We start from the raw sequence: 57,671 nt of genomic DNA, 5'->3' as shown, positions 1-57,671 counted from the left end.
GAAGCCCGAACCCACCGAACCGTCGGCGACCCGCATGAAGTTGCGCTGATCGACCACCATGCCTTCCAGCACGGTCGATTTCACGTTCAGCTCCGGTGCGTAGGACGGTTGCAGTTCGGCCGAGAAGCCCGCACCGACACCACCGCCGGCGATCCCGAACAGCGCGACCTGAGCCTGCGGATTCAGCCCGGCCGCATCGAAATTCAGCGCCGCCCGGGTGCCGTCGAGCTGGGTGTGCGCGGCGTACTTACCGGCGAAAACACCGTGCGGGGACCGGTCGGCGTCGTTGCCGACGTCGGAGATCATCACCGCGTAGCCCTTACCGAACATCAACGCCAGCGGCCCGAGCGCGGACCAGGACGCGCCGTCCAGCGGATCGCCGCCGGTCCACTGGGTACTGGGATGGCAGTTCCAGCCGACGCTGTCGTTGGCCTCCTGGTAGGAGACGACGTGCTTCTCGTTCGCGGGCTTGCCGTCTCGCGGAATCATCAGGATCCCGGTGCTGATCGCGGGCGTGACGCCGTCGCGTTCGGTGGTGACGTACATCAGCTTCCAGGCGTCGAGATTCGCCGGCTTCACGCCGGTGAACAGCACATCGACCTTTTTCGCTTTCACCACCGTGCCGGGTTTCTCCGCACCGGTCAGCGGTGGTTCCCGATAGAACGGGTCGTCGGCCCGCAACGCCTGGAACGCCTCCTGCGGGCTCGCCGGGGAAGCTCCTTGCAGCGAGCCGACGACGAATCCGTTGAAGACCTCGTTCAGGGTGGGCGTCTGCGGCGGAACGGGTTCCGCGGCAGCGGTTCCGGATACTCCGGCTCCCGCCGCGGCACAGACCACCGCGAGGGTGGTCATCGCCGCCAGTGTGTACTTCCTCATCGGCCCTCCTGTGTTCCGCCGGACGCCTGCACCGGATCCGCCGGCGTGACCGTCATTTCCTGTGCCGCCGAACTCAGCAGCTGCGGGATGTTCAGCAGCGGCCGATGGGATTCCAGCTGCACCTCGTACGGGGTTCGCAGTGCGGCTTCCAGTGCGGGCCAGTTGTTTTCGACCTGCCAGGTGTATTTGGGCAGCAGTTCGGTGGTGATGTAGTCCCAGCGGTCGTCGAGGACCGACCAGTTCCAGCTCGGCAGCGGCAGGCCGAGAATCATCGGGCGGCCGTCGGCGCCGGTGAAAGGCACACGCACGGGCCGGAATTCGCGCGGCGGCACGACACCGGCCACCGACGGCGAACCGGCGGCGCCGCTGAGGTAGGTGATCGCCGCGCCGACCGGCCCCTTGTAGTTGCGCACCTGGTCCCACTGCGCGCCGATCGCCCACTGCTGTTCCCGGCGCAGCAGGGCCGCATTGCCGGCGGCGATCCGATCGTGCGCGCCCGAGGCCACATCGCGCCAGGCGTCCATGATGTCGGCGCCGAACAGTCCGGCCCGCTCGAATTCCGCCAGCGCGGCGAGGCCACCGGTGACGTAGGCGTCGTGCATCGGCATCAGGTCGGAGAAGATGTTCTTCTGCATCACCAGGATCATGCCCAGAATCCATTGCAGGTCCTCGGGGGTGATGGTCGGCGCCGCGTCGGCCAGCGCGCGCAGCCCGTCCGGCAGCATCGCGACCGCCTGCGGTCCGGCCGCCCGCTGCACGGCGCCGAGCACGGTGTGTGCGGCGTCGGCGATACCGGGCAGGTCGTAGAGGTTGCCCATCAGTTCGGCGTCGACGAGTCCGCCGCCGAAGTCGGCGCCGACCTGGCCGCCCATTCCGGCCCACTGCAATTCGCGGTGGCCGAGTTGCAGATTCTCGTAGTAGCGATAGGACTTGATCAGATTGTCGCGGTTGGCCTCGACGCCGGTGCGCGGATCCCAGCGGCGCAACTCGATACCGGCCTTCTCGGTCGCGTCCACGAGCCAGTACTGGTACAGCAGTGCGGCGTACCGGGTCGGCGCCACACCCTCGGCGCGGGCCTCGTCGAGCAGGCGGCCCAGTTCGGCGTGGTCGTAGGGCAATTCCGGGTGCACGCCACCGGGCGACCGGCCGGCATCGCGATTGACCAGAGGCAGGTCGAGATACCGGTCGAGATCGGATGTGGCGACGGCCGGGGCGGCGCCGAGCGCACCCACCCCGACGACCACCGCGAGAATGAATCCCGCGCCGCGCGCGATTGCGCTGATACGCATATCGACTCAGCCCTCCGCTATCGGTTCGTTGATGGAGCGGAAGATTTCCGCGGTTATCGGTAGCGAATCAATAGCCGAATGCAATGGATAGCGATCCTGGCCTGCAACAGGGCGGGACCGAATCATGAATCTTCGACAACCGACTACCGACCGTCAGGTTACCGAGAGATTACCAATCGCAGCTGTAGCTATCGACTCGTCCGACTGCGGGCAACCGTCAGCATTCCGTTTCTACTGCCGTCTGGAAATAGCTGGTTATTGATCTTTTATTCGGTCCGCCGCTGTTCCGAAGGCGATCGCGCACGACGACCGCAGAATGACTGATATCACAATTCAATAACTGAGGTATTACCGCGGCAGGTGTTCGCCGAGCCCGCGAAAGGGTGGCCGTAGCGGTCGGAGCGAGGCTCGGCGACGCTCGCCCGGGGTGCGGTTCCCGGGGCAGGGGTGCGGATAGCGACCACGGGTAGGTTCCGGCGACCGGAACGGCTACGGTCGGTCCATGCGCAACGTCGCCGGGATCGTTCTCGCAGTAGCCGCAGTCGCCCTCGCGGGGTGCTCCGGTGGTGGCGGCTCCACCACCACGACCAGCCCCAGCACCGCACCGGGCACGACGAATGCGGCCGGCGGCACCGCCGCGACCACCACGACCGGTAACCAGCAGGACTGCGCCGCAGGCTATCTCGCGCAGTTCACCACCCGGCAGAAGCTGGCACAGCTGGTCACCGTGGGCGTCAAGAACACCGCCGACGCCGAACAGGTGGTGCGCGGGGAACAGGTGGGCGGCATCTTCGTCGGCAGCTGGACCGATCAATCCATGCTGTCCGGTCAGGGCCTCGAGCAGGTGAAGGCCGCCGCGCGCACGCCGCTCATGGTGACCATCGACGAAGAAGGCGGCCGGGTGTCGCGGTTGCAGAATCTGATCGGGCAGGCGCCCTCGGCCCGGGTCGCCGCGCAGACCATGTCGACCGACGAGTACTACCAACAGAGCCTCACCCGCGGGCAGGCCATGAAGAAGTTGGGCATCACCGTCGACTTCGCGCCCGACGTGGATGTCAGCGACGAGCCCGACGACGCGGTGATCGGCGACCGCTCCTACTCCCAGGATCCGCAGGTCGTCACCGAATACGCCGGCGCCTACATCCGGGCCATGCACGATGCCGGTGTCGGCGCGGTGATGAAGCACTTCCCCGGCCACGGACACGGATCGGGCGATTCTCACACCGGCGCGGTGCGCACGCCCCCGCTGGATCAGATGCAGCAGGTGGATCTGGTGCCGTTCCGGAACCTGATCGACTCCGGCGCCGCGGTGATGGTCGGTCATCTCGACGTTCCCGGTCTGACCTCGCCCAACGTTCCGGCGAGCATCAGCCCGGAGGCGATGGCACTGCTGCGCCAGGGCACCGGTTACAACGCCAAGCCCTACAACGGCCCGATCTTCACCGACGACCTGAGCGGCATGGCGGCCATCACGGCGCGGATGGGCATCGAGGAGGCCGTCGCCACCGCCCTGGAGGCCGGTGCCGACGAAGCGCTGTGGATCAGCACCGACGCCGTCAGCTCGGTGCTGGACCGGCTCGAACAGGAAGTTCGCGACGGGAAACTGACCATGAAGCAGGTCGACGATTCGGTCCTGCGGGTGGCCGAGTACAAAGGCATCCAGCTCCCCTGCTGAGCCCGGCTTCAGCGAATCGGTGGCAATTCGTTGCCCTCGGAAACTTACCTTGGAGTAAGATAGGGGTTTCGATATGGGCTAGGAGTGGTGGATGGCAGGCGGAACGAAGCGGCTTCCCAGGGCGGTTCGTGAGCAGCAGATGCTGGACGCCGCCGTCGAGGTCTTCTCCCGAAAGGGATATCACGACACGTCGATGGATGCCATCGCGGCCGAGGCCAAGATCTCCAAGCCGATGCTGTATTTGTACTACGGCTCCAAGGACGAACTGTTCCGGGCCTGCATTCAGCGCGAGAGCGCACGCTTCATCGAGGCCGTCGCGGTGGCCGGCAATCCCAAGCTGACGCCGCACGAGCAGCTGCGCGCCGGGCTCGAGGCGTTCCTGTCCTATGTCGACAACAACCGGCTGTCGTGGTCGGTGCTGTACCGGCAGGCCCTCGGGCAGCAGCCGTTCGCCTCCGAGATCGCGAACAGTCGCGAGCGCATCATCGAACTGACCGCGAAACTGCTCGAGTCGAGTGCCAAATATGCCGAGCCCGGAACGGATTTCGATATCGTCGCGGTGGCCGTGATCGGTGCGGGCGAGGCGATCGCCGACCGGATCGCCAGCGGTGAGGTCGATGTCGCCAGCGCGGTCGACCTGCTCGACAATCTGGCCTGGCGCGGTCTGGCCGGTAAGAAGAAGGCCGAGTAGACACCGGCGAATCGCGCGGTCCGACTTGCGCGGCGCTGTCGGCACCTGCCAGAGTGCGCAGTGCACAGATGGCCGGATTGCCGATGCGGCCGGGGTTCTACGGGGCGGAATTGTTCGGACTTCTCACGCCGTGCGCGCACAGCGCGGCGAAATACGGCCTGGATGCGGCAGATTGGCGCACGCATATGTGCGGACTGTGCCTGGGCCTGCGCGACGGGCACGGCCAGTTGGCCCGCACCGCGACCAATACCGACGCGATCGTGCTGAATGTGCTCACCGAAGCACAGACCGGTGCGGCCGCGCGGACCGCGGCCGGGCCGTGTGCGCTGCGCGGCATGCACCGTGCTTCGGTCGCCGCGGCCGGATCTCCCGGGGTGCGGCTGGCGACGACAGCGTCACTGTTGCTGGGAGCGGCCAAGATTCGCGACCACGCCGACGACGGCGACGCGGGTCCGCTCGCCCGGCGGCCCATGCGGAAGGTGGCCGATCGCTGGTTCGCCTCGGCCCGCGCGAACGCCGCCGACATCGACCTGGACATCGAACCGCTGATCGCCGCGATCGGCCGTCAGGCAGAACTCGAGCAGACAGTGCGGATCCGTTCGCGGACAGCCGATTCCACGCCGCTGCAGCTGCTCGCCACGCTTACCGAGCCGACACAGACGTGTGCCGCCGAACTTTTCGCCCACAGTGCCGTTCTGGCGGACCGCCCGGAGAACGTCACTGCCCTGCGAGAGGTCGGCTGGCATTTCGGGCGCATCGCCCACCTTGCCGACGCCATCGAGGATCTCGACGACGACCGCCGCCGGAATCGCTTCAATCCGCTGCTCGCCACCGGAGTGAGCGCCGAGGGGGCACACGGTCTGCTGCGTGAGTCCGACGCCGAAATACGCCGTGCCCTGCACCAAGCGAAGCTCGCGCACGTTCCCACCGTCCGCTGGCTGTTGCTGGATCCGCTTCGCGGCGTCGTCCGCAAGCTGGGCCGAACCGCGGCCGTTGCGTGCGGCACCGCGACATCCGCCTGCAGTTGCGGAAAGCGTAGTGGCGCAACCCTTTCCCGCGACGCCGATACCAGCGCGACGGCACGGTTGCTGGGCTACCCGGTGGCGGCCGGGCACATTCGGTCGTGGGCAGCCGCAACGGTGCAGCCCCACGACATTCCGCCGCCGTTCGGTGATCGACCGCCGAGCGATCCGTATCCACCCTCGGACGAGCCACCGCACGAGCCCCCGCGACGGCCCACCTTCTGGCAGGGAGTCGGGATCATCTGCGGGGTGTACTGCACCGGGTACGCCTGCTGTGCCGGGCATCGGCGGCCGTGCAGCGGCGAACATCGGGATGCCTGGCTGCAGCGGTGCGACTGCGATTGCGATTGCTGCGACTGCGGCGACTGCGAAGGCTGTGGCGATTGCTGCAGCTGTTGCAATGGTTGCGGCGACTGTGACTGCGATTGCTGCGGCTGCGACTGCAGTTGCTGATCGGGCCGCCGATCGCCGGCTCAAATCGACAACAGCCGCCCACCTTTTCGCCTTCGCCACATATCGAATCCCCCATGCGATCCGATATGCGGCCGCCGAGAAGGTGGGCGGCTGTTCGTGTGCCGTTCGCTGCTCAGTGCAGCGTCGCGGTCAGATGAGGGTAGCCCTTCTTCGGATGTTTCAGCGACAGATCCCAGCCCTCGGCGGTCTGGTCGGCGTAGACGTTGACCGTGGACGGCAGCAGGATCGGCTTGCCGAATTTCACCGCGTAGGCCGTCTTCGCGGGCACCCGGCCCTCGATGACGCCGAGGATCGCGGCGGCCGACCACATGCCGTGGGCGATCGACCGGGGGAAGCCGAAGGCCTTCGCCCCGAGCGCCGACATGTGGATCGGGTTGCGGTCGCCGGAGGCGGCCGCGTAGCGATGGATCATCGCCTGGTCGACCTTCAGCGTGCGCAGCGGCGGCGGCGGCACCTCGTCCGGGGGCGGCGCGGCCTTCGGGCCACCGGACATCGAGGTGCGCTGCTGGTGCAGGAAGGTGGTGACCTGCCGCCACACCAGTTCCCGACCCACGCTGATCTCGCTGATCGCATCGACCAGCAGACCCTTCGGGTGCTCGCGCAGATTCTCCACGTGGGCGCGGATGTCGAGCGGTTCGCTGACCGAGATCTCGCGGGTGCGCTCGATCAGATTCTCCGCGTGCACCGCGCCGACGGCGACGAACGGGAAGTCCCGGGCCACCACCAGCTGCATCACCACGGGAAAGGTGAGCACGAACGGATAGGTCAGCGGCAGGGAGTCGCCGAAGCGCAGCCCGGTCGCGTGGCAGTAGGCGGCGAGGTGGTCGGGATCGACGCGGACGCCGTTCCACTCGACCGCGCGATCCGGGATCTCGGACTTACGCGCCGACACCAACGGCAGCGGAACGGCACCCAGGGCGGCCTTCAGATACAGGCTGCCGGTTTTGGGCGGCTCGTTCAGCGAGATGGTCTGAGTGGCCACGTCAGGCTCCGATCATGGCCTGGCCGCAGACGCGAACGATGTTGCCGTTCACCGCATTCGAGGCCGGGCTGGCGAAGTAGGCGATGGTCTCGGCGACGTCCACGGTCTGCCCGCCCTGCAGCAGGGAGCTGAGCAGCCGGCCCGCCTCGCGGGTGCCGACCGGAATGGCGGCGGTCATCGCGGTCTCGATGAAACCGGGGGCGACGGCGTTGATGGTGATGCCCTTCTCGGCCAGCTTGGGCGCCTCGGCCTTCACCATGCCGATGACACCGGCCTTCGAGGCGCCGTAGTTGGTCTGGCCGCGGTTGCCGGCGATACCGGCGATCGAGGACACGTCGATCACCCGGCCGCCCTCCTTCAGCGCACCCTTGGCCACCAGGCCCTCGGTGATGCGGTGCGGCGCGGCGAGATTGACGTTGAGCACGGCGTCCCAGCGCGCGGCGTCCATGTTCGCGAGCAGCTTGTCGCGGGTGATGCCGGCGTTGTGGACGATGATGTCGACGCCGCCGAAGCGTTCGGTGGCGAATTCGGCGATCTTGTCCGCGGCATCGGCGGCGGTGACGTCGACCGCGAGCGCGGTGCCACCGACCTTGTTGGCGGTCTGCGACAGCGCTTCGCCGGCGGCCGGGATGTCGGCGACGATCACGGTGGCGCCGTCGCGGGCGAACACCTCGGCGATGGTCGCGCCGATACCGCGGGCGGCGCCGGTGACCACGGCGACCTTGCCGTCGAGCGGCTTGGTCCAGTCGATGCCGGCGGCGGCGTTGTCGTCCTTGCCGACCCGGAAGACCTGGCCGTCGACGAACGCCGACTTGGCGGACAGGATGAAGCGCAGGGTCGACTCCAGACCGGTGGCGGCCGCGGCGGCCTCCGGGTGCAGGTAGACCAGGTTGGCGGTGGCGCCGCGCAGAAGTTCCTTACCCACGCTGCGGGAGAAGCCCTCCAGCGCGCGCTGCGCGATCTGCGCGTCGACGCTGCCCGCGAGCTCCGGCGTGGTACCGACCACCAGCACGCGGCCGGAGGGGGCGATCGAGCGCATGGCCGGCTGGAAGAACTCGAACAGCTGCGACAGTTCCTCGACGGTGGCGATGCCGGTGGCGTCGAAGACCAGCGCACCGACCTTCACGCCCTGGGTGGGGGCGTCGACGAAGGTGTAGTCCGACAGCAGGGTGCGCGCGGCGTCGGCGACGCGGCCCTTACCGCCGAGCAGGACGGGGCCCGGCAACGCCGGCTCGCCGGGGGCGTAGCGACGCAGCTTCTCCGGCTTCGGCAGGCCCAATTTGCCGGCCAGGAAAGCGCCGGGGGCGGAATTGACGAACGAACCGTAAAGGTTGGGAGCGCCCTTGCTCTTGCTGGCTGCCACTGTTCCTACCTTCTCCTTGTGTCGTATGTGGACGATCTGGACGTCTGCCGTATCCGTTTTCCCCACTACCCCGCGCGTTGTAGCCCACATCTCCGGGGTACGGTGTCGACAATTAACTTACTCCAGAGTAAGTTTAATGTAAACCGACGGAACCGCCAGCAGTACAGTCGGCCGGGTTACCGACTTCGTCCCCAATATGCGGCATTCCCGGCTCCGGACCCAGAAAACCCGACGAGACAGTGGAGACTCGAGTGACTACCAAAGCCCGTTCGGCGAAGACCGCACCATCGAGCAGCCGGGCCGACAAGGCCAAGCAGGCCAAGCCCGTCGCCGTCCTCGGCGGTAACCGCATCCCGTTCGCTCGCTCCGACGGCCGTTACGCCCACGCTTCGAACCAGGACATGTTCACCTCCGCGCTGAACGGCCTGGTCAGCCGATTCGGGCTGCAGGGCGAGCGGCTCGGCATGGTCGTCGGCGGCGCGGTGCTCAAGCGGGTCGGCGAGCACGGCATGGTCCGCGAGAGCGTGCTGGGCAGCGAACTCTCGCCGTACACCCCCGCGCACGATCTGCAGCTGGCCTGCGGCACCGGCCTGCAGTCGATCGTCACCGTCGGCGACGCCATCGCGCTGGGCCGGATCGAGGCCGGTATCGGCGGCGGCACCGACACCACCTCCGACGCGCCGATCGGTGTGAGCGAGTCCATGCGCGAATGGATGCTCGACGCCAACCGGGCGCGCAACAACAAGGATTACGTCAAGCTCGTCGGCCGGCTGCGCCCGAGCATGGTCGGCATCGAGATCCCGCGCAACGCCGAGCCCCGCACCGGGCTGTCGATGGGTGACCACGCGGCGATCACCGCCAAGGAGTTCGGCATCGCCCGCGAGGCGCAGGACGAACTGGCCTACCTCTCGCACAAGAACATGGCCGCCGCCTACGACCGCGGCTTCTTCGACGACCTGGTCACTCCGTTCCTGGGCCTGACCCGCGACGACAACCTGCGCCCGAACTCCTCGCTGGAGAAGCTGGCCACCCTGAAGCCGGTGTTCGGCAACAAGCTCGGCGATGCCACCATGACCGCCGGCAACTCCACCCCGCTCACCGACGGCGCCTCCGCGGTGCTGCTGGGCAGCGAGGAGTGGGCCGCCGAGCGCAACCTGAAGCCGCTGGCCTACCTGGTCGACAGCGAAGTGGCGGCGGTCGACTACGTCTGGGGTCCGGACGGCCTGCTGATGGCGCCGACCTACGCGGTGCCGCGCCTGCTCGCCCGCAACGGCCTCACCCTGCAGGATTTCGACTACTACGAGATCCACGAGGCGTTCGCCTCGGTCGTGCTGGCCACCCTGCAGGCGTGGGAATCCGACCAGTACTGCAAGGAGCGGCTGGGCCTGGACGGCGCCCTCGGGGCGATCGACCGCACCAAGCTCAATGTCAACGGCTCCTCGCTGGCGGCGGGGCACCCGTTCGCCGCGACCGGTGGGCGCATCATCGCCCAGACCGCGAAGCAGTTGGCGGAGAAGGGTTCCGGACGCGCGCTGATCTCCATCTGCGCCGCCGGCGGCCAGGGCGTGGTCGCCATCCTGGAACGCTGATCCGCGCCGCCGCTGGGCGCGTATGACGAAACGACGCCGGCCCGTATCGAACGGGCCGGTAATTCGGAAGCCGGTTGCCGATCGCGGCGAATTCCGGGCGGCGGCGAATCGGTCGAATCCGTATCCGCACCGACAGTCAGCGCGCGGGCGGCGGGACCGCGATCGTCAGGGCGCCCAATCGGCCCGGGTCGGCGACGACGTCGTAGGCGGCCACCCGGTCCTCGCGCACGGTGAGCAGGAGGACCGCCGCCAGTTTCCCGTGCGGTGCCACGACCAGTCCCAGCCGACCGTCGACCAGGGCGAGGCCCGCGACCCGGGAACGACTGCGCAGCAGCACCGTTTCCTCGGCCACCGCCGCCGCACCCCGCACGACGGACGCGATACCGGGCGGCAGAATCGCCGGGTCCGCGGTGCGCACGACATCGGGTGCGAGGACCGCGAGCAGGGCGCCGAGGTCGCCGGCCCGCGCCGCCGACAGGAATGCGGTGACCACCTCGCGATGCCCGTCGAGTTCGGCCGCGGGCGTCGCGGTGTCGCCGCGCACGCGGTGGCGGGCGCGACTGGCCAGCTTCTTCGTCGTCGCCGCGGTGCGGCCCACGATCGGGGCGATCTCGTCGAACGGGACGGCGAACATGTCGTGCAGTACGAAGGCGACACGCTCGTCCGGGCTCAGCGTGCGCAACACCACCAGCAGCGCGCGGCCGACCGAATCCGCCAGTACCGCTTCGGCTTCCGGCTCGGAGAAGACGACCGGCCGAGGGCCCGCACCGGCGAAGTCGAGCGCGACGGATCCGGCCGCGGGGCCGACGAGCTCCTCTCGCCGCGCGGCTCGGGAACGCAACTGGTCCAAGCAGATTCGCGAGACGACGGTGGTGAGCCACGCCGCGAGATTGTCGATCCCGAGCCCGTCCGCCGCATCGTCATCCGCGGCCCGCTTGCCCCCCGCGCCCCCTTCCGCCGTGCCTCGCCCGCCATGCTTCGTCTCGGTCGTCCCCGTGGCCCGATCGAGGCGCAACCAGGCTTCCTGCACCGCGTCCTCGGCCTCGCCCAGTGAGCCCAGCATGCGGTAGGCGATAGCGCGCAGCAGCTCGCGGTGTTCTTCGAAGCGCCGCGCCAGCTCGTCCCGATCGCGCACCGGTCACCTTTCTCGGCCCCCGCACGTCGAACCGGATGTGGGACGGATTCGCCCTGTTCGCCCGCGCCGTGGGCTCGAACCCACTTCTTCACGATCGCAGATCAGGGCGCCGAACGAGCAGGAGGGTGTCATGCACACCGCATATGTGACCGTCACGATCGTCGCCGCCGTGGTGATCTTCGGGACGACCGTCGTCGACATCGTCGCCCCGGAGTGGGTGCGCGGCAATATGCGCAGCTACGGGGTACCGGACTGGGCGCTGAGGCCGTTGGCGGCGATCAAGGCAGCGGGCGCACTGGGGCTGCTGGCGGGGCTGGTGTTCCCGGCGGTCGGCCTGGCCGCGGCCATCGGCCTGGTGCTGTATTTCGTCGGCGCGGTGATCACCATCGTGCGGGCACGCTGGTACGCGCATCTGCCGTATCCGATGCCGTGCCTGGTCCTGGCCTCGGCGGCGGCCTGCTTGATCGCGCTCGCCTGACACCGACCCGGGATCCACGGCGCGCCCGGCTCACGCGGCGATGCGCTCCACCGCTGCCACCACCTCCGAGAGCAGCGGCAGCGATTCGTCGCGCTGAGGTGCGCGCGCCCACCACCGGCCCTCGTGGGTGTGCCGCCCGAATCCGGTGGGCAGAATGACATTGCTGCGATGGGATCCGATATCGACGCCGTGGCGCTGCAATCGCAGAGTCCGATCCCCGTCCGGATAACCGTCGAATACCGCGATGAACGTTCGACGCGGCGGATGTTCGCGCACCAGCACCGGTCCCGGAATGCCGCGCACGGTCAATTCACCGAGTACCAGCGCACCGAGCGGTTCCGGCGTATTCACCGCGGCGACCGAGTCGCCCAGCGGTAACACCACATATCCGGGTGAGGTGACGCGCACATAGGGTAATCCGAACAGCTCCCGATAGGTGTCCGCCCAATCCTGTGGCGTAGCAATCTCTTTCAATCGCACGATGCACCTCACTCACTGTCCATCTCCCGGCGCCGTACCCCGGCTCCGTTCGTCGGTTGTTCCAGTGAATACCGGAAATCACAGCAGTTACACGTGATTCGGTGAATCACGCGCGAATTGTCAGCCACGAGTGAGGTTCAGCACACAGTCCGATCGGTCCGGACCGAATGGTCGCATCCGGTCCGGACCGAAATGCGGGGACGGAACAGAACGGTTTCGAATCGAATCGGCGAATACCGATCGACATCCCGCATCGACGCTGATCGCGCGAGTAGTCTCGGGTCGCGGGTAGTCGCGGGACGCCCACACACTCACGGCACGGAGGTCCGGGAGGTCGTCATGACTTGCGACTTGATGCTCATCGCGTACGACGGATCCGAGAATGCGAAGCGGGCCGTGGAATATGCGGGGCGGTTTCTGTCCGCGCCCAGGGCGGTCGTGCTCACGGCGTGGGAGCCGATGGTGCGCCAGGCCGCGCGGCTGTCCGGACTTTCCGGGGTGATGCAGCCGGAATGGCTTCCGGACGAGGAGATCGAGGATATCGCCTACGTCGACGCCAAACAGATCAATGCCGAGGGCGTACGGCTGGCGAAATTGGCGGGACTGAATGCGGAGCCACGCACCGCCGAATGCACCTCGACCATCTGGAATGCGATCGTCGACGTGGCCGACGAGCTGAATGTCGACATCATCGTCGCCGGTACGCGAGGCTCCACCGGCATCCGCGCCCTGCTGCATTCGAGTGTCGCGGAGGCGGTGCTGAAACACTGCCACCGGCCGATTCTGCTGGTACCGCCGGGAAAGGAACCGATTCCGGTCAGCGATCTCGCCGGTCGGCTATGACGGTGCCGCTCCCCTTCACATGAGTCTGCCCACATGAGATCTGCGTCGCTGCCCGGGCGCCGCCCGTACCGGACACGACTATCGTCGGGAAACTATGGACGGCTTTCTGCTCGCACAACCGGGGGGCGTGGTCCGTACGACCGGCATCCGGCGCGCATTCGACGATGCGCGGCGGGCGGCGGCGGCCCTGCGTGCGGGTGCGGCGGAACTGATCGTCGGCGCGATCCCGTTCGATCCGGGCGATGCGGCCGCGCTGTGTGAACCGGAACAGGCGCAACACAGCGCGGGCCCGTGGCGTCCGGCCGCGGTGCCACCGCTGCCCGAGGTCCGGGTCGTCGCGGAGATTCCCAGCCCGGCCGAGCATGTGGCCCGGGTGACGAAACTGGTGGAGCAGCTGTCGGATCCGGCGCAGCCGTTACGCAAGGTGGTCGCCGCGCGCTCGTTGATCGCCGAGGCGCGGCAGCCGCTCGAACCCGAGGTGATCGCCGCGCACCTGCTGGTTCGCCATCCCCAGGCCAACGTCTTCGCCGTCGATCTGACACCGGCCGGCCGGGTCGGCGCACATCTGGTCGGCGCCACACCGGAGGTGCTGGTCGCCCGGCACGGCGACACCGTCACGCTGCGTCCGCTGGCCGGGACACTGCCCCGGCACGCCGATCCCGCCGTCGATGCCGAACGGTCGCGGGAGTTGTTGTCCAGTACCAAGAATCGCGACGAGCACGCCTTCGTCATCGAGTGGATCCGCGAACAACTCACCCCGGTCTGCGCCGAACTCGCGATCCCCGAGGGCCCAGAGCTGATCAACACCGCCGAGGTCTGGCATCTGGCGACACCCGTCACCGGCCGGCTGCGCGACCCCGCCACCACCGCGCTCGACCTGGCGCTGCTGCTGCATCCCACGCCCGCGGTCTGCGGGACCCCCACCGACCTCGCCCTGCGAACCATCACCGAACACGAGGAGCCGCGCGGGTTCTACGGCGGCGCGGTGGGCTGGTGCGATGCCCGCGGCGACGGTGAATGGGTGGTCGCTATCCGATGCGCCGACGTGTCCGCGGACGGGCGCACCGTGCAGGCCTACGGTGGCGGCGGCATCGTGGCGGCGTCCGACCCCCGCACCGAACTCGACGAGACGACGGCCAAACTGCGCACCCTGTTGAACGGGCTGGCCTGCGCGGTACCGGACCAGCCGAGCTGATCAAGACTGCTCGCAGGGCGCGGAGAAGGTCGGCCGACCGGCGGGTTGCCGTGCTGCGTGCCGCCTGCGGCGCGCCCATGTTGTAGGTTGGCTCGCAAGACGCCTGTGTCGATGTTGGGAGTACGCGATGAAGTTTGCCGTCCCGGGGGTTGCGAGCGCCGTCGCCGGAGCGCTGCTCGGCGTGATCGCGGTGTTCGTCGTCGTGACGGCGACAGCGCAGAATTCGCGGCCCGAGGTGGATCGCAGTGGCGACGCGTCGTCGTCGCTGCTGAACAACGTTGAGTACGGCGCGCGCTGACGCTGCGCCCGCCGCTGCCCCCTCCGCCGACTCCCCTTCCTCGGCCACCGCACCACTGGGCCGGCGTTGGTTCGCCGGTACCGTTCTCGCCGCCTTCCTGCTGACCTTTCTGCAGGCACCCGGCAATACCGTCGCCGACACCAAATACGATCTCGCCCAGAATCCGGTCGGATTCCTGCAGCGCGCCGCCCATCTGTGGAGCAGTCAGGCGCCGATGGGCCAGGTGCAGAACCAGGCGTACGGATATTTCTTCCCGCACGGCGCCTTCTTCTCACTGGGCCATGTGCTGGGCCTTCCGGCGTGGGTGAGCCAGCGGATCTGGTGGGCGCTGCTGATTCTCGCCGGCTTCTGGGGCATCGTCCGGCTGTGCGAGGTGCTGGGCATCGGCACCCGCGGTTCCCGGGTGGTCGCGGCGGTCGCGTTCGCGCTCTCGCCGCGGGTGCTGACCACGCTCGGATCCATCTCCTCGGAAACCCTGCCGATGATGCTGGCCCCGTGGGTGCTGCTCGCCCCGGCCGCGCTGGGCGTCGTCGGGCTGCCGCGGGTCCGTGCCGTCCGCTCCGGATGGCGGCGACTGCTGCCGCACCGGCCGACCGCCGACTCGGTCTCGATGCGGGGTGCGACCTCGCCCGCGGCGAGCGCCCTCGCGCTGGCGCTGATGGGCTCGGTCAACGCGGTCGCGACGGTGGCCGCCTTTCTGCCCGCGGCACTGTGGTGGGCGTCGTATCGGCCGAATCGCACCTGGTGGCGCTTCACCCGGGCGTGGATTCCGCTGTTGATTCTCGGCACCTTCTGGTGGGTGGTGCCGCTGCTGGTGCTCGGCAAGGTGAGCCCGCCGTTCCTGGACTACATCGAATCCTCCGGGGTGACCACCCAGTGGGCGTCGCTCGGTGAGGTGTTGCGCGGCACCGACAGCTGGACGCCGTACGTCTCACCGGAGCGGATCGCGGGCGCGGTGCTGGTCACCCAGCCCGCGGCGGTACTGGCGTCCGGAGCGCTCGCGGCGGCCGGAATGGCCGGGCTGGCGCTGCGCTCCATGCCGGGACGCGGACGGTTCACGCTCGTTCTGATCGCCGGCCTGGTCGGCATCTGCGCCGGATACGCCGGACAGCTCGGCGGGCCGTTCGCCGAATCGGTGCGGATCTTCCTGGATTCCGGTGGCGCCCCGCTGCGCAATGTGCACAAGCTGGAACCGTTGATCCGGATCCCGCTGGTGATCGGGCTCGCTCATCTGCTGCGCCGGGTGCCGCTACCCGCCTCGGTGCCGATGCCGGTGTGGCGCAGCGCCTTCGCACATCCGGAACGCAACCGGATGGTCGCCGTGGCGGCGCTGCTGCTGGCGGCACTGGCCCTGTCGACCTCGCTGGCATGGACCGGCAAGCTCGCCCCGCGCGGCGCCTACGACAAGGTGCCGGCCTACTGGCAGCAGACCGCGGACTGGTTGGCGCACAATGCCTCCGACACCCGGGCGCTGGTGGTGCCCGGAGCGCCGTTCGGCAGCCAGATCTGGGGACTGACCCGCGACGAACCGCTGCAAGCCCTGGCCCGCACGCCGTGGGCGGTGCGCGATGCCGTGCCCCTCACACCGCCGGGGGCGATCCGGGCGATGGATTCGGTGCAGCGGCTGATCGCCGACGGCCGGCCCTCCACGGGGCTCGCCCCGACACTGATCGATCAGGGCATCGGAATTCTGTTGCTGCGCAACGATCTCGACCCCGACACCTCCCGCTCCACCCGTCCGATGCTGGCGCACGAGGCGATCGAGGGCTCGCCCGGGATCACCAAGGTCGCCGAATTCGGCAACCCGATCGAGGTGGGCCACGGCGACGGATTGGTCGCCGACGGTGATCTGCGCCCGACGTATCCCGCGATCGAGATCTACCGGGTGAGCGACGGCGACAGCGGGCAACCGGCCGACATCCGCAGTGGTCCCGGCGCACCCGCGAGCTTCCCCGGGGCGCGGACCGTGCCGCTGAATTCCGTGCCGGTCGTTCAAGGCGGTCCGGAAGTGCTGGAACGGCTGCGTCGCAACGGATCCGGCGCGAACGGACCCACCCTGCTGGCCGCCGATGCCGCACGCGCCGGACTGACCCCCTCCGCGACCACGATCACCGATACCCCGATGGATCGCGAGGCCGATTTCGGGCGGGTGGACAACCACAATTCGGCGCTGCGCGCGCGCACCGACGCCCGCCGCACCCACAACCTGGTCCCCGACTACCCCGTACCCGGCGCGCAGCCGGTGGAGGGGCAGTGGTCCGGCGCCACCGTCACGGCCTCCAGTTCCGCGGCCGATGCCACTCAGCTCGGCGGTGCGGCCCCGGGAAGTTCGACCGCGGCCGCCTTCGACGGCGACCCGAGTACCGCGTGGTTGAGCACCAGTGCCGAACACGCTGTCGGACAATGGCTCCGGCTCGGCCTCGACCATCCGATCCAGGCGGGGGCTCTCCAGGTGACCACGAGTCCCGCCGCGATCGGCGATCCGGTGAAGTGGATCGAGGTGCGCACCGCCAACGGCACGGTGGCCGCGCGGATATCGGAACCCGGTGCGCCGGTGTCGGTTTCGCTGCCGCCTGGGCGCACCGACTGGCTCACCATCACGGCGACCCGTACCGAGAACGGTACCGGCGGTGGGCAATTCGGCATCAGCGAGGTGCAGCTGTTCGACTATTCGAACCGTGACGCGCCGACGCCGGTGACCATTCGCCACCGCACGGTGCTGCCGTCCGTTCCGGCCGGTACGCCGGTGCGCGGCTGGAATCTGGGACAGGAATTCCCCGGTCGCAGTGGATGTTTCGATGCGCCGGATCGCGTGCGCTGCAGTAAGGGACTCGCACTGCCCGCCGAGGAACCGGGCGCCTTCGAACGCACTCTCGATGTCCCGGCCCCGGTGACGGTCGCACCGCGGCTGACCCTGCGCACCCGGCAGGGCCCGGCGCTGGAAAGTCTGCTGACCGATCCGGAGCGGCCCATCGCCCGGGGCAAGGCCGATGTCGGCGATCTGCGCGGTTCGGCCTTCGCGGCGACCGACGGCGATCCGCGCACCAGCTGGATCGCCCCCGAGGAGACCGTGCGCAATCGCACCGGCGCCAAACCGACGCTGACCGTTGCGCTGCCGCGCCCGGAACTGGTCACCGGCCTCGAGGTGACCCCGCCGATGGGCGCACTGCCCGCGCGGCCGACCTCGATCGCGGTGAATCTCGGTGACGGGCCCCAGGTGCGCGAGATTCCGCCCGCGCCGAAGGGACGCGATCCGGAGGCGACGGCCGAGTCCCCGGGCCGCACCTCGCCGACCGCCACACCGCCGCGGGACGCACCCGCCCCGCAGCCGAAGTCGACCGACACCCCCGCGCCGATGTCCGCACCGCCCACTCCGGTCCGGCTGGAGCTGTATCCGCACGTCACCGACCACATCGAGATCAGCATCGATACCTGGAAGCCGGTGCTGGACCGCACCGCACTCGGTTTCACCCAGGAGCAGCCGCCGGGCCTGGCGGAAGTGTCCGTACTCGGACCGGACTATCCGGCGCCCGCACCCGGCGACCGGCCGGTGACGGTGGACTGCGACCACGGCCCGACCCTCGCGGTCGCGGGGCGGGTGCTGCACACCAGCGTGACGGCGACGGCCGATGAATTGCGCACGGGGAAGCCGGTTTCCGCCACGGTGTGCGCGCCCGGCGACACCGCGTACGGCGGTGCCACGGTCGACCTTCCGGCCGGTTCCGTCGACGTCGCGGTCGCTCCGACCGAACTGTTCTCGGTCGACGAATTGCGTTTGGACAATACGGCTTTCGAGGCTGCCACGCCCGCGACACCGGCTACGGACGGTGGCGACGCGACGCGACCGGCCCACGACGGTGACGAAGCAACCGGCGAGGGCGGGACTGCCGTCGACCGCCCCGCGCCGGAGTCGACCGGAGGCGCCGATCGCCCGGCCGGCATCGACGCGCCGCCCGGCGATCGCCTGCTGGTGCTGCCGCTCAGTACCAATGTCGGCTGGACCGCGCACACCGGAGACGGCCACACGTTGCGGCCCGTCGTAGTCGACGGATGGAAGCAGGGCTGGGTAATTCCCGCGGATGCGCACGGCCCGGTGACCGTGGGATTCCCGATCGACCGCTGGTATCGCCTGGCCATCTTCGGCGGTCTGCTCCTGCTGATCCCCCTGGTGCTGCTGGCCCTGCCGGTACCCGGGCGTCTGCGTAAACGGTTGGGGCACAAACGAAACCACCGCGCGGACGAACTGCCGCAGGACGACACCACGCCGCTCCCCGCAGAAGGCGGAACACCCGGCGGCACCGCCCTGTCGGCTGCCGACTCGCCCGTCCCGGCGGACGGTGCACCGACGACGTCGGCCGACGGTGCGCTCGCGCACGGAATCGGCGGCGGCACGACACCCCGGCCGGACGGTGCTTCGAGCACATCCGACGATCACACCGACAATCCCGTGACCGCCGTCCGGGCACCGGCCTCCCCGGCCGTTTCCTACGACCCACCGCCTCGGACCTGGAACAGCTGGTGGCTGGGCGCCGCCGGTGTGCTGATCGCCGCCTTCCTCATCGCCGGCCCGATCGGGGCGGTGTGCGCCGCGATCGGTGTCGTCGCGGTACGGGTGCTGCCGCAGGCGCCGCTCGTCCTCGCCGTGCTGGCCGGGGCCGGCACGATTCTGGGCGAAGCCGCGCTCTCCACCGGGCCGTGGCGGTCGGGAGAGGTCTATATGGGTGGCTCGCTGTGGGCGCAGGTCCCGGCGCTGGTGGCGGTCGTCGCCGTGGGCGTCGCCGCACTGCCCGCGCGGAAACCGTGGGGGCGAGCGGGTTCCGCTATCCGAACCGGCGTTTGACCCACTGCCGCACCGGCTCTTCGACCAGCGCGTAACTCGCGGCGGCCAGCGGAATCGTGAAGGCGACCGTCAACGCCAGCACATGCAGGAACCCGCCGTTGAACGGGATGAATCCGAAGATCGGGAACATCATCGCCAGGACCACCAGATGCCAGATGAAGATGCCGTAGGACCAGCGTCCGATCGTCAGCGCCAGGCGGCTCTGCAGAAAGCGGTGCCGCGCGACACCGACCACGAGCGGGGCGAGCAGGCCGAAACCGATCAAGGCCCCTAGACCCATTTTCATCGCGTACTGCCACGCCGCGGCGCGAGCCAGTCCGGCGGGCCCGGCCAGGTCGGTGGCCGACAGCGCGAACGCGATCGCGGCGACCGGCCACATCAGCCGGCGGTCGCCGAACCACCGCTGCCACCGCGGCGCCGCGTCCCCGTCCCGCGACCGCGCGCCCAGGATCTCGGCCAGTTCGGCCAGCACCATGCCCGCCGCGAACCAGGGCAGATAGCCGGGCAGCCAGTTGTCGGCGTGGATGGCGTCCGGGGTGGGCACCGGCAGAAAATTCCAGCCCAGGCACAGCACTCCGATCGCGGTCACCGCGAACACCCGCTGCCGCGCCGCCGAGCCGCGCAACCCGGCCAGCGCCCAGGCCAGCGGCGGCAACACCAGATAGAAGGCCACCTCCACCGACAGACTCCACATCTGGGTGAGCCCGTCGGTCAGGGTCAGCGGGACGAAGACCTGCACCAACGCCAGATTCGCCCCCCACACCCGCAGCCCGGCCGAATGCGCCGCGGACGGCAGCAGGGTGAGCGCCACGCAGACCACGACCCAGTAGGCGGGCAGGATGCGAGCGGCCCGGTGCAGCAGATAGCGCCCGGCCCGCGGCGCGGTGCCCAGCCCGCGCGCCGCGGCGGCGTGCGGACGCCACAGCAGGAAGCCGGAGAGGCCGAAGAACACGGCTACGGCCATATCGAACCGCTCCCACACCCGCCCGATCACCGGCGTTCCCGCGGCGCCGGTCTGGAAGGCCACATGGGTCAGCACCACACCGAGTGCGGCCAGTCCGCGCAGACCCTCCAGTGCGGGAACGAATTTCCGGGTTCCGGGGACCGCCGGAGCGGGGCGCGACGCCGGGGCAGCCGGCACGTCGGTGCTGGATGTGGCGATTTCGGGGGTTGCGGTCATCGCGATCCAGTGTGCCCTGCCGGATTCGCCGCGGCCGCGTGCGGCTCCCCGCGGCCCGACCGTGGACCGCGCCTCGCCGGACGCCCGTACTTCTCCGGGGTGTTTTCCGCACTCAGCTCGCCGGGTTAAGGTGCCGGACTGTTAGTGTCGGGGCTCACGAGTGCTTGTGTTATGACCGCACCCGGTTATGAGCGCACCCGGACGAGGCTTGTTCGACGACGAGGAGAGTTTGCATGGCACTCAGTGCCGGTACCAAGAGGACGGTGGCCTGCCTGCTCGTGGGACTCGGTGCGCTGTTGATCGTCGCAGCGATACTGATTCCGACCTACGGGGTGAGCCAGTTGGCCAAAACTCCCCTCGACCTCGAGATCACCACCATCGCATCCAACAAGCCGAACGCCCCGAGCGAGGTGCTGGACGCGAAATCGCTCACCTCCGGTGAGGGCCCGGTCCAGATCGACAAGAACGTCGGGCTCATCTCACAGCGCTTCCTCACCGTCGAGGATCCGTCGGGTAAGACCAATATGACGATCCAGGCCGGTCAGACACTGCGCCGCAAGGACAAGACCGGTGACACCGGCCTGCTGTCCGCGATCATCGACCGCGTCACCATCAACCGCAAGACCGGTCAGCCGATCGACGACGACCCCAACGGCTCGATCGCGACCACCGTCGACAGCAAGGGCAACAGCGTCCCGGATCCGGTGCAGCACACCGGTCTCCAGTACCGCTTCCCGATCGGCACCGAGAAGACCACGTACCCGTACTTCGACATCAACGCCCGCAAGTCGTTCGATATGAAGTTCGTGGAAGAGACCGAGATCAACGATCTGAAGGTCTACCACTTCCGCCAGCAGGTGCCGCCGACCGATCTGTCCAAGGTCACCTCCGCGCCGACCAACCGGCTCACCTTCCCGGCCGCCAAGTGGGGCGTGCAGGGCGACGGCGACGTCACGATGAACCGCTACTACACCAACACCCGCGACGTGTGGGTCGAGCCGGAGACCGGCACCGTCGTGAACGGCTCCGAGCAGCTGCACCAGTACTACGCGCGCAGCGCGGACAAGCCCGAGGTCACCGCGATCAACACCACGCTGACCTTCGATCCGGACACCGTCCGCTCGCAGGCCGACGAGGCCCGCAAGTACATGGACCAGATCTCGCTCTACAGCCGCACGCTGCCGATCATCCTCGGTGTGCTGGGCGTGATCTCGCTGATCGCCGGTCTGATCCTGGGCCTGCGCGGCGGCGACGGCTCCTCGAAGCCGGGCCGGCTGGTCAAGAAGCCGCAGACCACCCAGCCGAGCGACAAGTCGGGTCAGCCGTTCTCGGAAGCGCCGACGCAGCAGATCGACATCAGCAAGAACCGGTGATCAGCGAGAACCGGTAGGTTCTCCGGTCGCACAGTGGCTCCCCGGTTGTCGGACCGGGGAGCCACTGGCGTTTCGCGGGGCCGCTATCCGGCGGCCGGCCGGGCGGCGGGCTGCATGCGGAAGGTCAGCGCCTCCATGATGGTTTTGCGCTGGGTCTTCTGCACCGCCGCGATCCGCCATTCGCCGTCGGCTTCGCGGACCACGGTGTAGGTGGCCAGCTTGCCCAGCTTCTTCGGCTGCCCCTTCGACGATTCCCCGCGGGTGACGACGACGGCGGTATCGCTGCCGTAGCGGCGGATCTCGATGATGTCGACGGTGAGCCGGGTGCCCTTGAGGAAACTGTCGAACAGCGCCTGATGCGCGCCGCCGATCTCGGTGCCACCGTGGTAAACGGTGCCCAGATAGGTGACGTCGGTGGCGTCGGCGGTGAAACAGGCGCCGTAGGCGGCGCCGTCGCCGCGGTTCCAGGCGTCGCGGCTGCGCTCGATGAGAGCGCGGATGGCGGTGGTGTCGGTGGTGGCGGTCATGAGCAGGGCCTCTCGTGATATTCTCTGCTTAGAAGATTTTACTTCTTTGGAGAAGTCTCTTCGTTGAGGAAGAGATTACGAGAGAGGTGTGTCCCGTGTCAACGACGAGTCGCCACCACGACCCCCGCCAGGTCTTTCGCCGCTATCTGAGTTCCGTTGTGCTGCATGCCCAAGCGGGTGCGAAAGCGGTCGGGCTCGGCGCCACCGACCTCTACGCGCTCAATATCCTGGAGCTGAGCGGGGCGATGACGCCCGGCGAACTCGGCGCCCGCACCGGGCTCACCACCGGACCCACCACCCGCCTGATCGATCGCCTGGAACAGGGCGGCTACGTGCGCCGGGCGCCGGATCCGGCCGACCGGCGCAAGGTCATCGTCGAACCGGTGGACCGGCCCGCCGGCCTCGACAGCGCCCTGGCCCCGGCCCGTCGCCGGATCGGCGACATCGTGCGCGGCTACACCCCCGAACAGCGAGAACTGCTGTTCGACTACTTCGCCCGCGCGGCCGATGCGTACCAGCGCGCCGCCGAAGACATCTCCGCCGAGGAGCTCACCGAAGCGGAGACACCGGGCGAGTGAGTCGCCTCCCGTCGTCACTCGGTAGGTAACGGCGAAAGCTTCTCTCCCACAGCGATATTCGTAGCACCCGGATCGCGGCGCACAGTCCGGACCACCACGGTGACCACCAGCGTGGTCACGATCGCGACGATGGCGGTGGCCAGCGCGATCAACGCCGGCAGGCTGCGCACGAACGGCACGGCGACGCCCACTTCGACCGCCAATCCGGCCCAGATGACGGCGGCCGGTGCGGTGCGGTCGGCGGCGATGGCCGACAGCAGGGCTCCCTGCAGCACCGCCAACAGCGCGCCGGCCAGCGCGAACAACCACAGCAGATCCTGGATCGGCGCGTAGTCACGACCGGCGAACAGCGGGGCCAGCGGCGCCAGCACGGCCGCGCCGGCCACGGCGACCAGGCCGACCGCCGCCAGCACGCCGAGTGCGGACCGCAGCGCGCGCACGGAATGCTGCGGTTGCGCCATCCGCGGATACAGCACGACGCCGACGGCCTGCGGGAGCCAGAACGCGATCTTGGTGGCGATCGCGCCGAGGGCGTAGCGGCTGGCGTCCGCCTCGTCGAGAACGATGCGGGCGATGATCAGATCCGCGGACGACAGCGCCATCAGGGCAGCCTGGACCTGGGCCGCGCGCAGGACCGCGGTCACATCGGCGGCCCGTGCCGCGCCGATCCGCGCACCGGTGCTCCGGACCTCGACGGGGGCCCGGGCGACTTCGGTCGCGTTCGGTGGCAGCGGGTTCGAACCCGCATCCGGCGCCGAGTGCGCGATCCGGGAGATCCGATTCGCCGCCGTGGTAGCGACCAGCAAGCCGAGAGCGGCGCCCCAGAGCGCGGCCGCGGCACCCGCGCCGATGGCCAGCGCGATCAGCGCCGGAGCGACCCGGGCGATCGCCGAACCGCCGAGAACTATTGCGAGCGAACGGAATCGGTTCGTTCCCTGCAGGATTCCCTGCTCGCCGGACAGCAACACCAGGACCGGCGCGGCGATCAGCGCCCCGCCCGCGGCGACCGCGCTCACGTGCAACAGCGCCGCGACGGCGGGTATGAGCGCGAGCACGACGACCGCCACGATCGTCGTGCAGCGCCGGGTCAGGCCGCGCACCGTCGCCACCGCGGCGCCACGCACCAACTCCCGCGCGACCACGTTCTGCAGCGCCAACGCCGGCACCGCGGCGAGCAACTGCACGGCCAGCAGACTCGCGAAGGCGCTGTAGCCGGCCACACCCAGCCAGCGTCCGGCCAGCAGTTGCAGCAGATAGCCGGCGATATTGGCGGTCATGGCCCCAGCGGTCACCAGGGTCATATCCGCGACCACGGGTAGACGGCGCAGGGCAGGCATCCCGCCATGCTCCCACCTCCGCGCCACCCGGCGCAGCCGAGGCCTGCCGGTACGCGACCGGCGGTGCCGTCGAGCCAGTGTTTCAGTCCTCGTCCCCCAGCTGGCGCCGCACGTCGAGCAGGTGATGGCGGACCTCGTGGACGGTGTGGACCGCCACCCAGCGCAGTTCGCGCTCGACGCGATCGGGGTAGTTGTACAGAACCCGCCGGTTCCAGTCGTCGGCGTCGAGGCGGTCGAGAACATTCGCGAGCAGTCGCGCCGAGACGAGCAGTTCCTGAGCCACGTCGACGGGATCCTGCTCGGCATAGCCGTCGTGATCGGCGCGTTCGTCCCGGCCCATGGTGACGAGGGCCGGGCGGTCGGTGCGACGCGCCAGCAGTACGCGTTCGCGCTGCACGAGCAGTACGTCCCGGACGTGGCAGCCGTATTCCAACGGCGACCACAGCTCCGGAAGCCGGCGGCGCCGCGCGTCGGGGCAGTCGTTCAGCGTGGCGGCCAGCTCGGTGACACCGGCGAGGATCGCGGTCGCGGCCCGCGGTGCCTCGTCCGGCCGGTACTCGTAACCGCATTCGGCGCATCGATCCATCGCACAACCCCGTCTCGCCACGTTGACACCGTCTCAGTGAGACCATATTTTTTCACGCCGGACTGCACGTTTCCGACCCTCGCCGACCGCACCGGCCGTGCCCGGTTCACCGTGGCGGACTACCGGACATTCCTGCTGGACTATTTCCGTGCGCTCCCGGACGCCACCTTCACCGTGGACGAACTGATCGGCGAGGACGACCGGGTCTGGGCCCACATCACCATCCGCGGCACCCACTCCGCGGAGCTGCGCGGCGTCCCCGCGACCCACCGGCCGGTGGAGTACACCCAGCTCGGCCTGTACACGATTCGCGACGGGAAGATCGCGGGAGCGCGGGCGGTGTTCGACGATGTGACGTTGCTGCACCAGATCGGCGGGCAAGTGTAGGGAGCCAGGCGGGCGTGCCCGGGCGGGCGTCCACGGCCGGCATTCCGGCCGACGTAGGGTGACTCAGCGTGACCGGGGCTCGAGAACACGGCGACGACACCAGAAGCTCGCAGCTGCGTCCGGCGAGCGCCGCGCCGATGTGGGCCCGGATCGTTCCCCTGGCCTACAGTCTCGCGCTCGCCCTGATCGTCGTCGGTCCGCTCTCGGGGCCGGGATATCTGCTGCTGCGCGACGGAGTGAGCACGCCGCGGTCCTACGCGACCGATGCGGCTCTGGGGCTGGGCGACGCGGCGCCGAGGGCTGTTCCGCAGGACGGATTGCTCGCCGCACTGTCGGTGGTGGTGGACGGAGGGATCGTCGTCAAGGCGATTCTGGTGCTGGCGCTCGCGGCCGCCGGATGGGGCGCGGCCCGGCTCGCGCACAGCCTGCTGCGGGTGTCCCTGGCGCCTCAGCTGGTCGCCGCGACGGTGGCGATCTGGAATCCCTATGTGGCCGAACGCCTTCTGCAGGGACATTGGAGCCTGCTCGCCGGCTATGCGGCGCTGCCCTGGACGGTTGTCCTCGGGCAGCGGTTGCGGTCGGGCGCCGGACAGGCTCATCCGGCGACGCGTACATCGCACGGTGACACGGCGTCCGGGCCGGACGATGCGGGCAGCACGACGGCGGGGGCCGATGCCGACCGCGGGCCGCGGACAGACACCTCCGAACAGGCGTTCGGCGGCCGGGCGAGGCCGGGGTGGGTGCGTACCGCCGTGCCGTGGGCGATGCTGGGCGGCGTACTCGCCGCGGCGGGTTTGACGCCGACCGGTTCGCTGCTGGCGGGTCTGCTGGCGATCCTCACGGTGGGGCGGCGCAATGTGGTCGGCGCGGTGGCGCTGTGGCTGGTGAGCGCCGGTCCGTGGCTGGTGGCCACCGCGCTGTCCGGCAGCGGGGCCGAACCGTCCGATCCGGCAGGCGTGGCGGCCTTCGCCGCGCGGGCCGAGCCGGGGCTCGGCACCCTGGGGAGCCTGGCCGGACTAGGGGGAATCTGGAACGGCGCGGCGGTACCCGGCTCTCGGACAACACTTTTCGCGGTGCTGTCGACCCTGGTGCTGCTGGCGATCGTCCTGTCGGGGGTGCGGGCGGTCGCGGCGCCGGGCGAACGCTCCACGCGCTATCCACGGCGAATGCTGCTGGTGCTGGCCGCGATCTGCATCCTGTTGCCGGCCCTGGGCGCGACGGGATGGGGTCTCTCGATCGGCGAATCCCTGATCGAGCGCATCCCCGGTGCCGGTTTGCTGCGCGACACCCAGAAGTATGTCGCCCTTGCGATGCCCGCATATGCCCTGTGCGCTGCGGCGGGATGCCGCGCTCTCGCCTCCTTCCGCCGCCGCGGTACACCGGAATTCGCGCGGCAACCTGCGCCGCACACCGACACGGTTCACACGGACGCGCCCGCGGCGCTGACATCTCCTGCCGCCGGTGACGAGCCCTCGCACACCGACAGCACCGCGCTGCGGCCGAATACCCTTGCCGTGCAACCACTTATCGCTGTGCTCTTCATCGCCGCGCTGATCCTCACCTTGCCCGACCTGGCCTGGGGAGTGGGTGGTGCGCTGCGACCGGTGCACTACCCGCCCGCGTGGCAGCGGGTGGCCGCGGTGGTCGACGGCCCCGGCGACGTCGCCGTGTTGCCCGCCGGGATCTTCCGCGTATTCCCTTACAGCGGAAGGGTTCCGGTGCTGGATCCCGCGCCCCGCATGCTGCGGTCGGACGTTCTGCAGACGGGTGTGCTGCCCGTCCGGGGGCAGGTGGTGGCGGGTGAGGGCGCACGGGCCCAGCGGGTGGAGAACCTGCTGCTCCGAGGCGCGGACCCCGCCGACCTCGCCGCCCAGGGCGTCGGCTGGATACTCGTCGAACACCGCACGCCGGGAGCGGTCGGCGATGCGAGAACCACGCTGAGCCGGCTGCAGCCGGTGTACTCCGACGCCGATCTGACGCTCTATCGCGTACCGGGCGCACGAGATGTGGCCCGGGCCACCGCCACCGACCGTGCCGTGGTCGTCGCCGCGCACCTGCTGTGGGCGGCTCTGCTCCTGACCGGGCTCGCGGCCGCCCTGGTCGACCGGCGACGTGGGCGATGAAGCGCACCGATCGACAGCCGGGCCGTGCCGGAGATGATCGCTCGCCGATCAGCGAAGGGTCGGGGCCACCCGGTCGTCTCGCAGCGGCGCCGAGGTCGCTGCCGCCACCGTCGCACGCCCCGTGACCAGTCCCGAGACGAATCGTCCCCGAGCGGCGGCGGCCAAAACTTCGCTCACGCCGTTGCCCGTCTGCTCCCAGGAGAACTCGCGAGCTCGCGCACGCGCCTTCTCTCCCATCACCGTTCGTCCCTCGGGGTCGGCGAGTAGTTCACCCACGGTGTCGGTCAGCTGGGTGGCGTCGTCCACCAGCACCCCGGTCACACCGTCGACGATCGAATCGGTGAGCCCCCGGGAACTGCGGTAGCCGATGGTCGGGACACCGTGCTGCGCCGCCTCGATGACCGCCAGGCCCCACCCTTCCTTGCGGGAGGGCAGTACCTGAACCCAAGCGCGGGAGAGCAATTCGTGCTTGCGCGCTTCGTCGACGTAACCGTGGAAATCGACCGCGTCGGCGATGCCCGAGCTGTGCGCACGCTTCTTCAGGTTGGCGGCCCACCAGCCGTCACCGATCACATCCAGGCGCAGGCCGGGGAGCCGGTCACGCAGACCCGCGACCACGTCCAGTGCGTCCTCGATCTGCTTGTGCGGCACCAGCCTCGACAGCACGACGATGCTCGGATACGGGGTGCGGGTCGTCGCGGCGCCGGTCGGGGACTGCGCGGGCACGGGCTCGGCGCCGTTGCGCACCACCGCGATTCGCGTCGCGTCCACCCCGAGCGAGGCGAGTTCCTCCGCGGAGGGCAGCGATACCGTCAGATACTGATCGCGCCGATGGATCCGGGGCGACAGTCGCGATTCGATCCACCACCCGATCCTCCCGACCACCCGGCCCGCCACCGGCCACTGCTCACGGTGGCCGTGATGCACCAGGACCACCGACGGCGCGCCGGAGACCGTCCGGGCGAAGAACGGAATGCCGTTCTGGGTGTCGATCACCGCATCCGGCCGCAACCCGCGCAGCGGGCCGAACCCCAGCCGCCCGGCCGCGATGGCGGCCAGCGCTCGCGGGTAGACCGTGAAACGCCCGCCCGCGCGGCTGACCTCGATGCCGTCGATGCGTTCCCGGCGCGCCGCACCCGGATAGTGCGCGGTCCGCAGCGTCACCTTCACCCCGCGCGCCGCCAACTGCGCACCCACCCGCTCCAGGTACCGCTCGCTTCCCCCACCCTGGGGATGTCCGGTGTCGCGCCAGCACAGCAGCAGGACTTCGCGTACGTCCGCACCCGGCCGCATCTCGTTCTCGCCGCCGGGCCCACAGAGCTGCGCCATCGCAGCGCGCTCGCGGGGGCCGGTTTCGGGCACGGCAGTTCTCCAGATCGTTCACGTCGGACGACAGTGGGCTCCACCATAGCGGCCGACGGCCGTTCCGGGTCGCCGCGGTGGCCGCATAGACTGGCGCGGCCATGCTTCGATCCGACGCAACCGGACCGCGTCCCCGCTTCGCGCGCCGGGCCACCCTTCGCCGTTCACTGCGCCTGTTGGGCAGTTTCCGCTTCGAACAAACCGACCCGGCCCGGTTCTACGGCGGTATCGCCACCGACACCGCCGACCTCGTAGCCGACTTCTATCGGGATCTGACCGGACGGGACCTCCGCGGCACCGTGGTCGTCGACGTGGGCGGGGGTCCGGGGTACTTCGCGGACGAATTCGCGGCGGCGGGCGCGCGCTATCTGCCGATCGAACCCGATCCCACCGAGATGCACGCCGCCGGGCTCACCGTCGCCGGCGCGGTGCGCGGATCCGGGATGGCGCTGCCGATCCGCGACGACGCCGTCGACATCTGCCTGTCGTCGAATGTCGCCGAACATGTGCCGCAGCCGTGGGTGATGGCCGACGAGATGCTGCGCATCACCAAACCTGGCGGCCTGATGGTGCTGTCCTACACGGTGTGGCTCGGACCGTTCGGCGGCCACGAAACGGGACCGTGGCACTACCTCGGCGGTGAATACGCGGCGCGGCGCTACACCCGGCGCACCGGAAAGCAGCCCAAGAACCGCTTCGGCCGCTCCCTGTTCGCCGTCACCGCCGCCGACGGGCTGCGATGGGCGCGCGAAACCGGGGGCCGGGCCCAGATCCTCGCCACCTTCCCCCGCTACCACCCGCGCTGGGCGTGGTGGGTGACGCGCCTACCGGGCGTGCGGGAACTCCTGGTCAGCAATCTGGTCGTCGTCGCGGCCAAACCCCTGCGCTGAGGCCGCATCGGGATCTACTCCAGCCACCCCCGCCGCCGGGTGCGCCGAGCGGGCTCACTCCACGGCGGCTCCTGCATGGCCAGGCCGACGGTTTCCAGCGGGGTCAGGCCGACGCAGTTGGCGAGTGAGCGGACCGCCGCCACCGCCTCGGCCGCCTGCAGCGCCGCCGCCGCCTGTTCGAGCGTCAAGGTCCGGCCGGGCAGGAAGGACACCACCCAGCCCCCGGTACCGACGGACCTTGCCTGATGTGGGGTCTGATCGCTGGTCATCAGCGATCGGCCGACCACTTGCACCGCCATGATTCGGACTCCCCTGCGATTGCATCTGTAAAATCGTCCGACAAATGTTTGCTCTAAGCATGCTCTGCAATCGCAGGAAACGCAATAGTGCGTTTTGCGAAAAGCGAACCGCGAGGTAGTATTTCGCGCCTCGCGACTGGGCGATCGGTCCGGGATGTCCGCTGCGCGTAGTACGTGACGCAGGGGAAGACGCGCCGAATCAGTTCTCGGACAAGCGGACTCGCAGCACCGGCTGCGGATCTCCGTGCGGGCGCGGTGCCGCCAGGTCTATCTCGACCTGCCACCCGGGCGGCAGTACGGCCTGCAACCGGGCTGCGGCACGCTGCAGCGGCGTACTCGCCGCTGTCGGCGCGAAATCCACCTCCGGATCGGCCCATCGCGCGCCGGCTAATCCCGAGACAGCATCGAACCCGAGTTCGGTCATGCCCACACCCACCTCCCACATACCCCGACCGGTCGGCCAGACAACGGAATCCACGAGCACCTGCAAGCAGTCAGTTCAGCCGAGTAGTTAATTCCCCGCAACCGCGGGGAGTATTCGTGAGATGCAGAACACATTCAGAATAGGACAAGCGCGCCATTCCGCACGCGGAACGGCGGAAATGACGAAACCGCCCGCCCCGTCGCAAAGACGGTGCGGGCGGCTCGCTTTCGGCGTTCGTGGGGACCGGCCGTCCCCCGGCCGGCCCTCCGACTAGCCCAGACGCTGCTTGAGCGCCTCGAATTCGTCACGCACGCCGGACGGCAGCTTCTCGCCGACGAATTCGAACCACTCCTCGATCAGCGGGATCTCCTTGCGCCACTCGTCGAGGTCGACCTTCAGCGAGGCGTCGACGTCGGCGGGATCGACGTCCAGACCCTCGAGGTCCAGATCGCCGGCCGTGGGCACATTGCCGATCGCGGTGGCCTCGGCCTGGGCCTTGCCCTCGATCCGGTTGACGATCCACTCCAGCACGCGGGAGTTCTCGCCGAATCCGGGCCACAGGAAGCGGCCGTCGTCGCCGCGACGGAACCAGTTGACGTAGAAGATCTTCGGCAACTTGGTGGCGTCGGCGTTCTTGCCCAGGTTGATCCAGTGGTTCATGTAGTCACCGACGTGGTAGCCCATGAACGGCAGCATGGCCATCGGATCGCGGCGCACGTTGCCGACCTTGCCCTCGGCCGCGGCGGTCTGCTCGGACGACATCGTGGCGCCCATGAAGACGCCGTGCTGCCAATCGAAGGACTCGGTCACCAGCGGGATCGTGGTCTTGCGGCGGCCACCGAACAGGATCGCCGAGATCGGCACGCCCTGCGGGTCGTCCCATTCCGGGGCGAGCGTCGGGCACTGCGACATCGGCGTGCAGTAACGCGAGTTCGGGTGTGCGGCAAGGGTTTCGGTCTCGCGCAGGTACCAGTCGTTACCCTTCCAGTCGATCAGGTGGTCGGGCTCGCCCTCGAGTCCCTCCCACCAGACGTCGCGGTCGTCGGTCAGGGCGACGTTGGTGTAGACGGTGTTACCGGCCTCGAGCGTCGACATCGCATTCGGATTCGACTTGTGGTTGGTGCCGGGGGCGACGCCGAAGAAGCCGAACTCCGGGTTCACCGCGTACAGGCGGCCGTCCTCGCCGAAGCGCATCCACGCGATGTCGTCACCCAGCGTCTCCGCGCGCCAGCCCGGGACGGTCGGCTGCAGCATCGCCAGGTTCGTCTTACCGCAGGCGCTCGGGAACGCGGCGGCGACGTAGTAGTTCTTGTTCTCCGGGGAGATGAGCTTGAGGATCAGCATGTGCTCGGCCAGCCAGCCCTCGTCGTGCGCCATCGCCGAGGCGATGCGCAGCGAGTAGCACTTCTTGCCCAGCAGCGCGTTGCCGCCGTAGCCCGAACCGTAGGACCAGATCTCGCGATCCTCGGGGAAGTGGGTGATGTACTTGGTGTCGTTGCACGGCCAGGGGACATCGGCCTGGCCCTCGGCCAGCGGCGCGCCCACCGAATGCAGCGCCTTCACGAACGGGCGATCGGTGCCCAGCTTCTCCAGCGCGGCCTTGCCCATGCGGGTCATCACGCGCATCGACACCACGACGTATTCGGAATCGGTGAGCTCGACGCCCAGCTTCGGATCCGCGGCGCCCAGCGGGCCCATGCAGAACGGCACCACGTACATGGTGCGGCCCTTCATGCTGCCGCGGTACAGCTCGGTCATGGTGGCGCGCATCTCGTTCGGGTCGACCCAGTTGTTGGTCGGGCCGGCGTCGGCCTCGGTGCGCGAACAGATGAAGGTGCGCGACTCGACGCGGGCGACGTCGGAGGGGTCCGACAGCGCGAGGAAGGAATTCGGCTTCTTGTGCTCGTTGAGCTTCTGGAAGGTGCCGGCCTCGACCAGTTGGGTGGTCAGCCGGTCCCATTCCTCATCGGAGCCGTCGGCCCACACGACCCGCTCCGGCTGGGTGAGCTCTGCGACCTCCTGCACCCAGGCGAGCAGTCCGGCATGCTTGGTCGGCGCGGTGCCATCGGATCCGTGAAGACCAGGAATGGTCGCTGAGGTCATGAAAACTCTCCTGAGATGAGCGGCGGGCCGGAAAGCTGCCGAAACAGCTTTCAACACCAGGAAGGCCGCCGTTGGCTGTGGACATCCGCCGGCTCACCGAACAGCGCGCCCCGGCTGGGCGGCGTACGAGAACGAGACGGACACCCGGATTCCTTAAGTAAAGAGGTTAACGCGATGTGACGGTCGGTACGGCATGGGGTTGCTCACTCGGGACCCGGCCGAAACCTTCCCACCTCGGCGGCACCCCCGCTGTGCGGGATGAGCAAACCGCGACCGGGCGGAATCACCCGGCGACCGCGGCCTCCAGGATCGCCAGATCGCGTTCGCAGGCGGCCACTCGAGCGGGCTGTTCGGATGCGGTGCGGCGCAGTTGCGCCTCCAGCTCCGCGACCCGGCGATCGGCCTCCACCATGCGCGCGGTGCTCACGCGCACCACCTGTTCGGTCAGCTCGGACTCGGCCTCCACCAGGGCCGTCGCCACCCGCTGCTCGAGCTGGGCCTTCACGTTGACCAGCACATCGGTCACCCATTGCCGCAGATGTGCCCGATCGGCCAGATGCCCCCGGGCCTGCACCACCCACCACGCGACTCCCGCGCCGAGGGCCAGGGTGACCGGCACGGTCGCATAATCCAACGCCGGCACCAGCGACAACGGCGCAACGATCAAGCGGCCGAGGCCGAAACCCGCCGATGCGCCCAGGGCGATCATCAATCGATCCTCGACACCGCGATGGCGGCGCTCCGGATCGGGGCCGACCCGGGGTGCGGGATCGGTCGGCGGAGTCGGCGGCGAGGCGAACGCGGGCTGCGGTTCCGAACCTGCCACGGCCTCGATCTGGCGGGCGAGTTCGATCAGGCGGTGGCGCACCACGGCGTCCAATTCGGCGGTGGCCTGATTCACCGCCGCCTGCAGAAGCTCGGGATAGCCCCGCACCGAGCGGCGGTCGAGGCGGTCCAGATCGGCACGGGCGGTGGCATTGACGGTGCGGACGCGCAGGCCCACCTCGTGCGTCAGATCGACCCGGGCCAGCTGCAGCCGGTTGCGCAGAGCGGCCAGGGCCTGCGCGCGGCCACCGTCGCGACCGGCCAGCGCGGCGGTGCGTTCGGCGCGCAGGGCGGCGACCGTACTGCCCGAGCGCAGTGCCTCGATCTGGCCCAGTACCCGGGCACGGGTATCGGCGAGCACCCGTGCGGTGACGCCGGCCAGGTGGTCGGGGCCGCCCCGGACCCCGACCGCGGCACTGAGCTGGGCGTGCAGTGCGGCCAGGCCGGAGCGATCCAGCAGCGCGGCATCGCCGTTGCCTCGGCCCGCGACGGCCAGCCGCGCCGAGACCGGGAGGATCTCGGGCTCGGCGCCGAGTGCCCGGGCCAGCATGGCGGTATCGCGATCCAGTACCGAGCGCCAGTCGGGATGAGCGTGAACTCCGTTCATGGCGAACAGGATTCGCGTTCCCACCGCCTGCAAGCGCGCCACCGGGTCGAGCAGTGCGGCGCCGACCGCGGCGCCGGGATCCACCAGCACCAGCGCCACCGCCGGACCGCTGCCGGGGCCGAAATCGGTGGCGGCGAGCAGGGTTGCCGGGTCGGTGACCGGATCGGTGAGTGCCACGCGCGGTTCGAAGCGGGACAGTTCGGTGCGCAGCAGCGTGGTGTTGGCGTCGTCCGGACCGATGACGGTCACCGGAACAGGCTGTGCCACACCAGGTTCCGAGTCCGCAGCCGTAGATCCGTGCGGCGCGGCGGAATTCGGGCCCGATTCGGCCGGAACCGCGCGCAGCAGCGCGCCGCCCTGCGGATTCCACCGCTCGACGACGGCCAGCACCTCGGGATCCACACCGGCGGTGACGCCCGCCCGCCGGCCGTTCAGCTCGACCGGCGCACCGGGTACCTCACAGTCCGGCACTGCTCATCCGCTCCCACATCCGCATATATCCGTTGTGCAACCGGATCGCGGCGCGGCGGGCGGCGGCCGGCATATCGCTGGCCGCCACCGCGCGCCAGCGCTGAGCGCGGACCAGCGCGTCGTCGGCGTCCGCCGGCGTCGCGGACGGATATCCGGCCGCGAGATGGCGGGCCTCCGGGCGGGCCAGACCGGCCTGCAGCGCGGTCCACAGCGCCTCGTCCCCGGCCAGATAATCCTCGATCAGGTCGCGGGCGCGCCCGCCGTCACCCTGCGGGATCGCGCGCGCGGCGATGCGAGCCAGATCGTCGAGCAGATCGCCGCCACGCAGGGCCGCGATCTGCTCGTAGCGCTGATGCAGGCGCGCGTGCACCGGATCGATCCCGCTCACGGCATGCAGCAACTGCAGCAACTGCTGCGGTCCCAGCTCCGGTTCGTAGCGCAGTGCCACCAGCGCGCAGCTCACCCCGTGCAGGCCCCAGCGCTCCAGCAGCGCCCGGCGATCGGCCACGTCGGGCCCGGCCGATCGGTCGACGAACAGTTCCGGGGAGAGCGTGAGCTCGGCGCCACCACCTGCCGCATGGCGGCGCAGCGTGCGCAGATCGTCGTCGCTCGGTGTGCCCGCACGGGTGCGGACCGCGAGTTCGGCGACCATCGGGGCGACCGGTACACCCAGCCCGTGCGCCGCCTGATCGGCGGCCACCACCGCATCGCCCCAGCGCGAGCCCACGGCATCGGCCTTGTTGAGTACGACCATCGTGGTGTCGGGCCGCAAGGATTCGAGAACGCGGCGATCGGCGGCCTGCAGCGAACCCGCGAGGACATAGACGACGAGATCGGCGTCGAGCACCGGATCCGGCACGCCCGGCTGATCCACCGGCGCGGTCTCCTCGGCCGACATCAGGGCCAATGCCCGCAACAGGGTCGATTTTCCGGCACCGGCCCGGCCGGTGACCTGAATCCGCAGCGGCCGCCGGAAGACCACGGCCGCACTCGCCAGCTGATCGGCGATTCCCGGCGCGGACCCGGCGCCGATCCGCACCGTGGCGATGAGTTGCTCGAGTTCCGGTGTGGGCCCGCCGTGGTCGTTCACGAAGCCCGGCGAAGCGCTGGTTGCAGTGGCTCTCGACACAGGTGATACCCCCTTCCAGCGGCAAATTCTGTCAGAAGACACGCCCGTTGTCGGCATCGACCGCGGATTCACCGGCACGTCCGATCGCCGTTGTGCCACACCGAGATGTGTCATCGATCACACGAAACGGCTTGCCCGAGCCCGTGACCGGCGACGATGGCGCACACCGCGACGGACGCCACCGGTGAGCGGTACTGACGGCGGAATTGGGAATGTTTCCGGCAAAACGGTGGTTGTGCTTGTGTCACAGCATAATTCGACAGTGTCGGACTAACGGGTCGCGGATTCGATCACCTACGCTGAAGCCGCCGGCGGCACCGCCGGTGCGCGGCCTCGGCGGTGTGGAACCCGGTCGGCCGTGCGCCTGTGCGCCGGTCCCGTGGATCCGAAGGAGGTTGCGATGAGCGTCAGTGTGGACGTCATCGGTGACGACGGCACCGCCGTCGCGACGAAGAACGATCGGCCGCTGCCGCCGTCGCAGGACCCCTTCTATCGCGCACCCGCCGACATCGCCACGCACGCACCCGGAACCGTCCTGCGCAGCCGTCCCGTGCGGATCGCGCTGCTGGGCCTGATTCCGCAGCGCGTGACGGCATGGCAACTGCTGTACCGCAGCAACGACCTGCACGGTCGTGCGGAGGTCGCGGTAACCACCGTATTGTTGCCCGCCGATGCCGAACCGGGCGAACGCCGCCCGCTGCTGGCCTTCGAATCGGCGATCGACGCCGTCAGCGAGCGATGCGCACCCTCCTACGCCCTGCGCCGCGGGGCCGTCGTCCCGGGCTCGATCACCCAGCTCGAACTGCTGCTCGTCGCCAACGCGCTGCGGCGCGGCTGGGCGGTGAGCATCGCCGATCACGAGGGGCCGGACGGCCGTTTCGGCGCGCCCCGTGAACCCGGCTACCGCTCCCTCGACGGCATTCGCGCCGCCATGCACTTCCGCCCGCTGGGGCTCGGTATCGACACACCGGTCGTGGTGTGGGGCTATTCCGGGGGTGGGATGGCCGGATCGTGGCTGGTCGAGATGGCTCCCACGTATGCGCCCGAACTGACCATCGCCGGCGCGGTACTCGGCGCGCCGGTCGGCGACCCGGGTGAGGTGTTCATCCGGCTGAACGGCGGCCGCTACGCCGGCTTCCCGGCGATCGTGATCTCGGCGCTGCGCCAGGTGTATCCGGCGCTGGGGGAGGTTCTCGACGGCCGCATCAGCACCGCCGGGGAACGACTGCTCGAGCGCGCCGCCCAGCTGCCGCCGATCGTGGCGCTGGCCCGGCTGGCCGGCCAGGACGTGAGCAAATACCTCGACCGGCCACTGGAGGAGGTGCTGAGCACCCCCGCGATGTGCGACATGTTCGACGATATGCGCCTCGGACAGCACACCCCGCACTGTCCGATCCTGGTGATCCAGCCGCTGCACGATCGCATCATCGACGTGTCGTGTATCGATGCGCAGGTCGAGCGCTATCGCGCGGGCGGCGCCGCCGTCGGCTACCTGCGCGACCGGCTGAGCGACCACTTCACGCTCTTACCGCTGGCTACGCCCCTGACTCTGGACTGGCTGGCCGACCGCATCGCCGGCCTCCCGGTCACCGACGCCGACACCGACACGCGGACCGTCTGGTCGGTCGTGGCGTCCCCGTCGCGCTGGCGCGGACTGGTCGAGCTGGCCGGTACCGCGGGCCGGATGCTCCTGGGCCTGCCGCTGGGCAAGCAGAGCGAACCGCGACTACCCGACGAGCAGCCGCTCGCCGCCTGACGCCGGGCTCCACACCTCTCGGCAACACGGCCTGACCCGGGATTTCCCTCCTCGACGCGGTCGATTGCGGCCCTGATCATCGAATACTGGACAATGGACGCCGTGAACGACGCCGCGAACGACACCGCTGGTAGCGACGGGGCCGGAGGCGGCAGCTTGCGTAACCACGAAGGCCCCCGCGAACAGCGCGAAGATACAGCTGGTAGCGACGGGGCCGGAGGCGGCAGCTTGCGTAACCACGAAGGCCCTGGCCCCCAGCGTGAGCCTTCCCGCCTCTACCCACGGGTAACGAGCTTCCGCTCGCGTCGTGGCGCGCTGACCGCGACCCAGCAGCAATCCTGGGAGCGGATGTGGCCACGCATCGGCCGCGAGGTGAGCGACGAACCGCTCGACGCCGCCGCCTGGTTCGGCCGGACCGCGCCGCTGATCATCGAGATCGGCTGTGGCACGGGGACCGCGACCGCGGCGATGGCCCAGGCCGAGCCGCAGTTCGACCTGATCGGCATCGAGGTGTACAAACCCGGCCTCGCCCAGCTCGTGCAGCGGATCGAGCGGGAAGGCATCGAGAACATCCGGCTGCTGCGCGGCGATGCCGTCGACGTCCTCGAGCACATGATTGCCAAGGATTCGCTAGCAGGTGTGCGAGTCTTCTTCCCGGACCCCTGGCCGAAGGCGCGCCACCACAAGCGCCGACTGCTGCAGCCCGCGACGATGACCCTGATCGCCAGCCGCCTGCAGCGCGGCGGAATTCTGCACGTGGCCACCGACCATGCCGGCTACGCCGAACACATCGCCGAGGTGGGCGCGGGAGAACCGCAGCTCGTAGGCCTGAACGAGGCCACCGGCGGCGATGCGGAACACCCCGGAACCGATACGGTGATCGGCCTCGAACGCCCGGTGACGAAGTTCGAGAGCAAGGCGCATCGAGCCGGAAGCGCCATCACCGAGTTCATTTGGGGGAAGATCTAGCTATGAGTCTCAGGGAGATGGCCCAGGCGGCCGACGAGGTTGCCGGAACAGTGCGCGGCGACGACTCGGACGTCGTCGCCGGTGCGGCGACCCCCGCGACGCCGGTCGCCGAACCCACCGGGGTGCGACGGGTGCTGCTGGTGTGGGACGCGCCGAATCTGGATATGGGCCTGGGCGCCATCCTCGGCGGCCGTCCCACCGCGGCCTACCGGCCGCGCTTCGACGCACTCGGCCGCTGGCTGCTGGCCCGCACCGCCGAGCTGTCGGCCGGCAGCACGCAGCGCATCGAACCCGAGGCCACCGTCTTCACCAATATCGCCCCCGGGACCGCCGATGTGGTGCGTCCGTGGGTCGAGGCGCTACGCAACGTCGGCTACGCCGTCTTCGCGAAACCGAAGATCGATGAGGATTCCGACGTCGACAGCGACATGCTGGCACATATCCAGTTACGCCGTGGCGGAGCCGGTCTCGCGGGGATCATGGTGGCCTCCGCGGACGGTCAGGCCTTCCGCGAACCGCTCGAGGAGGTCGCGGCGACCGGGGTTCCGGTCCAGGTGCTCGGATTCCGCGAGCACGCGAGTTGGGCTGTCACGTCCGATATCCTCGATTTCGTCGACCTCGAGGACATCCCGGGCGTGTTCCGTGAACCGCTGCCCCGGGTCAGCCTCGACTCGCTGCCCGACGAGGGAGCCTGGCTGCAGCCCTTCCGGCCGCTGTCCGCACTGCTCACCTCCCGCCCCGCTCAAGGAGTCGCTTAGTGTTCACCCGCTGGGGCGAGCTGGTCCACAAGTTCCGCTACACCGTGCTGGGTGTAGCGGTGGCCGCACTTCTCGCCCTGGGGGCGTACGGATTCGGTCTGGAAAACCACCTGAGCTCCAGCGGCTGGTTCGACCCCGGAGCGGAGTCCTCGCAGGCCGCGGTGCTCAAGGACGAGGTCTACGGCCGCGATCACATGTCCGATGTGATCGCGCTCTACACCGCGCCCGACGGTAAGACCATCGACGATCCGGAGTTCGGGCGGAAGATCACCGACAATCTCAACAGCCTGCCCCGGGAACATCCGGACCAGATCAGCAAGGTCAACGTCGCGTACTGGAAGACCGAGACCGGCGATTGGAGCGCGTCGGCCACCGGTAGCAAGGACAAGAAGTACGCGTTCGCGTCCGTCGCCATCAAGGGCGACGACGACACGACCACGATGAACAACTACCGCGCGGTCAAGAACGCCTTCTACATTCCGGGCGTCGACGTCCAGCTCGCGGGCATGCAGCCGGTCGCAGGAGAGCTGAACGACACCATCGCCTCCGACCAGAAGCGCATGGAGATGCTGGCCATTCCGGCCGTCGCGATCCTGCTGTTCTTCATCTTCGGCGGTATCGTCGCCGCGGCCCTGCCGCTGATCATCGGCGGGCTCACCGTCCTCGGCGCCAACGGGATCGTCATGGCGATCACCCACGTCACCGAGGTGAACTCGTTCGTCGGGGCCGTGGTCTCGATGATCGGCCTGGGTTTGGCGATCGACTACGGACTCTTCATAGTCAGCCGGTTCCGCGAGGAATTGGCCGAGGGCTACACCACCCGCCAGGCCGTGCGCCGATCGGTGATGACCGCCGGACGCACGGTCACCTTCTCGGCGACCATGATCATCGCCGCCAGCGCCGGCATGCTGCTGTTCCCGCAGGGCTTCCTGAAGTCGGTGGCCTACGGCACCATCGCGACCGTACTGCTGGCCGCGCTGGCCTCGCTCACCATCCTGCCCGCGCTGCTGTCCATTCTCGGACCGCGCGTGGATGCACTGGGATTCAAGCGGTTCCGCAAGACCAAGACCGCCGAAGAGGTGGAGAACGGTTTCTGGGGCCGCACCACGCAGTGGGTGATGAAGCATCCGCTGAAGGTGGCGGTGCCGCTGTGCATCATCCTGCTGCTGCTGATCATTCCGGTGAAGAACCTGAAGTTCGGCGGTATCAGCGAAACCTATCTGCCGCCGGACAATCCGACCCGCATGGCGCAGGAGAAGTTCGACGAGATCTTCCCGCTGCGCCAGACCGACCCGATCCAGCTGGTCATCACCACCCAGAACACCAGTGAGATCAAGGCCATTCTCGACGAGGCCAGCGGCGCCCCCGGGCTCACCGATCCGTTCGGTACCCCGGGCATCCCGCCGAACGGCTCCGACGTCTGGGTGTCCGAGGCGACCATGGCGCCGGACGCCAACGTCGAGGACACGATCGCCTACCTGCGCTCGATCCACGTCCCCGACGACGTGGATCTGATGGTCGGCGGGCAGCCGGTGCTGATGCAGGACAGCATCGATTCGCTGCTGGATCGCATGCCGCTGATGATCGTGCTGGTCGTCTTCGTGACGACGTTGCTGATGTTCCTGACCTTCGGATCGCTGGTGCTGCCGATCAAGGCGGCGCTGATGAGCGCCCTGGGGCTCGGGTCCACGCTCGGCATTCTGACCTGGATCTTCGTCGACGGCCACGGCGCCGGACTGCTCAATTTCACGCCGCAGCCGATCATGTCGCCGGTGCTGGTGCTGATCATGGCGGTGATCTACGGCCTGTCCACCGACTACGAGGTCTTCCTGCTCTCCCGCATGGTGGAAACACGCGCCCAGGGCGCGAGCACCACCGAGTCGGTGCGCAGCGGAACCGCGCAGACCGGTCGCATCATCACCGCGGCGGCGCTGATCCTGCTCGTGGTCGTCGGTGCGTTCGCCTTCTCCGATCTGGTGATGATGCAGTACATCGCCTACGGCATGATGGCCGCGCTGTTCATCGACGCCACCGTGCTGCGCATGCTGCTCGTTCCCGCGACCATGAAACTGCTGGGCGACGACTGCTGGTGGGCCCCGGCCTGGATGAAGCGCATTCAGCAGCGCATCGGCCTGGGCGAACCCATTCTCGACGACGAGCGTCCCGGCACCGGCGAGGTCGTCGACCTGGTCAAGACCACACCGGTAACCGATCCCGTGACCATGCAGCTGCCGCAGCTGCCCGACGGCACGCCGAAGGGTCCGCGCAAGCCGCGGCGGTTGAAGTTCCTGCGTGTCGATCCGGAGGCACCGACCGAGCAGCTGGATCGCATCGATCCGTCCGCGGCAGGCACCTCCGCGCGCGCGACTCGCGCCAAGAGCCCCACGGCGCCGCGGGCCGAGAGCCCCGCGCAGTCACGAGCCAAGGGCACCGACCGGTCTCGCGCCGAGAGTTCCGAACCGACCCGGGCCGAGGGCTCCGAGCCGTCGGCGTCGCGGAGTGGGGGGCCCACGACGCGGACCGGCGAGCCGGCGGAACGGCGGGCGGCGGAATCCGTTGCTTCCTCGGACGCCGGGACCCAGAAGTCCGACTCGTCCGCATCGGAGCAGCCGGACAAGACCGAGAAGCCGGGCAAGACCGAGAAGTCCCCGAAGCGCAAGCGTTTCGGCTTCCGCCGGTCGGACTCCGGCGCAGATGCGCCGTCGGCCGATTCGGGCAATGCCTCGCCCGACGACCACGGCGACGACGCCTCGGATGGCACCGCGAATCAGGCACCGCCTGCCGCCTCGGGCTCCGCCGACGCCGCTCCGGCGGGTCTGGAGGGTGGTCGCTCGTCAACCTCGCCGCAAACGCCGGGCATCCGTTCCTCCCGGGTGCTGCCCCCGCCGGCCCGCCCGCAGCCGCCGCGCGCATCCGGCGGTTCCGGTGTCATCGGCGCCGGTCCCTCCGCCGGGGACGAGGCGGGCCGTGGCGCGGGAACGTCCGAACCGGCCTCGACGCCGGGGCGCCCCGCGGCGAATCCCGGACCGGTCCCGCCGCGCGCCACCAGCACGCCGCCGGGAGTGTCGAATCCGGGCTATCCGCAGAGCGCCGGACCGGCGGATCGTGCCGGCACTCCCGAACCCCATGTGCCGCAAGCACCTTCGGCACCGCCCTCGGTTTCGCTGCCCGGTTCGGATACCGCGCCGAACCGTGGCGTGGTGCGGCCGCCGCAGGTCGTGCGCCCCGGTATGCCGCCTCGGACCGTGCCCGCCCCGGACACCGCCCCCGATGCCACCGATTCGGTGCCGCCGACCGCACCGGTCGGCACCACGCCGCGGGTCCTGCCGCCGAAACCGTCGAAGCTGCCGCCGCATCCGTCGGTCCGCGCCCAGCTCTATCGTCCGGACGCCCCGCCGTACCACCCGGGACAGCCGCCCGCCCAGGGACCCGGGCAGACGCCGGACGCCGGACGCCCCGGCCACAGCGGACCGCCCGCCGCTCCCGACGGCTCCGGACACACCGCGAGTCCGCAGGGCGCCCCTGGTGCGTCCGCACCGACCGGGCACGGCTCCGGATGGGCCGAACCGGCCGGACGCCCCCAGCAGGGGGCCGACCGGACGCAGCGCGTCGCCCCCGAAGGACGCCCGCCCGCCGTGCAGCCGCCGCGGCGGATCCCGCCCGACGGCATGCGCCATTCGCCTACGCGGACACCGGAATCCGGGCGCGGCAGTTTACCCCCCGGTCTGCCCCGGGAGCCGAAGGACGCGGAGGCGACCCAGGAACTGCACGAACCCGCGAATCCGGGAAACCGGCCACCGGCCGGCGGCCACAACGCTCCCCCTCCGGAGCCCCGAGGAGACCTCGACTCGGCGATGTCGCACGGTCCGCAGCAGACCACGTCCGATGCCGGGGAAACCGCGGCGTCGACGGCGCCGGAGCGCGAAAATCCCACGCCCGCAGCCGAATCCGATGCCTCCGGAGATCCGGCCGACCACCCCGCTGGACCGGGCGGAGACAACCGCAACAACATCGAACAGTGGATGGCGGACCTCCGCTCGTCCCGCCGCCGCCCCGAGCCGGAACCGGCCGATCCCGACGACGAGGGTAAGCACCGCACCAGCGGCCGCACGGTGAGCGTCAACGAACTGCTGCGCCGCCAGAACCGGGACTGATCCCCGCGCGCGGGCCGGAGGTTCCCGTACCAGCCCGCGCCCGAGGCTCTACCATGCCCCCATGCTGAACTCCGCGCGGATCGAGGCACGGGTACCCACACAGGATCTGGAACGAGCACGGCGTTGGTACGCCGAAAAACTCGGGCTGAACCCCGTGGAAGAACGGCCGGGCGGACTGCGCTACGAGGGGGCGGCAGGAGTGTTCTGCCTGTTCGCGTCGGCCGGAGCGGCCGACGGTTCCTTCACCCAGCTGGCGTTCTACGTCGACGATATCGAGGCCACCGTGGCCGCCCTGCGGGAGCGCGGCGTCGTGTTCGAGGAGTATCCGGGCACGGTCGGCGGGATCATGGAGATCGAGGGGAACTACCCGAGTAAGGGACGTGCGGAACGGGGTGCGTGGTTCCGCGACAGCGAGGGCAACATGATCGGACTCGGCGAGGTCGTCGAGTAGCGATCAGAATCCCGACATCAGCTTCTTCCACTGCACGCCGAACGGATGTTTCGCGGTGATCGAGCTGAACCGGCTGCGCCCGTGCACGATGACGTGCAGCGGTCCGATCGGCGGGCCGGTCCGCACCTTGTTGTTGGCGCTGGAGCCGATCAGCTCCACGCCGTTGAGGTCGACGGTCGCCTCACCGGGCAGGATCATGGTCAGCGAGCTGCAGAAATCGTCGACCCGGATCTCGACCACCTGGGTCGACATCACGGCCTGGGTGAAATCCAGGGTGACGCCGGAGAGGTAGCTGTTGACGTACAGCGACGGCGGCACCTGCCACGGGCCCTTGCGGGTGACGCCGGACAGCCGCGGACGAATCGCGGTTTCCGCGTCGGTGCGTCCACCAGGGGCACCCCACCGCCATGTCGGAGCCGACCCGGTCGCGGCGGTCGGCTGAGTGGGATTCGGTTGTCCCGCAAGGCGAATCCCGGGCAGGTCGATCAGGACGGCGTTGAGTTCGCCGCGCGTCTTGGCGGCCAGCGCGGTATCCATGCGCTCGCTGAACTCGCCCAGCGACAGCATGCCCAACCCGACCGCGCGCTGCAGCAGGGTTCCGACATGTTCGCGCTCGGTATCCGATACTCGCAGGTCACGGTCACCCACGGCTCCCCCGGTTCCCGCGGACCCCGGGGCGGAAACGGTCTCACCACCCATGTCCACGAGGCTACCGACGCCGCCGCCCGAGCACATCAGGGCAATCCCTGATCCGGCCCCTGTTCGAGGCCCTGTTCGATGGCGTATCGGGTGAGTTCGACCCGGTTGCCGAGCTGCAGTTTGCGCAGAGTCGCCTGCACATGGTTCTCGACCGTGCGGTGGCTGACGCTCAGCCTGGTCGCCCGCCGCGTCTTCCGATGCGCTCATCGGTGCTCCCCGTCGCATGGAATCCGGAATTCCCATTCGGTGCCGTCCCGTGATACCAGGGGTAGTCGGCGACCAGCCGGGTCGCCGCCATCAACCCGACGGCGACCGCCAGATCACCGATCACCACCGCACGGCGCTCCCACCCGGTGACCGACCAGCGCGAGAGCCACAGCGCCGAGACGACCGACCAGAACACCAGAATGCCGATCAGCACCCAGCTCAGCGGCTGCCGCTGGTAGGACGACACCGAGGCGAACGCTGGCCCACCGCATAGAGCATCGTGACCAGACGAAACACCTGTGCAGCCCGCCACAGCGGCGCGGTCGCGGCCGTCGGTCCGGGCACGGTCGAGTCGGCGGGCGGCGCGGCGCCCACGGACTCAGTCTTCGTCCGCCTCACCGCCGCCCGCATCGGACCGCGATTCGGCCGGTCGATACCGATCCAGATCGGGCCGGTCGGGATCGGCGTGGAACATCGGCTCCCCCGGTTCGCCGGTATTGAGTTCCTGATACAGCTCTTCCGGGCTGCCGGCCAGCAGCGAGCGGATCGCGGTGTTCATCACCGCGACGAACGGCACCGCCAGCAGACCGCCCGCGATACCGGCCAGCACCACGCCGGCCGTGATCGCCAGCACCACCGCGAGCGGATGGATGCGCACCGCGCGGCCCAGCAACAACGGTTGCAGCACATGGCCTTCCAGCTGCATCACCGCCACCGTGATGCCGAGCACGATCAGCGCGGTGACGAAACCCTTCGTCATCAAGGCCAGGAAGACCGCGATGAACCCCGCGAGCAGGGAGCCGACGATCGGGACGAAGGCGCCGATGAACACCAGCGATGCCAGCGGAAGGGCCAGCGGCACACTCAGAATCGCCAGCCCGGCGCCGATGCCGATGGCGTCGACAGCCGCCACCACGACGGTGGCGCGCACGAATCCGATCAGCGTGCCGAAGCCGAGCCGCCCGGCCGTGCGCACCCGTTCGCGTTGCGGGGTGGGCACGATCCGGGTCACGAAATTCCAGATCTGGTCGCCGCCGTAGAGGAAGAAGATCAGGATGAACAGCGTCAGGAAGGCGCCGGTGAGGAATTCGCCGATCGCGGCGGCGGTGGTCAGCGCGCCGCTGGTCAGCGAATCCTGATTGGCCTCCAGCGTTTTGATGATCGTATTGCCGCCGTTGCGGATCTGATCGTTGCTCAGATGCAGCGGCCCGTTGATCAGCCAGTCCTGCACGGTATGGATGCTGGTCTTGAATTCGTCGGTCAGCTGCGGCACACCGGTGATGAACTGCTCGATGACGAAGGTGAAGATCCCCGCCAGCAAGCCCAGCGATCCGACGAGCGCCACGAATACGCCGATACCGCGCGGCATTCCGAGGCGTTGCAGCAGATCCACCAGCGGCGAGAGCAGCGCCGCCGCGAGCAGGGCGATCGCGACCGGAATGACGACCGTGGTCAGCTTGTGCGCCAGATAGGCGACCGCCAGCACCGCCACCAGGATGATCAACAGTCGCCAGCACCATTCGGCGCCCTGGCGCACCAGTGGATGCACCGAGTCGGCGGCGGTGCGCTCGCGCCCGCGACCGGATGCGGTACGGCCCGTAGCCGCCGATGCGACGCCCGCCGGGGCAGGCTCGGCCGGATTCCCGGAGGTCTTGCTGTCCCCACTCACGCCGCGAGCCTATCGGCCGGGGACGCAACCGGCACGTGTCCGCTCCGCCCGAATCCGGTGACCTACGCCGCGCCCCGCTAGATTGGTCAACGTGTCAGCGCCTCTGGAAGCGGTCAAACAGACCATGCGAACGCGCTGGCCGCTGTACCTCGCATCCATGCTGGCGGCCAATGCCTTCGGTGCGGTCCTGGTCTACGCGTTCATCCAGTACGGGCTGCCCGCGCCCGAGGGCACGCCGAACGGATTGCGCCGCGCCGGTCTGCTGCTTCCGGCGCTGGTCTTTTCGATCGGCGGATTCCTGAGCGTCACCGCCTCGGCGTTGATGCTGCGCCCGGTGATGCGCTGGCAGATGCGCGGCGGGCCGCCCAGTCGCCAGGAACAGATGGCGGCCCTGCACGCACCGCTGCGGCAGTCCATCCTGCACCTGCTGTTGTGGCTGGTGGGCGGTGCGGTGCTGGCCGCGCGGATCATCGTGGAAACTCCCGAGCTCGCGGGTGCGGTGATCGTCACCGAATGTATGGCCGCCACCATCGTGTTCGGCTTCACATACATGCTGGGTGAGCGGATTCTGCGGCCGGTCGCCGCGCACGCGCTGACCACCGGCACCTTCGATCACACCCTCACCCCCGGTGTCGGCACCCGCATGGCGATGACGTGGGGTATGGGTACGTTCGCGCCGACCATCGCGATCGTGCTGCTGTGCGTCACCCAGATCACCTCGCAGGTGCACTTCTCGGCGCAGTCGCTGGCCATCTCGATTCTGCTGCTGTGTGGCGTGGTGATCATGCAGGCGCTGGCGCTGTCGATGCTCACCGGGGCGAGCATCTCCGATCCGGTGCGTCAGCTGTCCCGCGCGATCAACCGGGTCCAGGCCGGTGCGCGCGATGTGCAGGTCGAGGTCTTCGACGGCAGTGAGATCGGCCTGCTGCAGGTCGGTTTCAACCGCATGATGGAAGAGGCCGCGCAGCGCCGCGAACTGCAGGAACTGTTCGGCCAGCACGTCGGCGAGGAAGTGGCCCGCAGAGCGCTGGAGTACGGCACCGAACTGGGTGGTGAAACCCGGTTCGTGGCCGTGCTGTTCGTCGATATGGTCGGCTCCACAGCCACCGCCGCCGAGCATCCGCCCACCGAGGTGGTCAGCCTGCTCAACGAATTCTTCCGGGTGGTGGTCGACGTGGTCGACCGGCACAACGGCCTGATCAACAAGTTCGTCGGCGACGCCGCGCTGGCGATCTTCGGTGCGCCCCTGGACCGTCCGGACGCGCCGACCGCCGCGCTGGCCGCGGCCCGCGATCTGCGGGAGGCGCTGCGTGAGGTGCAGGGCCTGGATATCGGCATCGGGGTCTCGGCCGGCCTCGCCGTCGCCGGCAATATCGGCGCCGCGAATCGCTTCGAGTACACGGTGATCGGCGATCCGGTGAACGAGGCCTCGCGGCTCACCGAATTGGCGAAGGAACATCCGGGCCGCGTCCTGGCCTCGGGCAGCGCCCTGTACTTCGCCGACGACGACGAACAGAAGCAGTGGATCTCCGGCGACGAGGTGCAGTTGCGCGGTCGCCGCCGCAAGACCAGGCTCGCGTGGCCGAAGGCCCTGGGCTGACCGGCTCCGGCTAGACCTTGCCGGAACCCGCCAGTTCCTCCACGATCCGCTCCAGTCCCGACTCCGCCCGGCCGTCGGCGATCATCCGATCGATCAGGTTCTTGATCGGCGCGACGATATCGAGCGCCACCCCGGCATCGCGGCTCGCGCGCACGATCGCGTCGAAGGCGGGTTTGTGGAATCGCGCCGGTTGCGCCTCGTCGGCGTAGTCGCCGCTCTCGATCACCGCGGCATAGGCCGGAATCAACCCCGCCATCGCGGTGACGTACGCGGCCGCGCGCGGCGCGAACTCCGTCGCGGTGACTCCGGCCGAGCGGACCATGGCGGTGCCGTGGAAGAAGCCGGTGAACACGGCGTACATGCCGGCCAGCAGGGCGAAGTCGAGCAGTGCGGCGGTACCGGCATCGTCGCCGAAATACTCTGCGGTGGCGAGCTTTTCGAGGTCCGGCCGGAATCGCTCGAAGACGGTGGCGGACCCGCTGTAGAGGATCGACGCACCGGGTCCGCCGATCATCGGCGGCACCGCCATGATGCCGCCGTCCAGGAAGTCGATCCCGTGGGCCGCCGCCCATCGGCCGAGCTCGCGTGAATCGTCCGGAGCGGTGCTGGTGAGATTGATCAGCGCCTTGCCGCGCAACCGATCCGCCACCGGGTCGAGAACCTGGTGCACCGAGGGATGGTCGCTGAGCACGGTCAGCACGACCTCGGCGGCATCGATCGCGGCGGCGGCATCGGCACTGCTCACGGCACCGAGCGCGACGAGTTCGGTGTCCTTGCCGGGTGTGCGATTCCAGACGGTGGTGGGATTGCCGCTCCGGGTCAGGACGGCGGCGACGGCCCGGCCCATCGGGCCGAGGCCCAGCACGGCAACGGCGGTGTGTTCGTTCGCGGTCATCGAGAAACTCCTCTTGCTCGGGTGGATGCTGGGCGCGCCGTCATCCACCCTGGTCACCGCGAGTTGTCGGGACAAGTACCTACTATTCGGTGCGGTACCCACCAACAGGTAGGTGAACAGGTAGCGAGGGTGGATGGGCGCGAAAAGATTCGGTCCGTACTTCTGTGGGATCGACGCCGCGATGGATGTCGTCAGCGGTAAATGGAAAGGGCTGATCCTCTGGGAACTCGAGAACTACGGCGTCCGGCGATTCGGGGAACTGCGGCGCGGCCTGCCGGGAGTTTCGGAGAAGATGCTGATCCAGCAGTTGCGCGAACTCGAGGAGGACGGTCTGATCGACCGGCAGGCCCACCCCGAGGTGCCGCCGCGGGTCGAGTACCGCCTCACCGACCTGGGCCGATCGCTGAACACCGCACTCGAACCGCTCGGTGCGTGGGGCCGTGCGCGGATCGACCGCATCGGCGCCGCGCGCGTGCAGCCGCCGGACACCCCGTCCCGCGCCGTCACGGCCGGTTGACCCGGGACCACGCGTCCGCTGCCGCCTTCGGGCCCGGCCCCACTAGGCCGAGCCGATGCGCCCAGTGGGGCCGGGCCCTGCGTGGTTACGCGTCCGCTGCCGCCTTCGGGCCCCGCCCCACTAGGCTGGGCGTCGTGACGGCCCACGCTGAACCCGGCGGCGAACCGGCGCGGCCCGCGCGGCGCAGGTTCCGCTGGTTGAAATGGGTCCTCGGCGTTGCCCTGTCGGCGTTGCTGATCGCCGAGGGCGTATACCTGTGGCCGCGCCTGCACGATTCCTGGCGCAACCTCACGGAGATCCACTGGGGCTGGGTCGCGCTGTGCATCTGGATGCAGGCGTTGTCGATGAGCGGATTCGGCCGCATCCAGAAGCGCCTGCTGCGCGCCGGCGGGGTCGACGTCTCGCAACGCGCCTCGGTCTCGGTCGTCTACGGAGCCACCGCGATGTCGGTGTCGCTGCCCGCCGGCCAGGTGTTCTCCACCGCTTTCACCTATCGCCAGACCCGCCGCTGGGGTGCGAGCGCGATCGTCGCCTCCTGGCAGCTGCTGATGTCGGGCGTGGTCGCGACGAGCGGAATGCTGCTGCTCGGTGTCGGCGGCGCGCTGCTGGTCGGCAATCGCGTCGGCCCGTGGAAGCTGGTCCTCATGCTGGGCGCGGTGGCGCTGCTGGTGTGGGCGGGCAAATACGTCTCCGGTAATCCCGGTGCGCTGCAGGCGCTGGTCCGCCGCGGGGTGCGGCTGGTCAACCGGATCCGCCGCCATCCGGCCGATTCCGGTCTGGCCCACGTCGACGAGGTGCTGCGCCAGCTGGAATCGGTGGACCTGAACCGGCGCGACGCCGCGTGGGTCGCGTTCTGGGCGGTCGTGCATCGGCTCGGCGACGTGGCCTGCCTCGGTGCGGCCTGTTACGCGGTCGGCGCCGATCCGCGCTGGGCGGGCCTGCTGATCGCGTTCAGCGTGGGCAAGGCGGTCGGCACGATTCCGTTCGCACCCGGTGGCATCGTCTACGTCGACGCCACCCTCATCTACAGCCTCACCGCCGCCGCGGGACTGCCGGCCGCACAGGCGGTGGCCGCCGCCTTCGTCTACCGCATGGTGAGTTTCATTCTCGTCGCGATCATCGGCTGGATCGTCTTCGCCTTCCGCTTCCGCAATCCGCAGCTCGGTGATGCGCAGTTCGAGGAGGAATTCGAGCAGCGCTCGGCCCTGCTCGCCGAACCCCGACGCGCCGAAGGCGGCGACAAGCGACCCGACGGCGAGCCGCAGACCTGAGCGGTCCCGGACTCCGGCTGCCGTAGCGCTGTCACTACCCTGGCGATCGTGAGGAAATGGCTGCCGCTGCTGATCGATGTCGTGCTGGTGATCGTGTTCTGCGCGATCGGCCGGCGCAGCCACGACGAGGCGGTGGCGGCGGGTCTGCTGCGCACGGTCTGGCCGTTCGGCGCCGGTCTGCTGATCGGCTGGGTGATTGCCCTGACTCTTGCCGGCCGCGGGCGACTGTCGGCGGCGTTCGCGCATTTCGACGGATCGGCGGTGTGGCCGACCGGCGTGGCGGTGTGGTTGTCGACGTTGATCGGCGGCATGGTGCTGCGGGTGATCAGCGGTCAGGGCACCGCGGTCAGCTTCGTCATCGTCGCGGCGACGGTCCTCGCGGTCTTCCTGCTGGGCTGGCGCGCGGTGTGGACCCTCGCCGCCCGGCGCATTCGCGTCACCGGCGCATCCGTGAACTGACCCGCGGACCGCTTCTCGACGGCTACTTCTTGTCGTCCGGCGTGGCCAGCGACTGCAGCATGCGCGCGGCCATCCGGGAGGTGGCGTCACCGCTGTCGACATCATCGATGTGAATGGCGAAGGCCAGGTCACCGGCATTGGCGATCAGCCACCCGTCCGAACCGGCGTTCGCCGTGAAGGCCGTGACCCCGGCGTAGCGGGCGACCGTCACCTCCTGTGGACTGGCGGTCGCGTCGCGCAGCATGCCGCGCAGTTTGTCGACCACATCGCCAGGCAGCGGTTCCAGCTTGGCCTCGGTGGTGCCGGGCCGGCCGATCTCGATCATCGGCGGCGCCACCGATCCGCGCGCGATCGTGGCGGCGGCGATCGCCATTCCGAACGGGCTCGCCAGAATCGGATCGTTGGCGCCCTGTTTGACCTGCTCGACGCCGCGACCACCGATCGGCAGCCGGCCCGTGGTCTCGTCCAGCCCGGGAACCTTGAATCCGATACCGACGCCCAGCATGGCCGCCGCCTCGGCCGCATCCTGCACCGAAACGTCCTGCGGCGCCTTCTTCTTCTGAATCGAGGCGACCGCCTTGAACAGGTCCATCGCACCGCCGACCGGATAGGTCGCGGTGAAGGCGGGCGCGCCCTGAGCACTGGCGTAGTTGTTCTGGGCGGCCGCGACGACCGCTCCGGTGGAGGGCTGAATCGCCACGATCGATGCGGCCGTACCCACACTCACCACGGCGTCCTCGGCCGCGCGCTGCAGCTTCTGGTCCATCGTGGAGGCGATGTCCGGTCCGGGCGGTCCCTGATATCCGGCGAGCTGGGTGACCATCTTGCCGTCGGGTTCGAACAGCTGCACACCCCAGCCGGCGTGCTGATCCCGGTTCTCCTGCCACACCTTCTGCAGCGCCTCGGTCATCGGCGACCACACCCGCCGGTCGGCGACGATCAGCCTCGGCTGCTTCTCCATCACCACGCCGGGAATCGAGGCCATCCGCGGCTCGAGAATCGCGAAATCGTCCTCGCGCAGGCTCACCGCGGTGATCGGCTTACCCTGTGCGCCCGCCAGCTGCTGCATCAGCGAGGCACCGGTGATGAGCGGGGCGACCGGCGCGATGGCATCGGCCAGGGCGTTGGTGGTACCGACGAGATCGCCCGTCTTGGTGGGGTCCACCTTGATGACGTTGATGGTCTGCTGGGTCAGCAGCGGCTGGCCGTCGTTGTCGTTGACCTTGGGCGGCGGCGTCGCCTCGGTGCGGACCAGTTTCACCGAGCGCTTGGAGTCCAGTTGCGGCATGACGACGGTGGGGTCCCAGGAAATCCGCCAGCCGATAGCCAGCTTGCGGATATTACCCTGCAGGTCGTAACTCCAGTCCTTACCCGGGCCGAAATTCCAGGCGGCTTTGAGGTTGAACATCGCCGAATCGCCGTCGAGGCTGATGAACTGAACCAGCTTGTAATCGGGCTTACCGGGCTGGAGTCCGTCGAACATGGACTTCAGGGTGCTCTCGGCACCGGAGGGGTACGAGGTCAGTGCGGCGGCGCCGGCGGCATCGCGATCATCCATTAGCTGGGTGAAATGCTCGACGACCCCTTCGGGTCCGCTCGGCGTGCTGTGAAAATCGCACGACCCCATCACGATCGCTACGGCAGCAATTGCGGCCAGTGCCACTGCGCCCCGAACGCGAAAGCGGCGGGATCCCCACACATCCATGTCGCCCACTCTTCACTCTTGTCACTCCAGCAACAAGACCAACGGTACCCGAAGGAGTTGCCCGCGGTCCCACCTAGGCACCGACCGCATCTTCCATGCTCAGCGACCACAATAGTGCCCGATCCCCGACATCCGTTGCAGCCGGTCGGCGAAATCCGCGGACGTGTTCGGACCTTCCCCTTTCCTCCGACAGCGAAACCTGACGAGCCACCTTGCGGTGTAATCTTGTAATCACAGTTACAGCGAAACTCTCGCAGTGAGGAAACATCATGAGACACGGACACGGACGTGGATTCGGGCGGCCGGGCGGCTGGCAACAGGCGGATCTCCCCGACGCCGCCGACGCTCCGGACTGGTTCGCCGGAAGGTTGCCGAGCGAGTGGTTCAGCGGTCCGGCGACCATCGAGATCGACCGCGACGAGATCGTGGTGATCGGCGAACTGGCGCTGCCGGCCCCCGAATCCGGCGACGAGGACGCAGCCGGCTCCGAACCGTCACCCGCGACGGTGGACGGACTGATCGCGCGCTTCCGCGAGTCGACGCGACCGGCCCGCATGCAGATCGCCCAGGAGGCCCAGGCACGCTACGGCCGCAATGTGGCGTGGGGCGTATCGGTCAACGGGGAACGCACCCTGTTCACCCATCTGTCGGTTCCGGTGATGACGCGGCTGCGCCAGCCCGAACGCAAGGTGCTCGACACGCTCGTCGACGCCGGGGTCGCCCGCTCCCGCGCCGACGCACTCGCGTGGACGGTGAAATTGGCCGGTAAGCACGCCGAGGAGTGGTTGGCGGAACTGCGGACGGCGATGCGCAAGGTGGACGACCTGCGAGCCGAGGGGCCGCGCGGCCTGTGACCGGGCTAGGGTACCGGTCATGGCACCGATTCTCGTGCTCAACGGCCCGAATCTGAATATGCTCGGCACCCGCCAGCCCGAGGTCTACGGCTCGGACACGCTCGACGACGTGGTCGAGCTGTGCCGGGCGACCGCCGCCCGCTTCGATCGCGAGATCACCGCCTATCAGTCCAATTCCGAAGGGGCGCTGATCGATCGGATTCATGCGGCCCGCGGGGTGGAAGCCGGGATCGTGATCAATCCCGGCGGCCTGACCCACACCTCGGTGGCCCTGCGCGACGCCCTGGTGATTCCCGAGGTGCCGATCGTGGAGGTGCACATCTCGAATGTGCACGCGCGCGAGGAATTCCGGCACCACTCCTACATCTCGCCGATCGCCACCGCGGTGATCGCCGGAATGGGCATCCGGGGATACGCGGCGGCGATCGAATTCCTCTGCACCCGTTGAGCGTTCGCTCAGGCCCCGTCGCGCAGTAGCCGATACATCGGCACTCCGGCGCCGGCCACCTTCTCCCACAGCTCGCGCACGGTGTGCGAGAGCGTGGCCTCCACCCCCACCTCCTCGCTGGTCTCGACGACGTGGGTCGCACCCGCCACCATCATGCGGGCGGCGGCCTCGTCACCCCAGCCGCCGGACTTCGCGGCGGCGGCGTATTCGGCCATGAAGAAGGGGAACGCCTCGGCGGAACGCTGCGCGAACGGCAGGAAGCGGTCGGCGTCGTGGCCGGCGCGCTCGATCACGGCCAGGGCCTGGTTGTAGCCGATCAGCCAGGGATGGAACAGCGTGAGCAGGGCCTGGTAGAACAGCTGCGCCAGCCCGTCGTCGGCGCCGAGGTACTCCGGTGCGCTGAGCGGGCGCAGCAGGTCGGCATGTGCGTCGAACACCTCGCGCGGGCCGCTGTAGAAGATGTAGGACGCCGGATGGGTGATGTTGTCGCCGGCCGACATGAATCCGCCGGACAGGAACCGCGCCCCGTGCGAGCGCACCCATTCGGCGCCCGCGCGGGTGCGTTCCGGGGAATCGGAGGACAGGTTCACGATCACCTTGTCCCGCAACCCTTCCGGAGCCAGGCCGAGGATGTCGTACATGGCGGCGTAGTGGGTCAGGCTCAGCACGATCACCTCGTTGCGGTCCAGGGCGTCGGCCACCGACTCGGCGCGACGGGCGCCCAGTTCCGCCATCGCCTCGGCCTTGTCGGCGCTGCGATTCCAGACCGTCACCTCGGTGCCCGCGGCCAGCAGTGCGCGCACGATCGCCCGGCCCATCGGGCCCAGCCCGATCACCGTGACGGAGGAACGTTCGGACATGGTGTACTCCTTGCTGTTTCGAAGCTGTTTCGAAGTTCTTCCGATCGGCGCCGGATTCGATCGTCACCGGGATCCGGGTCCGGGGCAATAACGCACGTCGACGTGCGGTTGCTTACCTCGAGGTTCGGAAAAAGCTCAGGAGGATGAGATGGCGGACGACTGTGACACAGAACACTCGGTCTGCGGGATGTCGGTGGCCATCGACGTGGTCGGCGGCAAGTGGAAACTCCACCTGATGTGGGTGCTGGGCGAGGGCCCGCAGCGCTTCGGCCGCATCCGCGCCCTGCTGCCCGGGGTGAGCGAGAAGGTGCTCACCGAGAATCTCCGCCATCTGGAATCCCACGGCGTGGTCCGCCGCGAGGTGTTTCCCGAAATCCCGCCGCGAGTGGAATATTCGCTCACTCCCGCGGGCGTCGCATTGGCCGCGGCCCTGCGCCCGCTCGAACAGTGGGGTGAACGGCGCCGCGACGGACTGTTCGAGACCGCGTTCGCGTGAGGGCTGGTCAGCTGTTGTGGGGTCGGACCGTGGATTTCGGCGCCGGTTCTCAGGCGTGTGCGGGTCGTGTCCCGAGTTCTCGTACTCGGCGCGCGAGGACGCGGGCGTGGTTGACGAACCCGTCGTGGTTCATGGGTTGGATGGTGTAGCCGGCTGGGTCTTGGTGGACGTAGTAGCGGCCGTCACCTGGGAAGTCCATCCACACGAAGCCCTGGACGCCGTCGGTGCGATTGTCGAGGAATCGTCCTGGGTAACACAGGACTTCGCCCCAGCCGCTGCGGGGGCGGGCCAGGAATGTGTTCATACGTTCCCGGAGTGTTGGCCGGCGTTGCCACCCGAGAGACTCGGGCTCGAGGTCGAGTTCGAACTTCAGGCCACCCAGTTCGTGGCGGCCGGGCGGAAGTTCGGGAAGCATGCGTGCGAGCAGGTCCAAGGCCTGGACATGTGTGCACAGAGTGACCGAAACATCGCCGCTCGCACCGGGTTCCGGATCGGGGTCCTGAATGGCGACCGCTGCGCTGGAAGGTCCGAAACCGGCGTAGCCGCGCAGTTGTACATCGGGGTTGTCGGGGTCGGCGCCGAGGCGGCCGTGGACATGCAACCGGACCTGAGGTTCGGTGAGGGTGCCGATGAGGCGCGCGAAATCGTCGTCCACGCGCGGGCGCAGGCTGTCGATGGCTTCCCGGCGCCGGCGAATCAGATCCGCTTCGTCGATGGCACGCAACGTATTCCAGGTCGGGTACGGCAGGCGGTCGCGCTCCATCGCGAACAGTGCCGCCTCGTACTGGGCACTGGTCAACTGCCAGTGAATCACCGATACTCTCCCGGCGCTCGGCCGCGATCGGGCGGATTCGCCGATCGGGCTGCGGGTGGTTGCTGCTGCGACGACTCATCCCCGATGGCGCCGTAGGCGGGCAATACCCTCCGCCCGTCCTCGATCCATTCCTCGAGGTGCTGCCCGCGCAGATACTCCGCGGACTGTCGGTCCTTGTCCTCCTCGGACTTGCCCTTGCCACCCGCGCCGGGTGACATGCCCGGCGTACCGGCGGCGCCCGGCTGACTCGGAGCACGCATTCCCCCCAAAGAGGCAGCCGCCGGTGATGCAACGGGGCCACCGGGTATCGACGATCCGAGTCCCGGACGCGCAGTACCACCGCCCGAACCGGACAGGCCGCCCAGTCCGGAACCGTGGGAACCACCACCCGATCCGGAACCGTGAAGACCGCCGCCCAGTCCGGAACCGGAAGTCCCACCGCCCAGCCCACCGCTCGGGTCGAAACCGGCGGCAGTCGTGGAGGCGGCGTTCGGCACGCTTGAACTTGTTGTGCTGGAGGGGTTCTGCCCGCTACTCGGAGTTGCGGAACTCGGCTGCGTCCCCTGCGATTGGTTCCCATCGGTCCCGGTGTTCGGATCGGAGCCCGGATTCACCTCGCCGGGTCTCGGATTCTGGTCACCGCCACCGGAATTCGATGGACCAGGCACCGGCGAAACCGGCCCCGGGCCTGCCGGACCAACCGGGCCGCCCGGAGCGGCCGCCGGATAGACCGTGGGCAGCACCGGCACCGCCTGATCCCCACCACGAATGCCGGGTGAGTACACATTCCGGAGCACCTGCAGAGCCGCCTGCCGTGCTTCCTCTTTCTGGGAGTCCTTATCTTGCTGCTCCGCGAGGATCGGAAGTTGCGGTCCCGTCGGCGCGGCCGCCGGCCCCAACGTCGGCGATCCCGGAGGCAGAATCGGCCCTGTTCCCGTGGGCACCATCGCCTGCAACAACGGAGTCAGCATCCGGAAAGTCTCGTCGCTACCGCGCTGCGCAAAGGCAATCTTCATCGCGACCATCGACGCCGACTTGCCGATATCGGCGACAGAGTCCAGAACACGCCCGAACGTCTGGGCCGCCTTCTGACCGGCAGCCCCCTGCCAGCCGTTGGCGATCGCGTCCTGGACGACCTTCTTGCGAGCCGTGTCCGCACCATCGGCCATACCCGACCCGATATTGCTCCACGCCTCCGAAACCGCGTGCACGACATCGGGTTTGATCTGATAGGTCAGATCGCGAATCTGCTCCAACGTCAGGTGCTCGAAGTTGTCCCCACCGGTAATCGACTGCGGATCGACATCGATACGCAATTGACCGGCCAGCACATTGATCTGCTGCTGCAACGCGAGCTGATCGGCATCCCACGCCTGCGTATTCGAACCCGACACCATCCCCGCATAGAAGCTGTTGCTCATGGCGTCGAGCCGCCGCAGGAAGTCGCCACTACCTTGGTCCAGATAGCTCGACGGTTCCGGTGGGGGAGTCACGGCTGCGCCCTGTGGATGCCGGCTGCTACGAAAACACGCGCCTGCGCGACCTCGCGTGAGAGGCCTCGCCAGACCGTTGGCCGCGCACCGGTACGACGCTCGACTTTCGCTCGCATGACTGTCCCCCTCCGACTCGCCGCTGCATGAGGACGCGTGAAACCCCCT

Annotated in this window: 50 protein-coding genes and 1 pseudogene (1 of these 51 cut by a window edge); 26 read left to right on the top strand and 25 right to left on the bottom strand. The window is 69.1% G+C overall.

The features are described 5' to 3' along the window. Together AC5592_RS07165 and AC5592_RS07160 are read right to left on the bottom strand one after the other, a co-directional pair. Positions 1-876: the 5' portion of a lipase family protein gene (locus AC5592_RS07165; protein WP_036506820.1), read on the bottom strand. It extends 465 nt beyond the left edge of the window; only the first 876 of its 1,341 coding nucleotides appear in the window; it begins with the start codon at positions 874-876; its stop codon lies beyond the left edge, outside the window. Further along, positions 873-2,165 (bottom strand): hypothetical protein, encoded by a 1,293-nt coding sequence (locus AC5592_RS07160; RefSeq protein ID WP_063063747.1) that lies wholly within the window; start codon positions 2,163-2,165, stop codon positions 873-875. Before AC5592_RS07160 ends, AC5592_RS07165 begins: the two co-directional genes overlap by 4 nt. 502 nt (positions 2,166-2,667) lie before the next feature. On the opposite strand from AC5592_RS07160, the gene AC5592_RS07155 reads away from it, so the two are divergent. The 3 genes from AC5592_RS07155 (at position 2,668) to AC5592_RS07145 (ending at position 6,006) form a co-directional block, all read left to right on the top strand. Next, on the top strand, positions 2,668-3,840 hold the full coding sequence (locus tag AC5592_RS07155; protein WP_063063746.1) for a glycoside hydrolase family 3 N-terminal domain-containing protein: 1,173 nt from the start codon (positions 2,668-2,670) through the stop codon (positions 3,838-3,840). Between the two features lie 91 nt (positions 3,841-3,931). Next, positions 3,932-4,531: a TetR/AcrR family transcriptional regulator gene (locus AC5592_RS07150; RefSeq protein ID WP_030514254.1), complete on the top strand. Its 600-nt coding sequence runs from the start codon at positions 3,932-3,934 to the stop codon at positions 4,529-4,531. 68 nt (positions 4,532-4,599) lie between these two features. Further along, positions 4,600-6,006, top strand: a complete 1,407-nt coding sequence (locus AC5592_RS07145) for a DUF5685 family protein (RefSeq protein WP_232329243.1) — start codon at positions 4,600-4,602, stop codon at positions 6,004-6,006. A gap of 133 nt (positions 6,007-6,139) precedes the next feature. Here AC5592_RS07145 and AC5592_RS07140 read toward each other — a convergent pair whose 3' ends face one another. Continuing rightward, a complete protein-coding gene (locus AC5592_RS07140) occupies positions 6,140-7,009 on the bottom strand; it encodes a MaoC family dehydratase (protein ID WP_063063745.1) in 870 nt (289 codons plus the stop codon). Between the two features lies 1 nt (position 7,010). Beyond that, entirely contained in the window at positions 7,011-8,372 is a 1,362-nt protein-coding gene (locus tag AC5592_RS07135; protein WP_232329242.1) for a 3-oxoacyl-ACP reductase, read from the bottom strand. Between the two features lie 251 nt (positions 8,373-8,623). Here AC5592_RS07135 and AC5592_RS07130 point away from each other — a divergent pair, with 251 nt between their 5' ends. Then, complete coding sequence (locus tag AC5592_RS07130; protein WP_039781524.1) at positions 8,624-9,961, top strand: acetyl-CoA C-acetyltransferase; 1,338 nt, start codon at positions 8,624-8,626, stop codon at positions 9,959-9,961. A gap of 136 nt (positions 9,962-10,097) precedes the next feature. Here the strand turns inward: AC5592_RS07130 and AC5592_RS07125 are convergent, their stop codons facing one another. Then, positions 10,098-11,096, bottom strand: coding sequence for a sigma factor (locus AC5592_RS07125; protein WP_063063744.1), 999 nt, complete (start codon positions 11,094-11,096; stop codon positions 10,098-10,100). 130 nt (positions 11,097-11,226) lie between these two features. Between AC5592_RS07125 and AC5592_RS07120 the strand changes: the two genes are divergently transcribed. Continuing rightward, a complete protein-coding gene (locus AC5592_RS07120) occupies positions 11,227-11,574 on the top strand; it encodes a DoxX family protein (protein ID WP_036506860.1) in 348 nt (115 codons plus the stop codon). 30 nt (positions 11,575-11,604) lie between these two features. Here the strand turns inward: AC5592_RS07120 and AC5592_RS07115 are convergent, their stop codons facing one another. Continuing rightward, positions 11,605-12,054, bottom strand: coding sequence for a VOC family protein (locus AC5592_RS07115; protein WP_143859909.1), 450 nt, complete (start codon positions 12,052-12,054; stop codon positions 11,605-11,607). A gap of 339 nt (positions 12,055-12,393) precedes the next feature. Between AC5592_RS07115 and AC5592_RS07110 the strand changes: the two genes are divergently transcribed. The 4 genes from AC5592_RS07110 to AC5592_RS07095 all read left to right on the top strand — a co-directional run bounded on the left by AC5592_RS07110 (position 12,394) and on the right by AC5592_RS07095 (position 19,230). Then, positions 12,394-12,897 carry a universal stress protein gene (locus AC5592_RS07110; protein ID WP_063063743.1) on the top strand — a complete coding sequence of 168 codons (504 nt, stop codon included), beginning with the start codon at positions 12,394-12,396 and terminating at the stop codon, positions 12,895-12,897. A 94-nt stretch (positions 12,898-12,991) separates the two neighbouring features. After that, entirely contained in the window at positions 12,992-14,092 is a 1,101-nt protein-coding gene (locus tag AC5592_RS07105) for an isochorismate synthase (RefSeq protein ID WP_063063742.1), read from the top strand. Positions 14,093-14,219: 127 nt separating this feature from the next. Further along, the gene (locus tag AC5592_RS07100) at positions 14,220-14,390 is read left to right on the top strand and encodes a DUF2613 domain-containing protein (RefSeq protein WP_083871340.1); all 171 of its coding nucleotides are present in this window, start codon (positions 14,220-14,222) and stop codon (positions 14,388-14,390) included. Next, positions 14,371-19,230, top strand: coding sequence for an alpha-(1->3)-arabinofuranosyltransferase domain-containing protein (locus AC5592_RS07095; protein ID WP_198163782.1), 4,860 nt, complete (start codon positions 14,371-14,373; stop codon positions 19,228-19,230). The genes AC5592_RS07100 and AC5592_RS07095 overlap by 20 nt, the downstream gene beginning before the upstream one ends. Here AC5592_RS07095 and AC5592_RS07090 read toward each other — a convergent pair. Then, positions 19,211-20,410 carry an acyltransferase family protein gene (locus tag AC5592_RS07090; protein ID WP_063063741.1) on the bottom strand — a complete coding sequence of 400 codons (1,200 nt, stop codon included), beginning with the start codon at positions 20,408-20,410 and terminating at the stop codon, positions 19,211-19,213. The genes AC5592_RS07095 and AC5592_RS07090 overlap by 20 nt on opposite strands. A gap of 233 nt (positions 20,411-20,643) precedes the next feature. Between AC5592_RS07090 and pgfA the strand changes: the two genes are divergently transcribed. After that, positions 20,644-21,783 (top strand): cell envelope lipid trafficking protein PgfA, encoded by a 1,140-nt coding sequence (gene pgfA / locus AC5592_RS07085; protein ID WP_036506872.1) that lies wholly within the window; start codon positions 20,644-20,646, stop codon positions 21,781-21,783. Positions 21,784-21,866: 83 nt separating this feature from the next. On the opposite strand, the gene AC5592_RS07080 is transcribed toward pgfA, so the two are convergent. Continuing rightward, entirely contained in the window at positions 21,867-22,310 is a 444-nt protein-coding gene (locus AC5592_RS07080; protein WP_063063740.1) for an SgcJ/EcaC family oxidoreductase, read from the bottom strand. Positions 22,311-22,405: 95 nt separating this feature from the next. On the opposite strand from AC5592_RS07080, the gene AC5592_RS07075 reads away from it, so the two are divergent. After that, positions 22,406-22,888: a MarR family winged helix-turn-helix transcriptional regulator gene (locus AC5592_RS07075; protein WP_036506876.1), complete on the top strand. Its 483-nt coding sequence runs from the start codon at positions 22,406-22,408 to the stop codon at positions 22,886-22,888. Positions 22,889-22,902: 14 nt separating this feature from the next. Here the strand turns inward: AC5592_RS07075 and AC5592_RS07070 are convergent, their stop codons facing one another. Then, on the bottom strand, positions 22,903-24,225 hold the full coding sequence (locus AC5592_RS07070; RefSeq protein ID WP_063063739.1) for a hypothetical protein: 1,323 nt from the start codon (positions 24,223-24,225) through the stop codon (positions 22,903-22,905). Positions 24,226-24,307: 82 nt separating this feature from the next. After that, complete coding sequence (locus tag AC5592_RS07065; protein WP_084506451.1) at positions 24,308-24,811, bottom strand: DinB family protein; 504 nt, start codon at positions 24,809-24,811, stop codon at positions 24,308-24,310. Positions 24,812-24,847: 36 nt separating this feature from the next. Between AC5592_RS07065 and AC5592_RS07060 the strand changes: the two genes are divergently transcribed. Together AC5592_RS07060 and AC5592_RS07055 are read left to right on the top strand one after the other, a co-directional pair. Beyond that, positions 24,848-25,198 (top strand): ester cyclase, encoded by a 351-nt coding sequence (locus tag AC5592_RS07060; RefSeq protein WP_036506880.1) that lies wholly within the window; start codon positions 24,848-24,850, stop codon positions 25,196-25,198. Between the two features lie 137 nt (positions 25,199-25,335). After that, positions 25,336-27,321: a hypothetical protein gene (locus tag AC5592_RS07055; protein ID WP_063063789.1), complete on the top strand. Its 1,986-nt coding sequence runs from the start codon at positions 25,336-25,338 to the stop codon at positions 27,319-27,321. Between the two features lie 48 nt (positions 27,322-27,369). On the opposite strand, the gene AC5592_RS07050 is transcribed toward AC5592_RS07055, so the two are convergent. Beyond that, positions 27,370-28,614 (bottom strand): glycosyltransferase family 4 protein, encoded by a 1,245-nt coding sequence (locus AC5592_RS07050; RefSeq protein ID WP_063063788.1) that lies wholly within the window; start codon positions 28,612-28,614, stop codon positions 27,370-27,372. Positions 28,615-28,784: 170 nt separating this feature from the next. Here AC5592_RS07050 and AC5592_RS07045 point away from each other — a divergent pair, with 170 nt between their 5' ends. Then, entirely contained in the window at positions 28,785-29,573 is a 789-nt protein-coding gene (locus tag AC5592_RS07045; protein WP_036506882.1) for a class I SAM-dependent methyltransferase, read from the top strand. Between the two features lie 14 nt (positions 29,574-29,587). On the opposite strand, the gene AC5592_RS07040 is transcribed toward AC5592_RS07045, so the two are convergent. From AC5592_RS07040 to AC5592_RS07020, 5 genes are all read right to left on the bottom strand, one after another. Then, positions 29,588-29,872 (bottom strand): hypothetical protein, encoded by a 285-nt coding sequence (locus tag AC5592_RS07040; RefSeq protein ID WP_036506885.1) that lies wholly within the window; start codon positions 29,870-29,872, stop codon positions 29,588-29,590. Positions 29,873-30,071: 199 nt separating this feature from the next. Beyond that, positions 30,072-30,296, bottom strand: a complete 225-nt coding sequence (locus AC5592_RS07035; RefSeq protein ID WP_157121641.1) for a hypothetical protein — start codon at positions 30,294-30,296, stop codon at positions 30,072-30,074. A gap of 270 nt (positions 30,297-30,566) precedes the next feature. Continuing rightward, positions 30,567-32,399: a phosphoenolpyruvate carboxykinase (GTP) gene (locus tag AC5592_RS07030; protein ID WP_036506897.1), complete on the bottom strand. Its 1,833-nt coding sequence runs from the start codon at positions 32,397-32,399 to the stop codon at positions 30,567-30,569. 283 nt (positions 32,400-32,682) lie between these two features. Then, positions 32,683-34,302 carry an amino acid adenylation domain-containing protein gene (locus AC5592_RS07025; RefSeq protein WP_232329241.1) on the bottom strand — a complete coding sequence of 540 codons (1,620 nt, stop codon included), beginning with the start codon at positions 34,300-34,302 and terminating at the stop codon, positions 32,683-32,685. Then, complete coding sequence (locus tag AC5592_RS07020) at positions 34,289-35,431, bottom strand: tRNA modification GTPase (protein WP_232329240.1); 1,143 nt, start codon at positions 35,429-35,431, stop codon at positions 34,289-34,291. The genes AC5592_RS07025 and AC5592_RS07020 overlap by 14 nt, the downstream gene beginning before the upstream one ends. A gap of 400 nt (positions 35,432-35,831) precedes the next feature. Between AC5592_RS07020 and AC5592_RS07015 the strand changes: the two genes are divergently transcribed. From AC5592_RS07015 to AC5592_RS06995, 5 genes are all read left to right on the top strand, one after another. Further along, positions 35,832-37,187, top strand: a complete 1,356-nt coding sequence (locus tag AC5592_RS07015) for a lipase family protein (protein ID WP_063063737.1) — start codon at positions 35,832-35,834, stop codon at positions 37,185-37,187. A 156-nt stretch (positions 37,188-37,343) separates the two neighbouring features. Continuing rightward, complete coding sequence (gene trmB, locus AC5592_RS07010; protein ID WP_371507139.1) at positions 37,344-38,156, top strand: tRNA (guanosine(46)-N7)-methyltransferase TrmB; 813 nt, start codon at positions 37,344-37,346, stop codon at positions 38,154-38,156. Between the two features lie 2 nt (positions 38,157-38,158). Beyond that, entirely contained in the window at positions 38,159-38,914 is a 756-nt protein-coding gene (locus tag AC5592_RS07005) for an NYN domain-containing protein (RefSeq protein WP_036506901.1), read from the top strand. Continuing rightward, complete coding sequence (locus AC5592_RS07000) at positions 38,914-43,068, top strand: MMPL family transporter (RefSeq protein ID WP_232329239.1); 4,155 nt, start codon at positions 38,914-38,916, stop codon at positions 43,066-43,068. The genes AC5592_RS07005 and AC5592_RS07000 overlap by 1 nt, the downstream gene beginning before the upstream one ends. A gap of 61 nt (positions 43,069-43,129) precedes the next feature. Then, positions 43,130-43,519, top strand: coding sequence for a VOC family protein (locus AC5592_RS06995; RefSeq protein ID WP_036506903.1), 390 nt, complete (start codon positions 43,130-43,132; stop codon positions 43,517-43,519). A 3-nt stretch (positions 43,520-43,522) separates the two neighbouring features. On the opposite strand, the gene AC5592_RS06990 is transcribed toward AC5592_RS06995, so the two are convergent. From AC5592_RS06990 to AC5592_RS06975, 4 genes and pseudogenes are all read right to left on the bottom strand, one after another. Then, the gene (locus AC5592_RS06990; RefSeq protein ID WP_157121652.1) at positions 43,523-44,167 is read right to left on the bottom strand and encodes a DUF1707 SHOCT-like domain-containing protein; all 645 of its coding nucleotides are present in this window, start codon (positions 44,165-44,167) and stop codon (positions 43,523-43,525) included. Positions 44,168-44,253: 86 nt separating this feature from the next. Beyond that, positions 44,254-44,400 (bottom strand): annotated as a pseudogene (locus AC5592_RS06985) (response regulator transcription factor); the annotation flags it as partial. Further along, complete coding sequence (locus tag AC5592_RS06980; RefSeq protein ID WP_063063736.1) at positions 44,388-44,672, bottom strand: hypothetical protein; 285 nt, start codon at positions 44,670-44,672, stop codon at positions 44,388-44,390. The gene AC5592_RS06980 and the pseudogene AC5592_RS06985, both read right to left, overlap by 13 nt. Before the next feature lie 132 nt (positions 44,673-44,804). Continuing rightward, a complete protein-coding gene (locus tag AC5592_RS06975; RefSeq protein ID WP_051025272.1) occupies positions 44,805-45,974 on the bottom strand; it encodes an AI-2E family transporter in 1,170 nt (389 codons plus the stop codon). 244 nt (positions 45,975-46,218) lie between these two features. On the opposite strand from AC5592_RS06975, the gene AC5592_RS06970 reads away from it, so the two are divergent. Further along, entirely contained in the window at positions 46,219-47,694 is a 1,476-nt protein-coding gene (locus tag AC5592_RS06970) for an adenylate/guanylate cyclase domain-containing protein (RefSeq protein ID WP_036507076.1), read from the top strand. Between the two features lie 10 nt (positions 47,695-47,704). On the opposite strand, the gene AC5592_RS06965 is transcribed toward AC5592_RS06970, so the two are convergent. Next, the gene (locus AC5592_RS06965; protein WP_036506911.1) at positions 47,705-48,589 is read right to left on the bottom strand and encodes an NAD(P)-dependent oxidoreductase; all 885 of its coding nucleotides are present in this window, start codon (positions 48,587-48,589) and stop codon (positions 47,705-47,707) included. 133 nt (positions 48,590-48,722) lie between these two features. Here AC5592_RS06965 and AC5592_RS06960 point away from each other — a divergent pair, with 133 nt between their 5' ends. The 3 genes from AC5592_RS06960 to AC5592_RS06950 all read left to right on the top strand — a co-directional run bounded on the left by AC5592_RS06960 (position 48,723) and on the right by AC5592_RS06950 (position 50,836). Then, positions 48,723-49,106: a winged helix-turn-helix transcriptional regulator gene (locus tag AC5592_RS06960; protein ID WP_036506914.1), complete on the top strand. Its 384-nt coding sequence runs from the start codon at positions 48,723-48,725 to the stop codon at positions 49,104-49,106. Between the two features lie 134 nt (positions 49,107-49,240). Further along, complete coding sequence (locus tag AC5592_RS06955) at positions 49,241-50,377, top strand: lysylphosphatidylglycerol synthase transmembrane domain-containing protein (RefSeq protein ID WP_036506916.1); 1,137 nt, start codon at positions 49,241-49,243, stop codon at positions 50,375-50,377. A gap of 48 nt (positions 50,378-50,425) precedes the next feature. Beyond that, complete coding sequence (locus tag AC5592_RS06950) at positions 50,426-50,836, top strand: DUF3054 domain-containing protein (RefSeq protein ID WP_063063735.1); 411 nt, start codon at positions 50,426-50,428, stop codon at positions 50,834-50,836. A 22-nt stretch (positions 50,837-50,858) separates the two neighbouring features. On the opposite strand, the gene AC5592_RS06945 is transcribed toward AC5592_RS06950, so the two are convergent. Next, positions 50,859-52,463 carry an NTF2-like N-terminal transpeptidase domain-containing protein gene (locus AC5592_RS06945; protein WP_269750162.1) on the bottom strand — a complete coding sequence of 535 codons (1,605 nt, stop codon included), beginning with the start codon at positions 52,461-52,463 and terminating at the stop codon, positions 50,859-50,861. Positions 52,464-52,810: 347 nt separating this feature from the next. Between AC5592_RS06945 and abmR the strand changes: the two genes are divergently transcribed. Both abmR and aroQ read left to right on the top strand, forming a co-directional pair. Next, positions 52,811-53,395, top strand: a complete 585-nt coding sequence (gene abmR / locus AC5592_RS06940) for an ATP-binding transcription factor AbmR (RefSeq protein ID WP_036506926.1) — start codon at positions 52,811-52,813, stop codon at positions 53,393-53,395. Positions 53,396-53,414: 19 nt separating this feature from the next. Continuing rightward, positions 53,415-53,843, top strand: coding sequence for a type II 3-dehydroquinate dehydratase (gene aroQ / locus AC5592_RS06935; RefSeq protein WP_036506929.1), 429 nt, complete (start codon positions 53,415-53,417; stop codon positions 53,841-53,843). Between the two features lie 8 nt (positions 53,844-53,851). Here the strand turns inward: aroQ and AC5592_RS06930 are convergent, their stop codons facing one another. Further along, complete coding sequence (locus AC5592_RS06930; RefSeq protein WP_063063734.1) at positions 53,852-54,703, bottom strand: NAD(P)-dependent oxidoreductase; 852 nt, start codon at positions 54,701-54,703, stop codon at positions 53,852-53,854. 148 nt (positions 54,704-54,851) lie between these two features. Between AC5592_RS06930 and AC5592_RS06925 the strand changes: the two genes are divergently transcribed. Beyond that, positions 54,852-55,199, top strand: a complete 348-nt coding sequence (locus AC5592_RS06925; RefSeq protein ID WP_036506933.1) for a winged helix-turn-helix transcriptional regulator — start codon at positions 54,852-54,854, stop codon at positions 55,197-55,199. A gap of 49 nt (positions 55,200-55,248) precedes the next feature. Here the strand turns inward: AC5592_RS06925 and AC5592_RS06920 are convergent, their stop codons facing one another. Continuing rightward, a complete protein-coding gene (locus tag AC5592_RS06920) occupies positions 55,249-56,013 on the bottom strand; it encodes an ESX secretion-associated protein EspG (RefSeq protein WP_063063733.1) in 765 nt (254 codons plus the stop codon). After that, on the bottom strand, positions 56,010-57,506 hold the full coding sequence (locus AC5592_RS06915; RefSeq protein ID WP_157121639.1) for a hypothetical protein: 1,497 nt from the start codon (positions 57,504-57,506) through the stop codon (positions 56,010-56,012). Before AC5592_RS06915 ends, AC5592_RS06920 begins: the two co-directional genes overlap by 4 nt. Positions 57,507-57,671: the final 165 nt, after the last annotated feature.

The sequence above is a fragment of the Nocardia violaceofusca NBRC 14427 genome (genome assembly GCF_963869435.1).
Classification (GTDB): Bacteria; Actinomycetota; Actinomycetes; order Mycobacteriales; family Mycobacteriaceae; genus Nocardia; species Nocardia aobensis.
This window is presented reverse-complemented; position numbering and strand designations above follow the sequence as displayed.

What these genes read in the sequence shown, in the direction of transcription:
- AC5592_RS07070 (WP_063063739.1), bottom strand. Translation starts at nt 24,225, where the DNA reads ATGCCTGCCCTGCGCCGTCTACCCGTGGTCGCGGATATGACCCTGGTG.
- AC5592_RS06930 (WP_063063734.1), bottom strand. Translation starts at nt 54,703, where the DNA reads ATGTCCGAACGTTCCTCCGTCACGGTGATCGGGCTGGGCCCGATGGGC.
- abmR (WP_036506926.1), top strand. Translation starts at nt 52,811, where the DNA reads ATGAGACACGGACACGGACGTGGATTCGGGCGGCCGGGCGGCTGGCAA.
- AC5592_RS07080 (WP_063063740.1), bottom strand. Translation starts at nt 22,310, where the DNA reads ATGACCGCCACCACCGACACCACCGCCATCCGCGCTCTCATCGAGCGC.
- aroQ (WP_036506929.1), top strand. Translation starts at nt 53,415, where the DNA reads ATGGCACCGATTCTCGTGCTCAACGGCCCGAATCTGAATATGCTCGGC.
- AC5592_RS06925 (WP_036506933.1), top strand. Translation starts at nt 54,852, where the DNA reads ATGGCGGACGACTGTGACACAGAACACTCGGTCTGCGGGATGTCGGTG.
- AC5592_RS07100 (WP_083871340.1), top strand. Translation starts at nt 14,220, where the DNA reads ATGAAGTTTGCCGTCCCGGGGGTTGCGAGCGCCGTCGCCGGAGCGCTG.
- AC5592_RS07110 (WP_063063743.1), top strand. Translation starts at nt 12,394, where the DNA reads ATGACTTGCGACTTGATGCTCATCGCGTACGACGGATCCGAGAATGCG.
- AC5592_RS07120 (WP_036506860.1), top strand. Translation starts at nt 11,227, where the DNA reads ATGCACACCGCATATGTGACCGTCACGATCGTCGCCGCCGTGGTGATC.
- AC5592_RS07015 (WP_063063737.1), top strand. Translation starts at nt 35,832, where the DNA reads ATGAGCGTCAGTGTGGACGTCATCGGTGACGACGGCACCGCCGTCGCG.
- AC5592_RS07105 (WP_063063742.1), top strand. Translation starts at nt 12,992, where the DNA reads ATGGACGGCTTTCTGCTCGCACAACCGGGGGGCGTGGTCCGTACGACC.
- AC5592_RS06960 (WP_036506914.1), top strand. Translation starts at nt 48,723, where the DNA reads ATGGGCGCGAAAAGATTCGGTCCGTACTTCTGTGGGATCGACGCCGCG.
- AC5592_RS07030 (WP_036506897.1), bottom strand. Translation starts at nt 32,399, where the DNA reads ATGACCTCAGCGACCATTCCTGGTCTTCACGGATCCGATGGCACCGCG.
- AC5592_RS07055 (WP_063063789.1), top strand. Translation starts at nt 25,336, where the DNA reads ATGTGGGCCCGGATCGTTCCCCTGGCCTACAGTCTCGCGCTCGCCCTG.
- AC5592_RS07145 (WP_232329243.1), top strand. Translation starts at nt 4,600, where the DNA reads ATGGCCGGATTGCCGATGCGGCCGGGGTTCTACGGGGCGGAATTGTTC.
- AC5592_RS07035 (WP_157121641.1), bottom strand. Translation starts at nt 30,296, where the DNA reads ATGACCGAACTCGGGTTCGATGCTGTCTCGGGATTAGCCGGCGCGCGA.
- AC5592_RS06965 (WP_036506911.1), bottom strand. Translation starts at nt 48,589, where the DNA reads ATGACCGCGAACGAACACACCGCCGTTGCCGTGCTGGGCCTCGGCCCG.
- AC5592_RS07040 (WP_036506885.1), bottom strand. Translation starts at nt 29,872, where the DNA reads ATGGCGGTGCAAGTGGTCGGCCGATCGCTGATGACCAGCGATCAGACC.
- AC5592_RS06970 (WP_036507076.1), top strand. Translation starts at nt 46,219, where the DNA reads ATGCGAACGCGCTGGCCGCTGTACCTCGCATCCATGCTGGCGGCCAAT.
- AC5592_RS07150 (WP_030514254.1), top strand. Translation starts at nt 3,932, where the DNA reads ATGGCAGGCGGAACGAAGCGGCTTCCCAGGGCGGTTCGTGAGCAGCAG.
- AC5592_RS07090 (WP_063063741.1), bottom strand. Translation starts at nt 20,410, where the DNA reads ATGACCGCAACCCCCGAAATCGCCACATCCAGCACCGACGTGCCGGCT.
- pgfA (WP_036506872.1), top strand. Translation starts at nt 20,644, where the DNA reads ATGGCACTCAGTGCCGGTACCAAGAGGACGGTGGCCTGCCTGCTCGTG.
- AC5592_RS07005 (WP_036506901.1), top strand. Translation starts at nt 38,159, where the DNA reads ATGAGTCTCAGGGAGATGGCCCAGGCGGCCGACGAGGTTGCCGGAACA.
- AC5592_RS06945 (WP_269750162.1), bottom strand. Translation starts at nt 52,463, where the DNA reads ATGGGGTCGTGCGATTTTCACAGCACGCCGAGCGGACCCGAAGGGGTC.
- AC5592_RS07160 (WP_063063747.1), bottom strand. Translation starts at nt 2,165, where the DNA reads ATGCGTATCAGCGCAATCGCGCGCGGCGCGGGATTCATTCTCGCGGTG.
- AC5592_RS07045 (WP_036506882.1), top strand. Translation starts at nt 28,785, where the DNA reads ATGCTTCGATCCGACGCAACCGGACCGCGTCCCCGCTTCGCGCGCCGG.
- AC5592_RS07050 (WP_063063788.1), bottom strand. Translation starts at nt 28,614, where the DNA reads ATGCGGCCGGGTGCGGACGTACGCGAAGTCCTGCTGCTGTGCTGGCGC.
- AC5592_RS07155 (WP_063063746.1), top strand. Translation starts at nt 2,668, where the DNA reads ATGCGCAACGTCGCCGGGATCGTTCTCGCAGTAGCCGCAGTCGCCCTC.
- AC5592_RS07065 (WP_084506451.1), bottom strand. Translation starts at nt 24,811, where the DNA reads ATGGATCGATGCGCCGAATGCGGTTACGAGTACCGGCCGGACGAGGCA.
- AC5592_RS06995 (WP_036506903.1), top strand. Translation starts at nt 43,130, where the DNA reads ATGCTGAACTCCGCGCGGATCGAGGCACGGGTACCCACACAGGATCTG.